The following is a 56,465-nucleotide window of genomic DNA, read 5'->3' as shown; positions in this document are numbered from 1 at the left end:
AACCCGCGCTGACCTCGGGCCGGACCGTCCTGGTCGTCCGCGGCCTGCGCCTGCGTGTGGGCGATGTGATCGTCGTCGAACGACCCGACGAGCTGGAGCCGGCCCGCTGGCTGGCGCCGCCGCTGAGCGGTTCGCTGCGCACGACGCAATGGCTGGTCAAACGGGTCGCAGCACTCCCGGGCGACGTCGTCCCGGAACCGATCCAGCACCTGGTACGCACCACGATCGTGCCCACCGGCGCCGTCGTCCTGCTGGGCGACAACCGGCCGGTCAGCTACGACTCCCGGCAGGCCGGCTTCTTCCCGCGAGATCGGGTGCTGGGCCGGGTCGTCGGTACGCGGCGTGTATCTCCCGTGGACGCCGATATGTATGGCGCGGTCGTTGGCTGTTCCCCGGACCCGGGTAACCCTCCCGGGCGCACAGATGAGGAGTCCCCACATGCGACTGATCACCAAGCTCGGTGACCGCCTGCTGGCCACGATCCTGCCGACGGCGACCGCCGACGCTGCCTGCGCACCGAACGAGCAGACCTGGTACACCTGCGAGACCGGCCACCGTCTGGTCCGGCACTACTGCTACACCAAGACGCTGTCGGGCGGCACCTGCAAGCGCGTCTGCACGACGAGCCCGGCCGGCATGTGCTGATCGTGAGGTGACGTCCCGGGCCGGTGACCCCCGTTCCGGCCCGGGTCCTCAGCGTTGACGATTTCGATCAGCGGGGGCTCGAAGGTCGATGGTGTAGTCGACCTGTCGTTGCGCGGAGCCGACGTACTCGGTCAGTTCGAGGCGGCTAGGGTCGTCGAGTTGACGCACGTTGACGGTGATGGTGCTCTCATCGTCGAATCGGAGCGTGAAGACCGGATCCATGGTGCACAGGAAGGCGAAGCCCTCCAGCTCGCCGGCGTCGTCCTTGACGAGACGGCCTTCCGCCGTCCAACCATCGTCGATGCTGACGACGGTCACCAATGCTTCAGCGGATCCGAGCATCACGACTGGGTTCGCCCACCATTCCAGCCAGCAGTGTTGTTCCACGCGGTCCACCGGTCCAGTATGGGTTCACCGGGCGTGTCCTGCCGATCATGGATCCACGGTCCTGATCATGGCATGCTTCGACCGTGTACTGGACTGAGGATCGCCGGCGCTTTCAGCGTCTGGTCGAGGCGCTGTCGGGACGGGCGGATGCACAGGCTGAGGCCGAGATGGGTGCACCACTGAATCCACGGCTCACGGACTCGCTGGACGAGGTGATGGCGGGTGAGGAGCAGCTCGGACTGGACACGCTGTGCGAGAACGTCCTCGACTACCGAGTGTGGCTGACAGTTGACGAGTACGCGACGATCACCGATCTCGCCAGACGTTGGGGTCTCGACGTGCGGGTGATCGACAGGTTGAGCGAGCTTGTGATCCTGGACGACTCATCTGCTGAGTAATACTAAGCAATGTTCGGCAGGGACGGAGTGGGAGGCCTCACCGGCTACGCCGGTACGCGCAACCGCTGCGCTTCGCGTAGCACCTCGGCCCGCAGGGTGTCGTCGTCCAGGCGGCGGCAGACCTCCAGCGCGGCGCGCAGTTCGCCGGATGCCTCGCCGATGCGCCCGGCTCTTGACAGCACCTCCATGCGGTCGATCCGGATCTCCCGGGCCAGCTCGGCGGAGTTGAGCCGCTCCGCGGCCAGCAGCGCCCGGTCGAGATGGGCCAGTCCCTCGGTGACCTCCCCGGCGGCGGACAGCGCCTTGCCCAGCTGCATCCGCGTGTAGATCTGACCGATCTCGTCGGCCAGGGCCTGGCGGATGCCGTACGCCTCACGCAGCAGCTCGATCGACTCCCCCAGCACTCCGCGTACGCGTTGATGCATGCCGAGGCTGTGCAGGAGCAGGCTGGTCCAAGGTGGATCGTCGTGCTCGCGGGCGAGTTTGAGCCCGGCCCGCAGCGACTGCTCGGCGGCGTCGAGGTCGCCCCATTCGGTCTGGAAGATGCCGAAGGTGTTGAGGGTGGTGATGCGTTCGACCGGATCGTCGACCTGCGGCAGCAGCTCGATCGCGGGCCGGACCTCGGCCTGGGCCTCCGGATAGCGGCGCAGCCGTTGCAGGTTGATCGCCAGCAGTCGCCGGGCGATCAGCTCCGCTCGCGGATCGGCTCCCGCAGCCGCCCGTTCGACGACCCCGCCGGCCACCGCGACCGTGTCGCGAAATGTCCCGGCGAGCCCGTCGTGGCTGGTCAGATGGCGCAGGATCTCGACGCCGACGGACAGCGGCACCGACGGCAACCCGGGCAGGGCGAACAGCAGCTCCCGCATCGACGCGGTGTTCTCGGCGAGCCAGCGCACTCCTTCGGCCCGGGTCTGCGGGTCGGCGGCGGTGGCCCGCGTCAGCGGGCTCGGCGGGAGCATCCGGCCGGCCAGTGGGCGTACGCAGAGCCAGGCTCGCCGGGCAGATTCCGCGTAGGACCAGGCAGCCCGGTGGATCGCCGGTTCGATGTCCTCAGGGGCAAGTTCGTCGGCGACTTCCCGGGCGAACAGGCGCAGCAGGTCGTGCAGCCGCAGGCGGCCGTTGTCGCTGGTCACGAGGTGCAGTTCGACCAGCCGCCCGACGCTGGCGTCCCCGTGCGCGGCGTCGATCAGGGCGTACGCGACTTCGGCCGAGCAGTCCGACACCGGCAGCAGCCCGAGCAGGCAGAACAGCTTCGCCGCGTCCCGGTCCACCGGGTCGGCGCTGCCGGCGAGGGCGACGAAGCTGGATCGGAAGGTCGCGCGTACGCCGGTGTCGCGGTAACCGAGTTCGCTCAGCCGCAGCCGGTCGTCGCTCAGCCGCAGGGCGAAGTCCCCCACCGTCAGATCGGTGCGGCTCGCCAGCCGGGCGGCCGCCATCCGCAGCGCCAGCGGCAATCCGCCGCACAGCACAGCGATCTGCCGCAGCGAGCCCTCGTCGGCGTCGCCGTGCGCTTTGAGCAGCCGCACCGCCGTGTCGACATCCAATGTCGACAGAGTTTGGCGGGCGGTCAGGTCGAGGTCGGCCAACCGCCGCCGGGAGGTGACGACGACGGTGCAGCCGGGCCCGTTCGGCAGCAGTGGGCGTACCTGGTCGGCGTCGAGCACATTGTCCAGCACGATCAACAACCGCCGGCCGTGCGTGAGGCTGCGCCAGCGGGCCGCCAGGCCTTCGAGGTCATCGTGGCCCGGTTCGGGTTCACCCAGCGAACGCAGCAGCCGGACCAGGACCTCCGCCTGGTTGGCCGGCCGCAGACCGCTGCGGCCGCCATGAAGGTCGACGTAGATCTCCCCGCCGAGGTCGTCGCCGGCGTCCCGGTCGGCCGGCGATCCGGCGTCGAGGCGCTCGCTGATCCGATGGGCGAGTTCGACGGCAAGGGTCGACTTGCCGATGCCGCCGGGGCCGTCGATGCCGAGCACCACCGGATACCGGCGGGTGCCGGGATCGGCCACCGCGTCGAGCAGCTGCGCGACCGCGGCGTCCCGGCCGACGAACACCGGCGGCCGGGCGGGCAACTCGTGCGGGACGACCGAACGGGACCGGGTGGTCGCGGACGGGCCGGCGACGGCCGGTTCCCGCGCCAGGATCGAGCGTTGCAGGTCGACCAGTTCGGCGCCCGGGTCGACGCCGAGCCGCGCCGCCAGCTCCGCCCGCGCCCGGTGGTACGCCTCCAGCGCGCCCGCGGTGTCGCCGCCCGCCGCGAGCGCCCGCATCAGCAGCGCCCACAGGCCTTCCCTGGTCGGATGGTCGGCCAGCGCCTGCCGGAGCTCTTCGGGCAGCCGCGGATCGGGGCCCTGCCGCAGGCGCAGGTCGGCGTACTCCTCGACGGCGACCGCGCGCCGTTCGGTGACGGTCACCAGCTGGTGCTGTAACGGGATGTCGGCGGGCAGGTCCTCCCCGCATGCGCCACGCCACATGCCCAGCGCCTTCTCGTAGTGGCGTTCGGCTGCCGACAGGTCGTCGGCCGAGCGGGCGAGCCGGGCCGCGGCCACCTCGGCGGTGAACTGCCCCAGGTCGCAGTCGGCGGCGGCCACGTCGAGCAGGTATCCGCCGTCGCGGGCGTGCAGGACCGGGCCGAGCGCCTTACGCAGCCCGTACGCGTATGTGCGGGCGTTGGCGGTGGCCGAGGTGGGCGGGTCGTCCCACAGCAGGTTCAGCAGCCGTCGCATCGGCAGCACCCGGCGGGGTTCCAGGAGCAACGCGACCAGCAGCGTACGCTGCTTCGGGCTGCCCAGATCGAGGTCGCGCCCGTCGCGGCTGACGATCGTCGGGCCGAGAATCTGAAAACGCAGCTGCGACAACGGCGGCTCCCCCTCCCCGGCGGCGCGTCCCCATCGACTACGCCAAGAGTGATTCAAGCAAATCCGGCGGGCGGTGGCACGGGTGACTCGTGCCGCCGCCCGCTTCGCTGCGTTATGGGGTCACCTCACCGCGTGATTCTTCGTCAGGAGCGCCTTGTACCAAAATCGCGCAGCCCGCATCTCTGCCCATTGAGGACGGTCTCGGAAATTCTTTCACTTCTTGCGCATCACGATCTTCACAACCGCCGGGTTTATTGATATCTATATGCGACCGAGTTCACCGAGTTCACCCCCGACCCGGAGGCCCCCTTGACTCGATCGCGTCTGCTCACGCTGACGGCCAGCCTCACAACCACCCTCTTCGTGCTGGTCGGCCTCGTGGCCACCCCCGCGAACGCCGCGTCCACCGTCCGCTACGTCGCCCTCGGCGACTCCTACTCCTCCGGCGTCGGCGCCGGCAACTACACCTCCGAGAGCGGCTCGTGCCAACGCAGCACGAGCGCGTACTCGGCGCTGTGGGCCGCCGCCAACGCCCCCGCGTCCTATGTCTCCGTCGCCTGCTCCGGCGCGACCACGCTGACCGTCGCCAGCAGCCAGCTGTCCGCGCTGAGCAGCACCACGACGCTGGTCAGTCTCACGGCCGGCGGCAACGACATGGGCTTCGCCGACATCATGAAGACCTGCGCGCTGTACGGGACGACCCAATGCGTCGCCGCCGTCCAGACCGCGGAGAACAAGGCGAACTCGACGCTCGCCGGGCTGCTCAGCACGCTGTACACCAAGATCCGGGCCAAGGCGCCCAACGCCAAGGTCGTCGTCTTGTCGTACCCGGTGTTCTACCAGCTGAACACGGTCTGCGTCGGCCTGAGCGCCACCTCCCACGCGAAGATCAACGAGGGCATCAACCTCATCGACAACATCACCAAGACGGCGGCGCAGGCGAAGGGCTTCGTCTTCGCCGACGTCCGGTCGATCTTCGTCGGGCACCAGCTGTGCAGCGGCGACAAGTGGCTGCACGCGCTGAACTTCGCCTCGCTCGGCATCTCCTACCACCCGATGGCCACCGGCCAGTCCGGCGGCTACTACCCGGTGTTCCGGACCGCCGCGAGCTGATCACGAGCCGGACCCGGGGACTTTCTCCCCGCGTCCGGCTCCCTGTTCACCTGGTCGTACGCGAGTTGCGCACACTCCACTTCGGCGATGTGGGATTCGGCCCAGCCCGTGATGGCCGCGATGACGGGCAGCAGGCTGCGGCCGAGGTCGGTGAGCGCGTAGTCGACGCGGATCGGCACCGTCGGCGTCACCGTGCGTTCGACGATTCCGTCCCGCTCGAGCGCCCGCAACGTCTGCGTGAGCATCTTCTGGCTCGCCCCGGCCAGGACGCGGGCGAGGTCGCTCTGCCGCCGGGGTCCGTCGGCCAGGGCGGTCAGCACCAGGCTGACCCACTTGTCGCTGATCCGGTCGAGCAGCTTGCGGGCCGGGCAGGCGGCCAGATAGGCGTCGTACGCGATCCGCTCCGCCGCACGGCGTTCGGCCGCCGATCGGGTCGTCACGCGGGCACCTCCTGGTTGCGCGGGCACTTCGAAGTGCCTACTTCCCGCTGGAGAGTAGCACTCCATACGGTGACCACATGAAGTCAGTGATCATCAGAGGATTCGGCGGACCGGGCGTACTCGAACTTGCCGACCTGCCGATTCCTGAGCCCGGCCCCGGCCAGGTCCGGATCGAGGTCGCGGCGGCCGCCGTCAACCCGGTCGACCTCCAGACCCGCAGCGGCGACCTGACCGCGAACGGCCTGCTGCCCGCGCGGGACGTCATCGGCTTGGGCTGGGACCTGTCCGGCGTCGTGGACGCCGTCGGCGCCGACGTGACCCGATTCGCGGTAGGCGACCGGGTCGCCGGTCTGTCCGACCGGCTGGCGCTGCCGAGCAAGGCCCAGGCCGAGTACGCGGTGCTGGACGAGGAGGCAGTCGGCCGGCTACCGGACGATGTGGACTTGGTCGCGGCCGCGACCCTGCCGCTCAACTCGCTGACCGCTGCCCAAGCGCTGGACCTCGCCGGGCTACGGCCGGGCCAGACCGTGCTGGTCACCGGAGCGGCCGGCGCGGTCGGCGGGTACGCCGTGCAGCTGGCGTCCGCCGCCGGCGTACGCGTGGTGGGCGTCGCCGGCGGTGCCGACGAGGACCTGGTCCGTTCCCTGGGCGCCGATCATTTCGTCGCCCGGGGGCAGGACCTTCCCGCTGCGGTCCGCGCGGTGGTTCGCGGCGGCGTCGACGCGGTGATCGACGCAGCCGGCCTCGGCGTTGTCGCGCTCGACGCCGTTCGCGGTGGCGGCGCGTTCGTCTCGGTCCTCGGCGGCGCACCCGTTCCGCTGCGGGGCGTCCGGGTCGCCAACGTCTGGATCCGTGCCGACGGGCCCCGGCTCACCAGCCTCGCCCAAGCCGGGTTGCGCCTGCGGGTCGCGGCGACGCTGCCGCTGGACCGGGTGGCCGAGGCGCACGAACGCCTGGCGGAAGGTGGTCTGCGCGGTCGGCTGGTGCTGTTGCCGCGCTGACGCGTCAGGCCGATCGCACCACGTCCTCGTACGCCAGCCGGGGCAGGCGCTCCCGGGTGGGCTGCCCGGTGGGACGGCCGATGTTGACGATCAGCAGCGTTCGCCATCGGCCGTCAGCGAAGAACTCCTCGTCGACGGCTGCGGCGTCGAAGCCGGTCATCGGCCCGGCGGCCAGTCCTGCGGCGCGTACGCCGATGAGGAAGTAGCCGGCTTGCAGGGTGGCGTTGAACCGCGCCTGGTTCTCGCGATACTCGGGATCGCCGAACCAGGTGGCGGCCTGCGGCTTGTGCGGGAACAGCTCGGGCAGCCGCTCCGGGAAACCCGTGTCGGCGGCGAGCACCGCCGTCAACGGCGCCACCGCCGTCTTGTCCCGATTGCCGCCGCTCAAATGTGGCAGCAGCCGCGCGCGTGCGCTCGGCGTACGCAGCAACAGCAGCCGCAGCGGCTGGGAGTTCAGCGCTGTCGGACCGAGCCGAACGAGGTCGTGGATCGCGCGGATCTGCGCTTCGGTGACCGGCTCCCCCGTGAACGCGTTCGCCGTCCGGGCAGTCCGAAACAGCAGGTCTTGGCCCGCCCGGTTCAACGCCAGCGAAACCGGTGCGTCAGTCGAGGCGTCGGTCGCTGTGGTCACGCGCTCTCCTCCTGGTCGAGCCGCCGATAGCCGCCGTCGTGATAGAGCAGCGGCTCACCGTCGCCGTGCTGGGCCAGCACCGGCCGCCCGAGCACGATCGCGTGGTCACCGGCCGGGACACGGGCGGCCACCTCGCAGACCAGTGTCGCCAGGACGCCGCGCAGCAGCGGCATCCCGTACGCGCCCGGCGTCCAGATCGTGTCGTCGGCGAACCGGTCGATGCCTTTCGTGGCGAACGTACGGGCGAGGTGCTGCTGCCCGGCTGCGAGGATGTGGATGGCGACGTGCCGGGCGCGTTCCACCGCAGGCCAGCTCGTCGAGTCGCGGTCCAGGCAGAACGACACCAGCTGCGGACGCAGCGATACCGAGGTGAACGAGGTGGCGGTGAACCCGGCCGGGGGCAGCCCTGCTCCCCCGGGCGCGGTCACGACGGTGACCGTGGTGGCGTGCCTTCGCAACAGGCCGAGCAGCCGATGCGGGTCGATGCCGAGCTCGGGCGGTTCGGGGGTCTGCGGCACTGTTCGGACCGGCGAGATCGTGGTCGTCATGGGTTCCTCCGTCACCAGGCGCTTGAACACTGTGGACGATCGCTGCGCCATCGGCCCGCGACACAGGCGGGCCGGGCAGAAGTAGGGAGAGAGCGCTCGCGACGGTGCGAAAGAAGGCGGTGGCGCCCGGCTCTGCGGGTCAGCAACAACAGCAGGTCGCGCGGCTCATGGTCCACAGTCTTGCCCCCGACCAGCGCGAATGTCCAACCACGGATCGTGATGACGACCCATCACGATTCTTGATGGATGTTCGAAAACGGTGAAAGATCGTTCACACTCCGTCCGCACTCGCGCCCTACGCTCAGAAGGCATGAACCGCGTCCTGGACATCGCCCCGCTGCGCAGCTTCGTCGCTGTCGCGGACTGCGGCGGCTTCCAGCGCGCCGCCACCGCCCTCTACCTGAGCCAAGCCGCCGTCAGCCAACATGTACGCCGCCTGGAGGCCGCGATCGGCCGGCCCCTGGTCGAACGGCAGGGCCGGGGCTCACGGTTCACCACCGACGGCGAGACGCTGCTACGCCAAGCCCGGCGGCTACTCGCCGTGCACGACGAGACCCTGCGCACCTTCGGCGTCGAACCCGAACAGGCGCTGGTCATCGGCTCCACCGAACACGCCGCCGCGCAACTGCTGCCCGAACTGAGTTCGGCGCTGGCCGGAACGTTCCCCGACTGGCGGGTCCGATTCCGCATCGACCGTGGCGCCCAGCTACGGGCAACGCTCGCCGACGGGCGCATCGACCTGGCGCTGCTGCTCGGCCCGGCCGAGGACCCCGCCGCGCAGACCGTCGGCGAACTGGAACTGACCTGGTACTCCGCACCCGAATGGCAGCTGCCCGACGGCGGTCGCCCCATTCCCGTCGTCGCCTTCGACGCCCCCTGCGCTCTGCGTACCAGAGCATTGGACACCTTGGCCGCCCACGGACTGCCGGCCGAAGTCGGCTGCGAGGCCGCCCACCTGGCCGGGGTGCAGGCCGCGGTGCAGGCAGGCCTGGGCGTCGGCCTGATGGCGACCCTCGGGCAGGCCCCGCCGGGGCTGGTCCCCCGCGACGACCTGCCGCCGCCGCAGCCGCTCGCGTTGTCCGTGTGGGCGCGGCGCGGGCTGCGCACCGAACTGACCCTCGGCGCGGCCGGCGCGTTGCGCAGTCTGTTGCCGACCCCGACCCCCGCCCTGCGAGCAGCCTGATGCTGAACCGGGCACTGCCTGGTACGCATCGATGGATCGCCTTCTGGCAGGGTCTAGATCATGACGCAGCTCTTTCAGCCCGGCCAGCACATCGTGTTCATCGGCGACAGCATCACCGACTGCGGCCGCCGCGACCTTCACGAGCCCTACGGCGACGGCTACATGAACCTGGTCCGGGCCTTCGTCACCGCCCGCCGCCCGGAGCTGCACCTGCGCTGGACCAACCGGGGCATCAGCGGCAACACCGTACGCGACCTCGCCGGCCGCTGGGACGACGACGCGATCGCCCTCCAGCCGGACTGGCTGTCGGTCATGATCGGCATCAACGACATCTGGCGCTTCTTCACCGGCCGCGCCGACGAAGCCGTCCCGATCGACGAATACGAGCAGACCCTGCGCGGACTGCTGCGCCGGGTGGTCGACTCCACCGGCTGCCGGCTGATCCTGGCCGACCCGTACATCATCGAAGCCGACGCGGCCGAACCGCAGCGCGTGGAGACCGAGCGCTACGGCAAGGTCGTCGAAGCCCTCGCCGACGAGTTCTCCGCCCTCCACGTACGCACCCAGCAAGCCTTCGACCGCGCGCTCGCGTCGACCGAGTCGGCGGACTGGGCCCGCGACCGGATCCACCCGAACCTGCCCGGCCACGCGGTCATCGCCGAGGCGTACCTCGCCGCGCTGGACATCACTTCCTCATAATCTGCTAAATACAAGATTATAAGTTTCCTGGAGGCTGGTGCGTATGCGTACCAGCCACCGGACCCGCATCGCCCGACCTCAACGAGAACCACAGCGTCGTCCACTACGGCAGCGACCCGGCCGACTACCTGACCAACGCGCTGGCCCGCAAAGGCAAGACGTTCATCCAGCGCAGCGTCGCCGCCGGCCAGCCGTTCCTGCTGGAGATCGCCACCTTCGCCCCGCACGGCCCGTTCACCCCGGCCGACCAGGACCTCGACGACCTCCCCGGACTGACCGCGCCCCGCACACCCGCGTACAACAAACTCCCCACCGGCGCGCCGTCCTGGCTCGCGGCCAACACCCCGCTCACCGACGCCGAGAAGACCACCCTCGACACCAACTTCCGTAAGCGCGCCCAAGCGGTGCAAGCCGTCGACCGTCACCCACGAAGGGTGCTGGACCGCCGGCCACGTCCCGCTTGAGCCACCCGGCTCGAGCCGCCTGATCGGCGAGGTCTGTTCCGCAGGCCTCGCCGATCTTGTGACCAGGCCGAATGCCGATCTTGTGACCAGGACCGCGTCACGTAGAGCATCCTAGGCAACTGGGCTCCCACGCGTGTGCAGGTTTGTTGCAGGTTTCGCGGTTTTCGTTGACACGTTTTCACATACGCCGATATCGTCCAGCTGCCGGAAAGCGCTTTCCCTCCTGCGGTATGACCACCCGCCCGGGTGCCCCTCCGCAGTCCACCCGCTACGAAGGCGAGACAGAGATGAATCGACCAGTCGCATGGCGTTGGTTCGCGGCCGCCGCCGCCTCAGTGGCCGCCGCCGCGGTCGGGGTGGCCTTGCCGGTGCTTCAGGCGTCGGCCGCGACCGGCGCCGCCACGGGCTACGCCACCCAGAACGGTGGCACCACCGGCGGAGCAGGCGGCCAGACCGTACGCGCGACCACCGGCACCGCGATCCACACGGCCCTGTGCAACCGGGCCAGCAGCAGCACCCCGATCATCATCGAGGTCGAGGGCACCATCAACCACGGCAACACCGCGAAGGTCTCCGGCGACAGCTGCAACACCGCGGCCGGGGTGATCGAGCTGAAGCAGATCAGCAACGTCACCATCATCGGTGTCGGCGGCGGCGCGATCTTCGACCAGCTCGGCATCCACATCCGCGAGTCCCGCAACATCATCATCCGCAACGTGACCGTCCGCAACGTCAAGAAGTCGGGCTCCCCGACCTCCAACGGCGGCGACGCGATCGGGATGGAGACCGACGTCCGCAACGTCTGGGTGGACCACGCCACCCTGGAGGCGTCCGGCGGTGAGGCCGAAGGCTTCGACGGACTGTTCGACATGAAGGACAACACGCAGTACGTGACGTTGTCCTACAGCATCCTGCGCAACTCCGGACGAGGCGGGCTCATCGGATCGAGCGAGACCGACACCACCAACGGCTTCGTCACCTTCCATCACAACCTCTACACCAACATCGACTCGCGTACGCCGTTGCTGCGCGGCGGCATCGCGCACATCTACAACAACTCGTACGTGAGCCTGAACGAGTCCGGCATCAACTCGCGGGCCGGCGCGAAGGCCAAGGTGGAGAACAACTACTTCAAGGACTCCCACGACGTCCTGGGCACGTTCTACACCAGCGCCGCCGGCACGTGGCAGGCCAGCGGCAACATCCTGGACAACGTGACCTGGTCCAGCCCGGACAGTGAGACCAACCCGGCCGGGCCGAGCATGCCGTCCACCACCACGGTCAGCATCCCGTACTCGTACCAGCTCGACGCGGCCAGCTGCGTACCGTCGATCGTCAGCCAGACGGCCGGCGCGAACAAGGGACTGCTCGAGTCCAACGGCAGCTGCTCGGCGCAGTCGCCGACCGCGTCGCCGACCAGCTCTAAGACGGCCTCCCCCACGGCGTCGCCCACCACCTCGCCGACGCCCACCTCGTCGCCGACCAGCTCGCCCAGCGGCACGAACCTCAGCATCGGCGCCGGTTCCGACGGCTCCAGCAAGGCCGACGGCACCAGCTACGGCAACGTCCGCGACGGCAACGTCGCCACCTACTGGTCGCCCAGCGGCACGACCGGCGACATCGCCATCAAGTGGAGCACCGCCAAGACCATCTCCCGGATCATCATCCGCGAGTCCTCCGGCGCCGTCGGCGCCATCGGGTCCTGGCAGGTCATCAACAACGACACCGGCGCGGTCCTCAAGTCCGGCAGCGGAGCGGGCACCATCACCTTCTCCGCGACCTCGATGACGAAGGTCGTCTTCCGGATCACCAGCGCCAGCGCTACACCACGGGTCGGCGAATTCGAGACGTACGCCTCCTGACCGGCACACCTCGCGGGGGCCGTCACTCGACGGCCCCCGCTCGGTGCTGTCGCGCCGCACAATGATCGGCATGTCCTCCGGCGTACGCACGGTGCTCCTCGCCACCCTCGGCGGCCTGGTCCTCGGCGTGATCACATTGGCATTGCGCGACGTGTTGCCCGGCGACTGGAGCCGGCTGGTCAATTCCGGCGCGGTCTGGGTCGTCGGCGCGTACGCGGCCGGTGCGCTGATCCGCCGACCCGGCTGGCGGCTGTGGCTGTCCGGCGTCGCCGTCCTGGTCGGCGCCGTGATCGGCTACTACGCGCTGCTGGCAGTCGAACGGCACGAACTCGTCAGCCCCGCCCACCTGACCGGCCCGATCGGCTGGTCGATCGTCGGGCTCGCCAGCGGCCCGGTCTTCGCGATCGCAGGTTCCTGGTGGCGGGACGCCCGTCTGTACCGCAGTGTCGTGTCGCTGTGCCTGCTCGGCGGCGTCTTCCTCGCTGAGGGTGCGTACCTGCTGATCAGCGATCGGCCGGTGGGCGAGGCGGTCATCGTCGCCGCCGTCGGGTTGCTGGTGCCGGTCGTCCTGGGACGGTCCCGCCGGGAGCGTCTGCTCGGCTTGGCCGCGCTGGCACCGGTCGCGGTGCTCGGGCTCGGCGGATATCTCGTGCTGAACTCGGTCCTGGACGTCGCCTTCACACGTTCGAGCTGACCGGCCGCACTGGGTTGCCGCCTGCACCCACACGGACTTACGTAGCCGCACGACCTGGATTGTCGCCTGCACCCACACCGTCTGGTTGAGCCGCATGGCCTGAATTGCGGACGTCCGCTTCACCGGACAGAGCCGCCGAGCTGCGGAAGTAGGGTGGGCGGATGCGTGTGGAACTGGCGAGCGAGCCGATCAGCCGGAATCTGGACAACCTTGACTGGGCGGGCGCGACGCCGACCACGGCGGTCGTACTCGACGGTCTGACGGAAGGTCCGGCCACCGGCTGCACCCACGGGACCGCCTGGTACGTCAACCAGTTGGGGGCGCGCCTGCTCGCGTACGCGAACTCCGACCGTGCGCTGGCGGCATGCCTCGCGGAAGCGATCACGGCGGTCAGCGCGCTGCATGAGGACACCTGCGATCTGTCGCATCCAGGGACGCCGTGCACGACGGTGACCATGGTCCGCCGCCGCGGACGTCTGACCGACTATCTCGTGCTCGCCGACTCACCCCTGGTCCTCGACATCGGCGGTACGCCGGAAGTCGTCATCGACGAGGCGGAGAAAGCGGTGTCGGCGCGGATCGGCCGTCCCCCGAACGCGACACCGGAGCAGTTGAAGGAATTCATCGCCGAGCAGCAGAAGCACCGCAACGTCGACGGCGGCTACTGGGTGGCGCAGGTGCATCCGGAGGCGGGCTACCACGCACTGCGCGGCACCGTCGACGACGTTCGGGGCGCCGTGCTGGCGTCGGACGGGGCCGCGCTGCTGGTGACCGACTTCGGGCTCTGGAGCTGGGATCAGTTCCTGCGGACCGCGTACGCCGACGGCCCGCAGGCAGTCATCGACGAAACCCGGCGAGCCGAGGCGTCCGACCCCGATCGGGTCCGGTGGCCCCGGGCGAAGGTGAGCGACGACGCGACCGCCATCGTCTGCCGCTGGTCTTAGGGCGTGGGCCGCCGCCTTACCAGTACCGCAGGTTGGTCGTGTCGTCGATGAGTCTGTCGATGAACTGCCCGTACGAGATGTCGTACTCCACGGTCACGTACCAGCGGACCGCTCCGAACCACATCCCGGGCACGGCCAGAAGCAACATGCCGATGATCACGAAGGTGGGCGAGACGAAACCGAGCACCATCAGCGGTATGCCCAGGACGCTCATTCGCGAGCCCCACATGACCGACCGATACCACAAGGTGCGGCGCAGCACGCGGATGTCATCCACGTCGTGACTGTAGGCGGACGGTGCCACCTGACCGCAGCGTTCCTGTGTCTGTCTCAGCCGCTGTCAGCTGGCTCCAACCGGCAGCTTCGCGGTACGTATGCTTTGTCCGCATGGAGGATCTTGGAAATCAGGTCGCGTACTGGGACAGCGTTGGCGCCACGAAGACATTCACACATCCGGTGAACTTCGAATGGCTGGCGGGCGTGCGCCGGAACGACCGGATCCTCGACTACGGCTGCGGGTACGGCCGCGTCATGGCCGAGCTGAGCGACCAGGGCTTTTCTGACGTTTCCGGGGTGGACCTGTCTCCGGCACTGATCACGCGTGGTCGGCAGCTGAGGCCCGACCTCCGGTTCGAGGTACTGGATTCCCCGCCTACGCTGGCGCACGCGCCGGCGAGCTTTGATGTCGTGCTGCTGTTCGCGGTGCTGACGTGCATCGCAGACGACGACGCCCAGCGGGCGCTCATCGCGGAGCTGACCCGGGTTCTGGTGCCTGGCGGGCTGCTCTATGTCAGCGACATGGTCCTTCAGGACGACGAACGGAACCGGGGCCGCTACAACGCGTACTTCCAGCAGTTCGGCACACCATACGGAGTGTTCGCCGCGGACGACGGTGTGGTGTGCCGACATCACGACATCACCGAGCTGCGTTCGCTCCTGCAAGATCTCGACCTGATCGAGGAACGCCGGATCGACGTGACCACGATGAACGGTCATCAGTCGAAGGCCGTGCAACTGCTGGCTCGCAAACCATGACTCTGGCCTGTTTCGCAAGCGCGGTCAGAGGAGGTCATTGATCGAGGCCACGTTGGGCGTTGGCGGCCGCTGTGGAAGCCGGCCGCCAACGCTTGACGCTTACGCCTCCAGGCGGCGACGACGGCCGATGAGGGCGAACGCGATGCCGCCACCGATCAGCACGAGCGCGCCGATCAACAGAGCCGGCAGCGCGACGCCCGTGGTCGGCAGGGTCGGCTTGCTCGGAGTCGCGCTCGGCGGAACCGGCGTCGGGCTGCTCTCACGCGGGCTCGGCGACGGGCTCTCGCTCGGCTTCGGGCTGGGGCTCGGGCACGCCGGCAGGTTGCCGATGGAGCCCTTGACACCTTCCTCGTAGTGGTCGGGCCACTGCGCCGTGAAGGAGATCGTGATCTTGGTGGCGTCAGCCGGCACCTCGTAGGAGAAGGTGTAGCTGCCGTCCTTCTTGATGGTCGTCGGCAGACCCGGAGAGGTCTCGCCGAGCGGTTTCGGGCTGAGCGAGAGGTTCTTGACCGTCTCCTCAGTCTTCCAGTTGTTCTTGATGGTCCAGGTCACCGTCCGCTTGCCGGCCTGGTCGCACGGCGCGGTGCCGCTGACGACCGACGTGTGCGCGTACGCCTGACCCGGGATGAAGAGGGTCGAGCAGGCGACGGCGGCGAGGACGACGAGGGTGTTCTTCAAGCGCATTGATTCGCTCCAAAGCCGAGGGACGTCGGACATTGTGTACGTTCCCGGCCGATCGCGCCAGTCCAGCGAAAAAGTCCACACAGGAATTTGCGACTTAGTTGCCGCAGATCATCCGTTGAACGGTCGCATCGACCAGCGGATTCGAGCCTCGTCAGCGGTCGATGTCGGCACTGTGCTGCCGAGCGTGTTTGTGCCGGTAGAGTTCCCGGTCGGCTTCGCGGAGCGCCGCGGCGAGGTCGCCGTCGTCGAGGCGGGACCAGCCGACGCTGGCCGTGACCGGGGTGGACTGGGCGAGAGTCTGCCAGTCGTGCGCCGCGACGGCCTGGGTGATGCGGTGTCCGATCCGCACGGCTTCCTCGAGGGTGGTCAGCGGAAGGATGAAGACGAACTCGTCGCCGCCGAATCGGGACAGCAGGTCGTCGGGGCGCGTGTTGCGGGCGAGGATGGCCGCGACCTGTTGGAGGACCAGGTCCCCGGTGGGGTGACCGTGGGTGTCGTTGACCGCCTTGAATCGGTCGAGGTCGAGGAGGCCGATCACGGCGGGCGTGCCGGTCGAGGCCAGCGCGGCGACGAACGTCTCCAGGTGGCGGCGGTTCGGCAGACCGGTCAGCGGGTCCGATCGGGCGTCGTCCGCGTGCTGCTGGGCGACCTTGCGTAGGCGCTCCTGGTCCAGGCTCATGCCGACCGAGCCGAGGTAGCGCTGCTTGAGCTCTCGGTCGGTAGTGGCGGTAGCCGCTCTGGCCGCGCGCTCCTCGGCCAGCGCGGCACGGAAGTCGCCGCGGGCGGCGTACGCGAGCGAGCGCAGGCGGCTGATCTCGGCCACGCCGAACACGTCCAGCGGGCTCGCCGGGTCGGCCAGCAGGTTCAACGCCTTGTCGGGTTCACCCGCGGCGATCGCAGCGCAGATCGCGGCGAGGTGTCGCAGGTGGCTCAGTGTCGGATCGCCGTTGTGCTCGGCGACGACGACCTCGGTGGCCGGTACGCCCAGCGTGGGCAGCCGGGCGGCTGCGTACGCCCAGAACGCGGTGTCCAGTGCGCTGAGGTCGGCGGCGTGGGCCTGGCCGAAGCGGAGCACGGCTTCGAGCCCGGCGATCGCCTGGTCGCTGCGGCCCTGGTGGTCCTCGGCCAGCGCGGCCCGGACGGTGGTCTCCAGGCAGGCGCAGATCGCTTCGGGCAGCCCGGCTCGGCGGCACAGTCTGCGGCCCTGATGCATGGCGCTCAAGGCTTTGCCGTGAAAGCCGAGGGTCGAGTAGGCGACGGACAGGTCGTGCCACGTGTCGGCGGCGGCGACGGTCAACTCGGTCATCTGGCGCAGGAGCCGTTCCGCGCGCACCAGGTGCGTGACGGCCGTGCTGATGGATCCGTTGGTATAGGCCACGAATCCCGACAGGATGTAGAACTCGCCGGTCAGCCGAGGGTGCGGCTCGGCCCGGCCGAGGGCTCCCTGGATCGCGTCGAGGACCGCCGCGCTGACGCGCCGATCGTCGACCTGGCCGAGATTGATCATCGCCGCGAGCTTCTCGATCAGAGCTTGGCCGACCCGCAGCGGATCCTCGCTCTCGGCGATGATCCGATCGGCCAGGGCGCACACTTCGTCGGAGCGGCCGGCCGAGGTCAGGCACCGGAACGTGACCCACTCGGCGGCGACCGGGTCAGGATTCGGGCGCGCCATGCGAGCCACTCTACAAAAAGTGATCGCCTTGATGATTACCCGATGCGTTGTCGGTAAGCCGCGCAGTGACATCGAGGCATGCGTTCTCGTCGCCGCCGCCGTTCGCCGAGGCGTCCACCGCGGCAGTGAACTAACCATGATCCGGCTGTGAACCTGCTCCGCGATTCTCGGTTCGGGCCGGTAGATCCGGGCTTCGCAACATTCCGCCGACAGGCAAGGAGGTACATCCTCATGACGATCACGATCATCAAGGCCGAGCGCATCGAGCCGACCTTCATCCACCAGCGCGAGGACGAGCTGGCGTGACGATCGTGGGTGATCCGGCCGCGGCTGGGTCACCCACAGCGCCGGTACGCGACTTCGACGGGACGATACCGAAGGGACGCACGTGATGCGACGGCCCAGACTCAAAGCGATCGTCGTGCAAAGCTCCGGTTCGCAGGTGATGATCTGCCGGCGGGCGCTCGAACGCGTCTACCTCGACGATCCGTCCGGCGCGGTCGCGACTCTGTTGCAGGTCCTGGCGGAGGGACGCCACGACGTCAACGACCTGCCGGCCGCGATGGCGGCGCGGGGCGTCGTGGTGAGCGACGCCGAGATCGCCGCCGCACTGGATCACTTGGACGGGCTGGAAATCCTGGAAGACGCCTGCGGCGACGATCGGCTCGACGACGCCACCCGGCTACGCCACGCGAGCAATCTGCGGTTCTACGACTTGTTCGCCCGCATGCACCGCACCAGCGCCGACATCCACACCGCGGTGGCGACGTCGCGGGTTCTCTTACTGGGTGCCGGCGGTCTGGGCAGCGGCGTGCTGCAAGCCCTGGTCGGGTTGGGCGTCGGAGAGATAACGCTGGTCGACGACGACGTCGTAGAAGTCAAAAACCTCGCTCGCCAGTTCGTCTACGGCCTGGCCGCACTGGGCAAACCCAAGGTGTACGCGGCTCGCGACTGGGTCGAGGGCTACTCGCCCGGCACTCGCGTCACGGCGGTGCGGCGGCGCGTGGCCGACGTGGCGTCCATCCGGGATCTCGCGACCGGCTGCGATGTCGTCGTCTGCGCAGCGGACTCACCGGCGGACCTTCATCTGCTGGTCAACGAGGCCTGCTTCGCCGTGGGCATCCCGTTCGTCGCCGGTGGGCTGGCGTACTCGACGCTGTCGTACTGGTCGGTCTCACCCGGGCATACGCCGTGCCGGCTGTGCCTGGAGCTGAACCGGGTCGACGAGGCCGCGGAATTGCCGGCGTGGCAGCGCGACGGGGTGTTCATCGATCCGCCCCGCGTCAATCGGGCCACCGGACCGGTGGTGCAGATCATCTCCGGGCTGATGGCGATGGAGGCGATGCGGTACGTCACCCACACCGATGCGCCGATCGCCGCGGCCACCTACAACGTCATCGAGCTGGCCGACGGCATGACCACGTCACGATCGTCGTGGGCGCGGCATCCGCGATGCCAACTGTGCGCCGGCTCGGTCGAGCCCCTGAAACTGGGCACCGACGCCACGACGTCGCCGGACGCCGTCAACACGGGCATGGACACCACGACGTCGCCGGACGCCGTCAACACGGGCATGGACACCACGACGTCGCCAGACGACTCGCACGGGGGCACCGACGCCACGACGTCACGGGATGACTCGCACGCGGGCACGAACGCCACCATGGCATCTGACGAATCGCTCGCGACGGCGCGCGGAGGCGCGCGGTGACCACGACGGAAGAGCCGATCGGCCGCGTCGCGTCGGCGGAACGATTCGCGGGGATCACTGTGGTACGCGACGGCGACGGTTACGTGCTGGGCAATGCGGCCACCGGCGAGTACGTGATCGTCCCGGAGATCGGCGGCCAGGTGATGCTGTGGCTCAAGGACGGTGTCGCCGTCGCCGAATGCGCTGACCGGGCCGAACAATACGCCGGAGAGCCGGTGAACGTCGCGGGCTTCGTCGACGGGCTGGTGGCCGCCGGTGTGCTCCAGCCGGCCGATGCGGCGGCGGACTCCCCCGTCCCGGACAGCGAAGGGCCGGCCCGATGGCAGGCACGGCTCGGCCGGATCCTGTTCGGCCGGGCGGGACTCGTGGTGCAGGCTGGGCTCGCCGTCACCGCCGTCGTCGCGATGGTGCTGGTGCCATCGGTGCGGTTGGCGTACACCGACCTCATCGTAGGCCCGGTGCCACTGGTCAGCCTGGTCACGGTGACGTTGCTGGGGTTGGCGTCCGGCCTGGTGCACGAATGCGCGCATGTGCTCGCCGCCGCGGCCAAAGGGGTTCGGGGCCGGGTGACCATCAGCCGGCGGCTGCTCAGTCTGGCGTACCAGACGGATCTGACGGCGTTGTGGGGGCTGCCTCGCCGGGACCGCATCGTGCCACTGTCGGCGGGGATGCTCTCGGATGCCGCGACGGTGGGTGTCCTCGCAGTGGTGCAACTGCTGTGGGTACGCGATCTGTCGTCGCCGGCCGGACATCTGTTGCGGGCGCTGCTGTTCTTGAAGGCCACCGGCATCGTCGTCCAGCTTCAGGTCTACATGCGTACCGACGTATATGCCTTGTTCGTGGTGGCGACCCGATGCCGCAACCTGTGGGACACCAAGGGTGCGCTGGCGCGGCGGGCCATCGGCCGGGCTACGGCGGCGGATCTGACGCTACTGGCCTCCGTCGGTCGGCGCGACATCGTCTGCGGCCGGATCTACCTGCTCCTGTACATCCCGGGGGTCACGTGGACGGTGTGGTACTTCTCGGCGTACGGGGTGCCGTCGACGTACCGGATCGCGACCATGGCCGTCCATGCGGTACGCGACGCCGGGGTGCTCAGCGCTTCCGGGGCCGCAGGGGTGGCAGCCTTGTGCCTGATGGCCGTGACGACGACGATCCTGCTGCGTGGCCTGGTGCGAGCCGCGACTCAGCTGGTCCGTCAGATCGTGGTCCGCTCATAGGGCTCGCCTGATCATGCGGCGAAGATCCGCGAACGGATCGTCCAGCGAGCCGGAGGACTGCCCAGCCGAAAAGTCAGCCCAGCCGAAAGCCGGCCAGCCGGAAAAGGCGTTGCCCATGATTCGCCCGGCTGCGATGCTCCCAGCGTGCTTCTAGATCAACAACTCTTCGACGCTGCCGTCGCACAACTCGAACGCCGTTGGCCCGCCGACGAACCCGGCGGCGCGGCCGCGATGTATCTCGACGACGGCCAGATCGTGACGAGCGTCGGGCTCGACAATCTCAACGGCGGCGTGACGCTGTGCGGCGAGACCGGCGCGATCTGCCAGGCGTACACGCTGGACCGGCGCGTGACCGCTTCGGTCTACGTCTACCGCGAGGCCGGTGGCCAGCCGAAGGTGCTCGCCCCCTGCGGCATCTGTCAGGAGCGGCTGGCCATCTGGGGACCGGACGTTCAGGTCGCCGTCCCCGATTCGGACGCGCCGGCCGGGTGGTCGATTCGCACCCTGGCCGAGGTGCACCCGTACTACTGGGCGAAGGCGTTCGCCGACGGCCAGTGGCCGCCGACGAGCCTGCACACCGCACCCTGACCCGACCCGGCCGTCGCGCGACGCCGTACTCAAGCAGGCCTACAGGCCGGTCCGTCTCGCGCGGCGCCGTACTCACACGGGCGCCCGCAGCAAGCGCGACACCGGGAGCACATGGATCACCCGGCGGCCGCCCAGGCGAACCGACCAACTCGCCCCGCGCGGTGCGAACTGCGTTCCCCGCATGTCCGGTGGCACGTACCCATCGATAGCTATGCAGCATTTGCCCGTTACGCCCATGGCTTTGGCGATTAGTACTACTAGCCTTGTTCGCCCTGATAGCGTCAGGCTGCCATCTCCTCGGACACAGACGGGGGTTTCGCCATGTCCCGAGACGATCTTTCACGTACTGTGTTGCCGATTCCGGATATCCAGCAACCTGGCACGGCCCGCTACGACGCCAAGGATCCCGAGGTCAGCAATCCGCCGATCCGCCAGGTCAAGCCTCCGCAGGGGGCGCCGAACGTGCTCGTCGTGCTGCTGGACGACGTCGGGTTCGGCGCGGCCTCGGCGTTCGGGGGTCCGTGCGCCACGCCGACTGCGGAGCGGCTGGCCGCGGGCGGATTGAAGTACACACGGTTCCACACGACCGCCCTGTGCTCCCCGACGCGAGCGGCGCTGCTCTCCGGGCGCAACCATCACACGGTCGGCATGGGCGGCATCACCGAGATCGCCACCTCCGCACCCGGCTACAACTCGTTGCGTCCCAACACCTGCGCACCGCTGCCAGAAACGTTGCGGCTCAACGGCTACAGCACCGCCCAATTCGGAAAGTGCCACGAGGTGCCGGTGTGGGAGACCAGTCCGATGGGCCCGTTCGACCGCTGGCCCACGCCCGGCGGCGGGTTCGAGCACTTCTACGGCTTCATCGGCGGCGAGACGAACCAGTACTATCCGGCGATCTACAACGGCACCCTTCCCGTCGAACCCGACCGCACACCGGAGCAGGGCTACCACTTCACCGAGGACATGACCGACAAGGCCATCGGCTGGGTACGCCAGCAGCGGGCACTGATGGCCGACCGGCCGTTCTTCCTCTACTACGCGCCGGGTGCGACCCATGCCCCACACCACGTACCCAAGGAATGGTCTGACAAGTACGCGGGAAGGTTCGACCACGGCTGGGACCGTCTACGTGAACAGACCTTCGCCCGGCAGAAGGAACTGGGAGTGGTCCCCGCGGACGCGGAGCTGACCGCCCGGCACGCCGAGATCCCAGCCTGGGACGACATCCCCGACGACCTCAAACCGGTCCTCGCCCGCCAGATGGAGGTCTACGCCGGGTTCTTGGAACACACCGATCACCACGTCGGCCGGCTCATCGACGCCTTGGGTGATCTTGGGATCCTCGACGACACCCTGATCTACTACATCGTCGGCGACAACGGCGCGAGCGCTGAAGGCGACATTCACGGCTGCTTCAACGAGCTGATCAACCTCAACGGCGTCAACGACCTGCAGACCACGCAGTTCATGTCCGAGCGCATCGACGACTTCGGAACGCCGCAGGCGTACAACCATTACGCGGTGGGCTGGGCGCACGCGATGTGCACGCCGTACCAGTGGACCAAGCAGATCGCCTCGCATTTCGGCGGCACCCGCAACGGCACCATCGTGCACTGGCCGAACGGTATCCAGGCCAGAGGAGAGGTACGCCATCAATTCGCGCACGTCATCGACGTCGCCCCCACCGTCTTGGAGGCCGCCGGCATCCCGCAGCCGATGATCGTCCATGGCGTGCAGCAGAAGCCGATCGAAGGCATCAGCATGGCGTACACCTTCCACGGCCCGGACGAGCCCGACCGCCATGTCACCCAGTACTTCGAGATGTTCTGCAACCGTGGCATCTACCACGAGGGGTGGACCGCGGTGACCAAGCACTCCACTCCGTGGGATCCGAAGGGCGGTGTCGCCTTCGACGATGACGTCTGGGAACTCTACGACACGAACACCGACTGGTCCCAGGCCCGCAACCTCGCTGCCGAGCAACCCGGCAAGCTCCGCGAACTGCAGCGGCTGTTCCTGCTGGAGGCGCGCCAGTTCAACGTCTTTCCCCTCGACGACCGCAAGGTGGAGCGATTCGACGCCGACCTGGCCGGCCGGCCGGTCCTCATCCGCGGCGATTCACAGATCGTCTACGGCGGCATGGGGCGCCTGTCCGAGAACTCGGTGCTGAACTTGAAGAACAAGTCCCACAGTGTCACCGCCCAGATCACCATCCCGGACGGCCCAGCACGTGGCGTGATCGTCGCCCAGGGCGGGCAGTTCGGCGGCTGGTCGCTCTATGTGCTCGATGGGAGACTGCGCTACTGCTACAACCTGTTCGGCGTCAAACGCTTCCATGTCGGCGGCGCCACGGCCCTCGCCCCGGGCGTCCACGAGGTACGGCTGGAGTTCACCTACGACGGCGGCGGACTAGGCAAAGGCGGCCGGGCCGCCCTGCTCGTCGACGGCCGGCGCGACGGCGACGGCCGCATCGACGCCACCGTCCCGATGATCTTCGCCACCGACGAGACCCTCGACGTCGGCAGTGACACCTCCTCGCCGGTCAGCGACGAATACACCACCGCGGAGAGCACCTTCACCGGCGCCGTCGCCTGGGTACGCCTCAACGTAGGCAGCGACGACCACACCCACATGATCACCGAAGCCGACCGGATGAAAGTCGCCATGACTCGCCAGTGAGTCAAGCCGACCAATTGGCGGCACCCTTCAGCATCGCGGGCCCCGTGTGGTTCAGTCCGTCTACGATCCCCGCATGCGTACGATCGCCGAGGACTTTGAGCTGTGCGCATCGCTTCTCGACCTCGGCGCGGCCAGCGGTCAGCCACGGGAGTGGCTGACCGACGAGCATCCAGGCGTACGCGGATGTGCGGCATTGGCACCCGCGCTCGCCGACGACCGGCAGGCGCACAAGGTGCTGGCGGAGCTGTGCCTCGCACCACGGGCGTTCGACCGAGCACTCGGTTACGGCCTCGACACGGCATCACCTGCTCTACGACACTTCGCCGGGCCACCGCGGTGGGCCTTGATCGAGGCGGCCTGCGCGCGCACGCCCAACTTTCGGGACGTCGTGGTGAGCGCGTGGATGGCGCTGCCGCACGCTTTCCGGACTGCGCCATGCCCGGAACTTGGTCCGTTTCTGCGCGCCGGCTTCCCGAACGGCTGGCCAGCGGCTTCGACCGTGCCCACCTCCGCACAGCTGATGCTCGCCAATGACGTTGCCGAGCGCGCCGAGCTGTGGGATGCGGAGGAGGATGCTCGCGTTCGGACGCTTAGCGCGTTGGGGCTGCCCACTGAGCGTTCCGACTGGTACGCGCTGGCGAACGGTCCGCGCCCAGACTTCCGCGCCGCGGACCTCTTCGTCGTGAACGGCGGGATGGCGATCCGTCGACGACCGACCATATACCGGGGCGAGGGCGTCGACCGGACTCATCCGGAACTGCTGCGACGACTCCTGGACAACCTGCTGGAGGCCTACGACCACGCGGCCGCCGACGGCGAGGTCGGCGACTACCGCCTCACCATCGAGTCGGACACGCGGGTTGCGTTCGCGGTCGAGGGCGGGCAACTGCTGGCCGAAACGGGACGGGGCGGCTATCCGTCTGAGTTCGCCCAGTTGTTCACCGGGACCGGCCACTGCCGGACCAACGCGAAGGAGCATCTCAGCCGGCTGGCAGCCTGCTGCGGCACAGTCTCCGCCCAGTGCTGGTACGACGGGCAGGGCTACGCGCAGGACTTCGCGGACATGGCCCCCACCGGACCCGTCCAGTCGACCGGACCCGCGGACGGCACGGGCTACCGAGCCCTGCTGGAGCTGGACTCCGAGTGGTTGCCGTCCGGCACCGTCCTACCGCGTGGACTCGACAGCCCAGCGCTGACTGACCTGCGCACGGCCGCTTGAGCGTGCCGTCGCTCGCCCGGCTCGATCGCCGCATCGGCCGTAGAACCACGCAGCGCCGCAGAACCATCCAGCACCCCAGAACCATGCAACCCCACGGTGATGCGGATGAACGATCGCACCAATGGGTTCACGCTGCTCCGCGTCCACGCGACCACCAGGTCACTAGGCGGCATGCCCTCCAGCGGTACGCACACCAGGCCGTCCGGTAGCGCGTCGGCCAGTGGCATCAACCCGATCGCACCGTTCCACAGGACGGATTGCAGGCATTCCCGCAACGTGCGGATGATCGGATCCGATCCGGCTTGGGTGCTGTCCGCGCCAGTCCCCCAGTAGTTCCGCCACACGGCGTCGGTTTCCTCCGGCAGCCGGAATCGGCGGCGCGCCGCGAGGTCGTCCAGGCGTACGGAGGCCTGGTGCGCCAACGGGTCGTCAGCGCGCATGACGACTCCGACGGGATCGGTACGCAGTGTGCGGGTGGCGATGCCGGTGCGGTCGAACGGCGTACGGGTCAGCGCCACGTCGACCTGTGCTGCCTTCAGCCCACAGGACGGGTCGGCGAGGTCTGCTTCGCGCATCTGGATGCGTACGGCTGGATGTGCCTGCCGGAACGCGGTGACCAACCGGGGACCGACCTGCTCGGCGCTGTCGGCGAGTACGCCGATGCGGAGCGTCGGGCTGCCGGCCGCGGCCGTCACACGCTCCGGGATCCGGTCGGCGTGGGCGAGCAACACGCGGGCCTCCGCGTACAGCGTCTCGCCGGCGGGTGTCAGGCTGACGCCGGTCGGCGATCGGTGCAGCAGAAGCTGCCCGAGCTGTGTTTCCAGCTGCTTGACCGATCGGCTGAGCGGCGGCTGCGCCATGTGCAACCGTCGTGCCGCCCGGCCGAAGTGCAGTTCTTCGGCGACCGCGACGAAGTATCGCAGGCTACGCAGATCCATACGCAGCAACGATACCGGCACGGTATCGGGTCGGACCGAAGCGGTCTTGGACATGCGCGGCTCGCGACGGGTGGACTGATCAGGTCGCACCACCCGTCACCGCTTTCGGAGGCTCCACCATGCCGCTCGCTCTCGGCCAGCCCATCCCCGCCCTGTCCTTGCTCGAACTCGACGGCGGACGGACCGACCTCGAGCAGGTCCGCGCCGGCCGGTCGGCCGTGCTGTTCTTCATGCGGGCGCACAACTGCCTGGTCTGCCTGCACCATGTCCGCGCCTTGGCCGAGCTGAGCGGCATGCTCGGCGACCGCGGAGTGGTCCCGGTCATCATCGTGCCGGGCACCACCGCGGACGCGGCGCGGGTTCACCGGCGCGCCGGCGGCCTGCGCGTTGTCTCCTCGGGCGGCGACGCCGCCCATCGTGCCGTCGATCTCGAGAAGCATCTGCTGATGCAGCACAGCGGCACGTTCCTGATCGATTCCGAGGGCATCTTGCGGTACGCACGAAGCGGCGCGCTGCCGACGGCGAGCTTCCACCGGGGTGAACTCGTCGCAGCCGTTTCACAGTTGCCGCAGAATCTCAGCGCGCAGGGCTGACCCAGACGGACCCGCCCAGTGCGGCGCTATTCGCGCCACTGGAGTTGGGTGGTGCCCACGTGCCGCGCAGTCAGGCGTCCGCAGTGCCGACTGGTAGGCAGACGTCTGCACGCACCGGCGGGTCCGCGCCCTCGCGAGTGACCGTCACGCTGGCGCACCGGACGGCGAACTCCATGATTCCGCGCACCTGCTCCTCGCTGAGCGTGGACAGGCGCTCGCGGTCCAGCGCTCCCCCATCGTCGAGGGCGGCGAGCAGTCCGGCCATGAAGGAGTCGCCCGCGCCGATCGTGTCACGAACGTTGGTTGGGGGTGCTGCGACGTCGACCGTCGTCGTGGCGTTGATCGCTCGCGCGCCTTGCCCGCCACGGGTGAGGACCGCCATTCGCGCGCCGATGCCCAACCAGTGTTCGAGCACCTGCTCAGGCGCGCGTGCGGGATAGAGCCAGGCGACATCCTCCTCGCTGGCTTTGACGATGTCGGTACGCGCGATGAGGTTCTCGGCTCGTTGGCGTACCACTTCCTGGCTGGGCATGATGCCCGGCCGGATGTTCAGGTCGTAGCTGCGGATCGCCACGGCGGGGCCGGTGTCCAGGATCGCGTCGACAGCTGATGCGCCCGGCGGCAACACGGCGCCGATGGAGCCGACGTGAATGGCCTGGACGCCCTCGGGTGCCGCGGTGATGGGCGCCGGATCCCAGGTGATGTCGAAGCGGTAGGTGGCGTTGCCGAACCTGTCGAGCTGGACCTCGGCGACGGAGGTCGGCCGGGACGTCCAGGACTCGGGCGTGATGTGTACGCCGCTTGCCACAAGGTGTCGTTCGACGAGTCGTCCGGCGTCGTCGCCGCCGAGGGAGGTGTGCAGGACGGTGGTCAGGCCGAGCCGGGCCAGTCCGACGGCGACGTTCATGGGGCTGCCGCCTGGGCGGCGTTGGCCGTTGACGATGTCGAGCAGGGCCTCGCCGATGACCAGGATGCTCATGCGGCCGGGAGGGTCTGTATCGCGGAGCGTGCGCCGTGGTTCACCAGGTCTTCGCGGAACTGGAGGTACCGGGCGACCAGCCGGGGGTCGCTGCCCAGGTCGCCGAAGACCGGGGTGTACTCCAGCAACGCGCCGGGCTGGGTGCGTTCGCGGGCGACGTACGGGCGCAGTTCCTCGGCCCGCCGGTCGTTGATCGCGTACGCGTTCTCCAAGAGGGCGCCTTCGAGGTATCGGCTCCATGCCGCGAGCACGAGGACGCCGCAGTCGATGGGTCCGTCGACGGCGAGTTGGTGGCGCAGCACGGGGATCAGGAACTTGGGCAACCGATCGGATCCATCGACGGCCAGGCGCGCGAGCGTGTCTCGGACCGCCTCACTGGCGAACCTTTCGATCAGCTGGTCGCAGTACGCGGGCAGGTCGACGCCGGGCACCGGAAGCAGCGTCGGCATGCCCTCGGTCGCCATGTACCGGCGCAGGAACGCGACGTAGAGCGGGTCCTGGCACACGTCGTGGACCCAGGTCTGCCCGTCGAGCAGACCGAGGTAGCACATCGCCTGATGCGAGGCGTTGAGCAGCCGCAGTTTCATCAGTTCGTAGGGCTCGACGTCCGGAACGACCTGGACGCCTGCCGAGGCCAGGTCCGGGCGGCCCGTCGGGAAGTCGTCTTCGACGACCCATTGGATGAAGCTCTCGGATTGCAGCGCCCACCGATCTTCGACGCCGTACGCGTCGCGCAACGCCTGGCTCGTCTGTGCCGTCGGGGCCGGGGTGATCCGATCGACCATGGAGCACGGGAAGCTCACCGTGGCGTCGATCCACTCGGCGAGCTGTGGGTCTCGCGCCCGGGCGAACGCGACGACCGCCTTCTTCGCGACGTGCCCGTTGCCTTGAATGTTGTCGCAGGTCACCACCGTGAACGGCGGGATGCCTTGGTCGCGGCGGAGTCGCAACGCCTCGGTGAGGTATCCGAAAGCACTGTGCGGCTGGGTGGCTCCGGCTAGGTCGCGGAGGGTGAGGTCGTCGTGGGGATCGAACACGCCGGTCGCGTCGTCGATGCCGTAGCCGCCTTCGGTGATGGTCAGCGTGACGATCCGGGTCGAGGCGGCGGTGAGGACCGCCAGTACGGCGGCCGGATCGTCGGGCGCGTACAGGTAGCGGATCAGCGTGCCGATCACCCGGGATTGCTGGGTCCCGTCGGGCGCGTTGGTCGTCAGCGTGTAGAGACCGTCCTGGGCGGCGGCCGAGTCGCGGGCGGCGGCGTCTTGCGGCAACAGGCCCACGCCGCAGACCCCCCAGCTGGTCTCGCCGGTGGCGGCGATCGCGTCGAGGTAGACCTCCTGATGGGCGCGGTGGAACCCGCCGACGCCGAAGTGGACGATGCCGACCTGCAGCGCCGAGCGGTCGTAGGCCGGGGTCGCCACGCGCGGGTCGAGTCGGTGGAGGGTGGCAGCCGTCAGCTCGGTCACGGTCGGACGCACCTTTCGCGTATCGCCCGCGGCGCGGACGGATTCGGGGCAACTGTCATGAGCGTTGTGCCGGGACGTCTCGCGTACGCCGCCCGTGTTCTGGTTCGCCGACCGCCCGGTCCCGTAGTTCCGCGAAGGCCGAGGCTGATTGAATCAGGGCGCCGGCCGCGGCCGGTACGCGGTCGGTCATGTCCGCCCAGCCGTGGGGCAAGGTCGTGAACGGCAGGTACACCGTCGGCACACCGGCTTCGACGAGGCGTGCCGCGTACATCTGGCCTTCGTCCCGCAACGGGTCGAAGTGGGCCGTCGCGACGACCGCTGCCGGGAGGCCGGACAGGTCGTCGTGAAGGATCGGCGCCACGGACGCGTCGCGATAGTGGTCCGGTGTCGCGTACGAGCGCCAGTAGTAGCTCATGGCGGCGCTGGTCAGCGGATAGCCTTCGGCGAACAGGTGGTAGGACGCCGTGTCCTGGCCCGGATCGAGGGCCGGATAGAGCAGCAGCTGGCCGTCGAGGAGGTCCGGGAACCGGTTGGCCATGGCGGCGGCGAGGTTTCCTCCGGCGCTGTCCCCGGCGACGCCCAGCCACCGGGGACCACGATCGGCCGCCCAGCGGACGGCCACAGCGCAGTCGGCCACAGCCGCCGGGAACGGGTACTCCGGGGCGAGCCGGTAATCGACGGAAACCACCATTGCGTCAACCATGGCACAGATGGCGCGGGCGGTCGCGTCGGCGGTGTCGAGCCCGCCGACGACCCAGCCGCCGCCGTGCATGTAGACGACGACGTCCTGCGGCTCTGCTCCTGCCGGTGTGTAGAGCCGCACCGGCACCGGGTTCTCCGGCCCACCGATCGTGCGGTCTTCGGTGCGCACGCCGGTCGGCGGTGCAGCCGGTTCGCGCAGCCAGGCGGTCGTCGCGGCGAACGCCTCACGAAGCTTTTCGGGTTCGGAGTCGGAGGTGACGTTCATGGTCTGCGTCAGGTGCTCGACGACCTGTGCGGCGACGGGGTCGAGGACTGGTTGACGCACGGGTGCATCCATGGGGCTGGCTCCAGGCACGGTCACGGGGCGAGGGCTCGCTGCAGGGCGCGTACCTGGATGTCCAGGCATTCCAGCCCCAGTCGGGTGGCGTCGAAGGAATCGAAGGAATGGAATCCGCGACCGAAATGGTGGAGGTCGACCGGTACGCCGGCCTCGGCCAGCCGGGCGCCGAACGCCAGGCCCTCGTCGCGCAGCGGGTCGAACTGGGCGGTGATCATCAGCGTCGGCGGGAGTCCACCGAGGTCCGTGGCCGCCGCCGGGGACGCCAGCGGCGACACCGGCTCCACGCGTTGACCGGGCTCGCCCAGATAGAGCCGCCACAACCGGTGAACGGTGTCGGAGATGAGGACCGGCGTGTCGGTGAACTCGTTGACCGACACGGTGGCAACCCTGGCGTCGAGCACCGGGAACAGCAGCATCAGCAGGGCTGGGGAGATGCTTCGGTGCTCCGCCGTCCACAACGCTGTGGCGGCGGCGAGGCACCCTCCGGCGCTCAGCCCGCCGAGGGCGATCCTCGACGGGTCGCAGCCCAGCGTCGCGGCGTGGGCGACGACCCAGTCGAGCGTGTCCTGGCAGTCCTCGATGGCTGCGGGGAACGGATGTTCCGGGGCGAGCCGGTAGTCGACGGCGATGACGGCGACCTGGGCCTCCCGCGCGTAGTGGATGCAGCGGTTGTCCTCGCTGTGCAACCCGCCGGTGACGAAGCTGCCCCCGTGGACGAACAACAGCACCGGCAGCGTCGAGCGGTGCCACCGCGCCGGCCGATACAGCCGCATCCGCAGCGTGGTGCCGTCGCGGCGTACGCCGGAGAGCTCCTGGATGTCCACGTCGTCGGCACTGCGGGTGGCCTGCGTCGCGAGGAGCTGTTCCAGTTCGCGGGCGGCTGCGAGGTCGTTCAACGTGATCCGGGGTGACAGAACCTGCATCGCCGCGAGTTCGGGATCCACGTAGCGGGCCTGGACCGTCCAGTTTGTCGTCATCGCGTCATCCTCGCCGGTACAGACGCTTGCGGCGCAGATGATCGACCGCGACGGCGCCGATGAGGATCGCTCCGACGATGATGTTGTTGTAGTCCGGCGGCACCTGGGCGACGATCAACGCGTTGTCCACCGTCGACAGCAGGAGCGCGCCGAACGCCACCCCGGTGATGCTGCCGAGGCCGCCGAACAGGCTCACGCCGCCGATGAGGACCGCCGTGACGACGTTGAGGGTCGTCGTCGCGCCACCGGCCTGCACCTGACCGGCCCCGACGCGGGCGGCGTAGATGATCCCGGCCAGTGCCCCGGTCGCTCCGGCGATCGCGTACAGGGCGAGGTCGAGCCGGGCGACCCGCAGTCCGTTCTGGACCGCGGCCTGCCGGTTGCCGCCGAGGGCGCGCACGTTCACCCCGAACCGGGTGCGTTCCAGCAGGAACCAGCACACGACCCCGACGGCGATCGCGTAGAGGATGACGTTCGGGATGCCCAGAACGCTTCCTTGGCCCAACGTCGTGAACGCCTCCGGCAGCGGCAGCACGTCGTCGCCCTGCGAAACCTGGGTGTCCAGTCCCAGCAAGATGAAGAACGTGCCGAGCGTCGCGATGATCGGCGGGACGTGCAGGTAGGTGATGACGAGGTGATTGATCGCCCCGACCAGGGCGCCGATCACGATGCCGAACACCACCGCCAACGGCCATGGAACGTCACGGACCAACAGCAGGGTGGTGCTCAGCGCACCCAGGGTGAAGACGCCGCCGACGGAGAAGTCGAGTCCGCCGCCGATGGTGAGCAGAGCCGCGCCGCACGCCATGACGAAGTAGATGACCGAACTGCGCAGCAGTTCGAGCACGTTGTCGCTGCTGAGGAACGCGTGGTTGCGGGTGAAGGCGGCGACGCTGATGACCACGATGACCAGGGCGAGGGTGAACTCCTGCCGGAGGAGCGCCCGGGACACCAGGCTGCGGTGAGCTGGGCCGGCGGCGGCACCCGGTTCATGGTTGGCGACCGAGGGTTGCTGGGTGACGGTCATGCCGCGTCCTTCTGGGCTCCAGTGGGCCGCGGATCGCCGGGAAACGCCCCGGTGATGAGCCCTACGATTTCGTCGCGGGTCGTCTCCGACGTCTTGCGGGTGCCGACACTCACGCCGAGCCGCAGCACGGTGATGCGGTCGGCGTGGGTGAAGACGAATTCGAGGTCGTGGCTGATGCAGACGACCGCCTTGCCGGCGGCGCGCAGCTCGCCCATGATCGTTCCGACCCGCGCCGACTCCTGTACGCCGAGGGCCGCGGTCGGCTCGTCGAGCAGGATGAGCGGCTTGTCCATCCGGACGGCCCGGGCGATGGCGATGATCTGCCTTTGCCCGCCGGAGAGCAGACCCACCGGGGTGTGGACGTCGCCGACGCGGACTTTCAGGTCGCTGAGCACCTTCGCCGCGTCGCGGGCCATCCGCTGGCGGTCAAGCACGATGCCCCACCGGCGCGGCAGGCTGCCGAGCGACAGGTTCTGCGCGATGTCCAGGCATTCGACGAGCGCGAGGTCCTGGTAGACGACCGCCACGCCGAGGTCTTGGGCCGTCGTGGCGGTGTGACGCAGGTCGACTGGCTTGCCGTTGACGGCAATCTCGCCGCCGTCGGCTTGGTGGATACCGGTGACGATCTTGAGCATGGTGGATTTGCCGGCGCCGTTGTCCCCGACGATCGCGTGGATCTCACCGGGCCAGGCCGAGAAGTCCACGTGTTCCAAAGCCTGGACCGAGCCGAAGCTCTTGGAGATCCCGCGCAGGTGCAGAGCCGGGCTGGTCGGATCGATCATCCCCAGCCCTGCCCGAGCAGCGTGGTGAGGTCGTCCTTGGTGCCGATGGTCTCCTTGGCGTCGATGTGCGAGGCGACCGTCTTGCCCTCGGCCTTGTCCGCGACGGCGTTGAGGATGGTCTTGCCCTCGTCGCACAGCCCCTGCAGCCAGGCCCCGTACGCGATGCCGTCCGCGACCGCCTCCTTGCCGCCGTTGTCAGCGCCGGACGCCACGAACACCACCTTGCCGACCAGCTTGCGGGCCTTGATCGCGGCTACGACACCGGGAGTCACCGAACCCATGTGGCTGGCCATGACGTTGATCTCGGGGTGGGCGGTCAGCAGGGCGTTGGCCTGGTCCAGAGCCTTTGCCGCGTCGTCGTTGGTGTAGACGGTCCCGACGACCTTGACGTTCGAGGTGGCTTTGGCGGCCGTCATGACGCCGTCGGCCCACTGCTTGGCCTGGCCGGTGTCGCTCTGCGCGAGCAGGCCGAGATTCTGCTGCCCGGGCCGCGTGGCGATCGCGTCGACGAACATCTTGCCGAGTTCGGTGTAGTTGGGCCCGACGACCACGTCACCGCCATCGCCGTAGAGGGTGCCCGTGACGATTCCCGCCTTCTGTGCCTGCTGCAGCACGGGGGTGAAGGCATCGCTGGCCGGGAACGTGATGATGGCGCCCTTCTTGTTCGCGGTCGCCTGCTGGATCTGCTGGATCATCTTCGTGGCGTCGAGGGTTCCCCCGGTCGGGCCGGTCTCGGTGAAGTCGATCCCGCGGGCCTTGGCCTCGCTCGCGATGCAGTCGCCGATGGTCCGCCAGGCCGGATACTGCGGCAACGGGTTGACGAACACCGCTGACTTCAGGGGCCCGCTCGCCACTGTGGCGTTGGTCGCGGTCGTCGGCGATCCGCTGCCCTCGTTCGGGTTGGCGGAACACGCCGCCAGGGCGGCTACGGCCAGCGTGGCGGTGATGACGAGAGGTAACCGGTGCGCGAGGTGCCGGCTTCGTCGAGACATGGGAAAGTCCTCTCAGCCGCGTGAACGGCTAGGGTGTGTGTGGAGAAGATGATCTGAGTCTCGCCATGATCAGCCCGTAACAACATCGGAACCTGGCTGAAATCGCAGGCCTCCCGTCCGCCAGATGGCGGAATCGGCTCAACGGCAGTGCAGGCGCCAGAAGATCAGGGCCGTCCGGGCCCGGTACCGCCCGACGGCCGTGCCGAGCTGGATGCCAAGCTTCTCGCCGAGCGCGTTCGCCCGGTAGTTGATGCTGCTGTGGTGCATGTGCGCCGCGGTGGCCGCCTCCCGCAGCGAGGTGGACGCGCAGATGACGTCGAGCAGATCGAGGTCTTCCAAGCCGCGGCGACCGGCCGCGATCGACGCGACCGCCCGCACGTCGGCGAGGCCGGGGATGCCGTCCCGGTCCAGGCCGTCCAACGCCAGCAGGCAGCCCAGGTCGGCAGTGTCGATCAACGCCGGCCACGTCGGGGACATGGCGGCGAAGCGCAGACCCCGGTGCGCCGCGCGCCAGGAGGCGTCGGCGCGCTCCACCGGCACGATGGGGCCGATGCAGCCGGTGACGCCGTCGGGCAGGGCAGCCGACGCCGGCAGCGACGACCCGATGACCGCGGCGGTGCTCCCGCTGAGCGCGGCCAGCACCACGAAGCCGCCGAAGGCCGCCCGCAGCTCCGACATCCGGTCAGACAGGTCGGCCCCGGCCACGACGACGACCTTGACCTGCTGACCGGGACGAAACCCGAGCAGGCGGGCCGACCGGCTGGCGTCGGGCTCGGAGATGCCGCCGCCGAGCAGATACTGCACGATCGCCGGGTCGGCCGGGCCGGACACCGGGCTGCGTTCCGGGTGCCGCCGCCGAGCGTGAGCGGCGGCGACGGCCAGCGCCATCCGCTCCATGATGAGGTCGTCCCAGTCCCGCTCGGTGTCGCCTTCGGGGCGGGCGAGCCAGACCCGCCCGATCTCGGTGTTGCCGTGCACGACCGGCCGCGAGATCGTCCGAGCGCCGATCTCCTGCGCCGGTCGACCGGCCGGCGTCATGGCGCATACGACGTCGTGGAGGTCGTCTTCCGCACCGGCGGTGGCCTCGGCCATCACAGCGGTCGCGCGGGTCACCGCCTCGATGTCGGCGTCGTGCCGGGTGAGCTGGTCGTAGAACTCGATGATGCGCAGGGCACGTTCGGCTGCGGAGTCGATCGTCGAGATCCAGCGCAGCAGCCCTTGCATGCGGGAACTCTAGCTCCATGATCGGCAAGACGGGTACGCCATACCGCCGGATGGCGGAACACCTCCCCTTCTGCCCGTTTTGACGCCGGACGTGCCGGTGGTAGGCAGGCAGGCACGACCTACATTGGGACAGGCCAGCAGAGGAGGTGTACGCGATGAGCAGGCTGACCGTGCTCGACGAGGTCGCCTGGGACGGCCGCGAGATCGCCGGCGACCGTACGGCGACACTGCTGCGGGCACTCGCCGACGCCGGACCGGCCGGGCTCAGCGCGGACGAGCTGGCCGACCAGGTGTGGGCAGACGGCTTACCGGCGAACCCTCGTAAGGCCTTGCAGGTCGTGGTCTCCCGGGCGCGCACGGCGACGGCCGCCGAGGTGATCGAACGTACTCGGCAGGGCTACCGGCTCAATCTCGCCGCGGCCGAGGTGGACGCTTGGGCGTTGCGCCCGGAAGGGCTGCGCCTGGCCGCCGAAGGCAAGTACGCCGACGCCGTACCGCTGCTGGAACGGGCAACGCCCGACGACGACGCGGAGGTCATGACCGCGCTGTTGCGTGCCCTCGCCGGCGCCCAGGGCGTACCGGCGGCGCTGGCCCGCTTCGAGCAGTATCGGGCCCGGCTGGCCGACGCGTTCGGCGTCGACCCGCCGCCCCAACTGCGCGCGCTGCATCTGGAGCTCCTCGCTGCGGACCGTCCGATCCGCAGCGGGATCCGGTACGACGTGGACCGCTTGATCGGGCGCGAGGCCGACATCGCCGCGCTGCGAACCCTCGTACGCGGCCACCGGGTCGTCTCGATCGTCGGCCCCGGTGGACTCGGCAAGACCCGGCTGGCACAGCTGGTCGCCCGCTCGGCCGAACAGCCCGTGGTCCACGTCGTGGAGCTCGCGGGCCTCACCTCCCCCGCCGGGGTGGCCGTCGAGGTCGGCGACGTGCTCGGAATTCGTGACGCGGCGGCTGGGCGTACCGGTCCGGCGCGGCCGACCGACCTGCTCGCCCGGCTGGTCGACGCGGTCGGCACGATTCCGACGCTACTCGTCCTGGACAACTGCGAGCACCTCGTCGAAGCGGCGGCCGACCTCGTCGCCACGCTGGTGAGCCGCACACCCAACCTGACGGTGCTCACCACCAGCCGGGTCCCCCTCGGCCTGCCGGCGGAGCGGACCTACCCACTGCCGATACTCCCACCCGCCGAGGCGGCGACGTTGTTCTGCGAGCGGGCGACCGCCGCCCGGCCCGACGTCACCCTGGACCCAGCCGAGGTGCGTGCGGTCGTCGACCGGCTGGACGGCTTGCCGCTGGCGCTGGAGCTCGCGGCGGCGAAGGTCCGCTCGATGACCGTCGCCGAGATCGCCCGAGGGCTCGACGATCGCTTCGCGCTTCTGCGCGGCGGCAGCCGCGCGATCCCCGAACGGCACCAGACCCTGCACGCGGTCATCGACTGGTCATGGAACCTGCTGACCGAGGACCAGCGGTTCGCGCTGCGCCGCCTGGCAGTCTTCCGCGACGGCTTCAGCCTCGACGGAGCCACCGCCGTGCTCGGCCACGACGCCCGCGAGGTCGTCGCCGAGCTCGTCGATCACTCACTCGTCGCGGTCCGGGAACAGGGACGGATACGCTTCAGGCTGCTGGAGACGGTACGCGAATTCAGCCGGATGCGGCTGTCCGACGCCGGTGACGACGAGGCGGCCGGGCAGGCATTGCGGGCCTGGGCGGCCGACGTGGCGCAGCAGGCCATGCGGCGCCTCTGCACACCGGATCAGGTCGCGACGATGACGCGGGTGCGGCAGGAGGAAGGTAACCTCGTCGACGTCCTTCGAACCGGGCTGGCCGACGGCGACGTGAGCACCGTGACGACCCTGTACGCCCTGCTGGTCGCATTCTGGCTGATCGAGGGCTCCCACGACAAGGTGGTCGGCACCGCGGCCGAGGCCGTCACGCTGACCCTGTCGGAGCCGACCCCGCCGCACCTCGCCGACGCCACCCGGATCAGCCTCGGAATCGCCGGAACCAACCAGATGATCTTCCAGGGGAAGGTCGACGAGCACCTGCTGGACCGCCTGCGGCAGCTCGGCCCGGGAACCGATCCACTCACCGCGTCGATGGTCGCCGTGCTGCTGGCCTGGTGCGCCGAACCGGACCGGCAGGTCGAACGACTCCAGCAGATGGCGGAGGATCCGGATCCGGCCGTCGCCCGGCTGGCGCTGATGTGGGCCTCGCACGCGTACGAGAATCTCGGGGATCTGGTCGCTTCCCAGGCCGCCGCCTACCGCGCGCTGGAGTTGTGCGACGACGAGCAGGGGCCGTGGATGCGTGGGCTGCTCTCGGCCACGATCAGCGGATTGGCGTTCCAGTGCGGCGATCTGCCGACCGCGGCCCGGTACGCCGAAGCGGCGCTGCCGGTGCTGCGAGCACTCGGCGCGCACGAGGATCATGCGCAGACCCGGGCCCTGCTGGCGATGCTCGCGATCCACGAGGGCCGCTTCGACGACGCCGAGCAGATCTTCGACGAAGTCGCCGGCGAGGACTCCGCCAACGCCCTGCCCAGCCCACTGGAACTGATGTGGGGTCGGGCCGAGTTGCTGCTCGCCCGCGGTGACATCGACGCCGGCCTCACCGCCTACACGCACGCGCTCGCCACGATCCGGGCGCACGGGCTGGGGCAGGCGCGGGCGGCCTTCGCGCCGTGGCACGTGTTCGCCCACGCGGCGGTGGTCGCGGCGCACGTGCGGCACGGCCGCCCGATCCACGACGGACGCGATGAGCTGTTGCACACCGCGCAGACGTCCCTGGCCCACGACGGTTTCGTCGACGTGCCGGTCCTCGGCTGCGCGCTGTTCGCGCTGGGAGTCTGGGAGCTGACGTTCGGGGATCGGGCGACCGGCGCCACGCTGCTCGCGTACGCGCAGCGGTTCGCGTACAACCGCATGCTCCCGAGTTTCGACTGGCGCTGGGCGACGTCGCTCGCGCAGCCGGCCGAGATCCCGCCCGGGGACCCGGCGCAGCTGCGCGAGCCGTTGCGTGCCGTGCTGGCCGGCGTGAGTCAGCCGATCTTGCGGTTGTAGGAGACGACCGCGAGCGGGGCGAAGATCGCCACGACCACGGCGCAGCCCAGGACCGCCCAGCCGACGTTGGACGTGACGGAGCCGGCGTTCATGAGGTCGCGCGTGGCGTTGATGACGAGCGTGACCGGATTGACCTTGACGAAGGCCTGGAGCCAGCCGGGCAGCGTCTGGGTGGGGACGAAGGCGTTGGACAGGAACGTCAGCGGAAACATGATCATCATTCCGACGCCCTGAACGGCCTGCGCCGTACGCAGCAGCGTGCCGAGCCAGGCGAAGATCCACGACAGCGACCACCCGGCGAAGACGACCAGGACCCAGCCCGCGGCGACGCCCAGCACTCCCCCACCCGGCCGGTAGCCCATGAGCAGCCCGGTGAAGATGGTCAGCGTGGCCGCGATGCCGTAACGCAGCATGTCGGCGGCCATCGGCCCGGCCAATGGCGCGATGCGGGACATCGGCAGCGAGCGGAACCGGTCGAAGACGCCTTTGTCCATGTCCTCCCGCATCTGGGTGCCGGTGGCCATGCACGCGGTCAGCGACGTCTGGGCGAGGATGCCGGTGATGATCGTCGGCAGGTAGCTCTTGACGTCCCCGGCGATCGCGCCGCCGAAGATGTAGGTGAACATCGCCGTGAACAACAGCGGCTGGACGATGACGTCGAAGAACTGCTCCGGGTTGCGTTGCATCTTCTTCAACGCGCGCCACGCCATCGCCGCCGTGTGCGTGACCGTGTCGGTCAGCGACGTGTGACTGCTCAACTGGCGCTCGGACGCGGGAATGATCATCGTCGTCATCGGGACTCCTCGGAATCGGACGCGGCATCGGTGTAGTGGCCGGTGATGGCGAGGAAGACCTCGTCGAGCGTCGGCTGGCGGACCGACGCCGTCGCGATGCCGATCTCGGCCGTACGCAACGCGATGAGCACGTCCGCGGCCCGGTTCGGGTCCGGTAGCGCGATGGACATGCCGCCCGCCTCCGGGGTGAGCGCGGGCGCCTCCCCCAGGATCCGGGCCGCCAACCCGGCCGCCTCACCGGTCCGGCTCACGTCCGTCAGCTGCACGTAGAGCGTGGAGTTGCCGACGGCCGCCTTCAGCTCGTTCGGCGTACCCTCGGCCACCTTGCGGCCACGGTCGACCACCGCGATCCGGTCGGCGAGCTGATCGGCCTCATCCAGATACTGGGTGGTGAGCAGCACCGTCGCACCGTCACGGATCAACTCGCGGATGGTGTCCCACATCTGGCCCCTGGTACGCGGATCGAGCCCGGTCGTCGGCTCGTCCAAGAAGATCAACGGCGGCCGGGAGATCAGCGACGCGGCCAGGTCCAGCCGCCGCCGCATGCCGCCGGAGAAGGTCTTGATCTGGCGGTGCGCGGCATCCGCCAGGCCGAACTTGTCCAGCAGCTCACCGGCCCGGCTCTTCGCCGGCTTCGATTTCAGGCCGACCAGGCGGCCGAAGAGCCAGAGGTTCTCCGCGGCGGTGAGGTTCTCGTCGACGGAGGCGTACTGGCCGGTCACGCCGACGAGCTGGCGGATCTGGTGGGGCCGGTCCGCGACGTCGACACCGAAGATGGTGGCCTTGCCGCCGTCGATCGTCAGCAGCGTCGCCAACATCCTCAGCATCGTCGTCTTGCCGGCGCCGTTCGGGCCGAGCACGCCGAAGACCTCGCCCATGTTCACCCGCAGGTCGATCCCGTCGACGGCGACGACGTCCCCGAAGCGCTTCACCAGCCCCGTCGCCTCGACGGCCAGGTCGCCCTGCTGCCGTTGAACGCCGGTCGTGGCGCCCTGGCGGATCGTGGTGTCAGTCAGGTTCATGCGACCACTCTGACTGATACGACTTGCAGCGTGGTTACACGCCGCCTTCACGGCTGGTTCATGTGCCCCCGACCGCTACCGCGACCGGCACCGCCAGCACCGCCGGCACCGGACGGTACGGGCGAGGCGCCGGCCTGGCGGGTCGTCCGGGGCGCTGGCCAGGTTACCCTTTACGCCGTGCCCCAGGACCACCGTCTGCCGCATCCGAGTCAGCTGAGCTGGGCGGACACCGGCCTCCGGGATCAGGCCTTCGATCCAGACACAGTTCTGGCTGTGGTGAACGATCTGGTCGCCGCGTCCGAAATCCCGTCGCCACGGGCCGACTGGCGTCTCAGGGATCTGTGGCTGGAGAACGTGTCCGCCGGGCTCGTCGAGCGGTACGGGCGGTGGGCGGTGGGTTGGCGCTGGTCACTCGGGGAAGGCGACCTCGACGGTGGACCGGTCGGCTCCTGGTGCTGCTTCGGGCATTCGGTCACTACGCCGGAAGCGACCGCGACCGCGATCTCTGCCGCCCTGGTGGAGTGGCGCGGCTGGCTCGACGACGTGGCGGAGCGGTTCGACCGGTTCCTGCCTCTTCCCGCCGATGACTTCGACGGATGGGAGCGCGCGGTCGCGCACCTGGTGACTGTGGTCGGTGACAGCACACATTACGAGTCCGGTTGGTACCGCTGCTGTATGACCGTGCTGGGCTGGTTTCTCGATGCGGCCGGGATCGAGTCCACCCGCCGGGCGGAGCTGCTCGAGCACGCCGTCGCCGGCCGCTTCAACAGTTGGGTGGAGCCGCCGCAAGCGGTTGTGGCGTCGGTCGCTGAGGACCTGGCGCGGCAGGTGACTGTTGACCGCGCCTGACCACTTGTCGGTATGGCAGCGGTTGCGCGAAACCGTCGGGTGGCGGAATGTCGTTCCACATCCGACGATACCGGTGTCCGCGATCCGTGACGGCTTCGTCGATTCCGCCCGCAGGCCCTCGAGGCACAGCCCGCAACGGCTGAGCCGGTTGCTGGCCGCGTACGACGACGTGCGGGGTGAAGCCGCCTCCGACACCGACCTCACCGTGAGCCTCCTGGCTCGCTGGAACCGGATCCTCCGCGGCGTCCCGATCGCCCAGTTCCGCCAGACTCCGGCGTACGCGAAGAACGGCCGGGAACGGTACGGGCTGCACGCCGACACCGAGCTGCGGTTCGCCGCATGTCTGGTGGAGACCGCCGATCGCGTAACACCGGTGACAGCCCGCGCGGCCCGCGCCTACCTCGATGTCGCCTTCTTCCACCCCTACGACGACGGCAATGCTCGTCTGGCTGGGCTGGTACTCCAGTTCGTGTTGCTGCGCGAGAACGTCGAACTCGACGACCTCGCGCCGATCCTCACGACGCCGCGCCGCGCCGACGACGCCGACGGAGCAGCCGACCTTGCCCGGCTCGTTCATGGCATCGCCGCGGCCACCCATCGCCGCTGGGTGCGAGCGAACAGGCACGCGACAATCGAGGCTGTGGCCGATTTCTAGCCGTGCTCCCTTGGCTCCGGTGTCGTAGCCCTGGCCGGGGACCGCCGTTCGCCCGACCCGGTATCGCATGGGCGCGAGGGCGGTCGTTCGCGGTTCAACACGTCACCTCCAGCCGTATCCGTCACGAACGCGATCACACGGCAGGGGCCTGCTCGCCGCGGGCGATCCACGCCTTCATAAGCTCGACCGCCAACCAGTGGCCGAGGATCTCCGCCTCGACGACCACCGGCATGCCGTTGCACCGGCGCAGCGGATCAGCACCCCGCGCGAGCAGGAACGCCGTCACGTCGGCATGCAGTCGGTCACCTGTCTGGACGTGACTGTCGAACTCGACGTCGATCGCGTGTCGCAGCAAGGTCAACCCTTTGCCGTCGTCATCCTCAACATCGTGCCCCTCGTCGAGTAGAGAACGCAGCGCGACAAGATCTTCTTGCTCGACCGCTTGATGAGCCGCCGACCACGTCCACACAGACCTACCCCGATCCCGAACACAAGGAAGGACGGAACAGGAAGATATCGCACGTGGGCAGAGCAGCGGTGAGCTTCGAAGCCTGCGCACTTCGCGTGCGTGGGTTCCGGGCCGCGGCACCACCACCAATTGATGCCCTACGTGGCCCGCAGGTGACCCCGGAGGGTATGCGTTTGGTCGCGCAGACGCCCTCGCGCATGGAGTACGCGTTCAGCGAGCTAGAGATGTCGTGCTGAGCGGCCCGGTGATGGTGGCGGAGACATGGGCTGATCGCTGTCGAGACACCACCGAGGCCGCCTCCCGGAGCGGGAGTGGACCACTTTCGCGTGGTGACCTGTGCTGCCAGACGGCGTCAGTCCGCCGACCTCAGGTCGAATCACCGCGTTGCGTCTCCGGTCCCGGAAACTCGCCTGTCGTCCACTCGCGACCGGGCTGCCAGCCGTTCAGTAAGCAGCCCCGCCATGGCACGCACGCCGAGGCTGATCGCCCGCTCGTCGGCGGCGAAGTCGGGGGTGCGCGGCGCGCCGTTCATCCCCGTCTCGGCGTGCAACTGTCGACTCACAGCACCACCATTTCGGCCTGCGGGCTTCGGCAGGCCGACGTCGTCGGCTCGGAGGTCGGCTGGCGGGAAGCAACGACCGGCGCGGCCCGAGGCGGCATCCCGGCTTGTCACGGCCCGGACGCCGCCCGTGCGCCCGCCGTGAGCTCAGCGGCGGGCAGGCGGTTGGATGCGCGCGCGCTCGGTCTCGGGGCGACGGTCGATGTCGCCGAGCTGGGCCTTGATCGTCGCGCGGAGGTCGTCGTAACTCGGGAACCGGAAATCGTTGAAGAGCGTGTAGCCGGTCCACATCAGGTTGGCGCAGACCTGGGCCGGGACCCGGCCGGTCGCAGCGCCCAGGCCGACCAGCGCCACCGAGCCGATGCTCCCCGGCTCCGCCGCGTTCTGCATGTGAATCGCCTGAAACGCGGCGGCGCAGGCGAACGCCACGTTCAACTTCGCGCTGACGTCCTCAGCGGAGCGCACCATGGTCGGCGTCGAGATCAGGAACTGGGGTTCGGCCGCACCGGACCGGACGCACACGGCGCTTCCCACCGGCATCGAGGCGCCGAACTGCGCCCGGATCGCCCGCTGCACCCGCAACTGGACCCCGGCGCCGAGGTGCTGCTTGATGACCGCATCAACACCGCCGTCCATCCGCCCGTGCGAGTTCGTCGGGCTGACCCAGGCGTCCACGGCCTGATTCATGATCGATCCGGATGCGATCTCGACTTCCGGGTTGTCGGCGAACGCCGAGCGCCATGCCTGCACGACTTTGGCGTTGATGTCGGTGAGGACCACTCGCACCTGCGGCTTTTCCTGCTCATTGGACATGGCTCGACTCCGATGTAGAGGGACTGTGCTCTAGCGGGCCAGAAGGTAGCACCGGGCACCGACAGCTTTCGGCAGCCGTACCTCGACCACGGAAATCGACTTCATTTGATTGACGACCGTCTTCTTGTCGGTCGATCGCCGTACGCTTCGCCGCGCCGGAACGCCCACCGGTGGGATCAGCGCTCGGGAGACTCATCGGGTTTCTTTGGCCGCCGCCACCCACCATCTCTCCGTGCCTGCGCGGCACGACGACAGATCGGGGAACGCACGATGAGCGACAGTGAACCGTCGACGCCGCCCAACCCCATCGATCCGCTCGGCCTGACCGAGCTCTTCGCTGGTGGTGGCGAGCCCTGGCTGCCGCTGCTGAAGCCGGTCATCGAGGCGAATCCGGCCGCGCCCGCGTTCATCGGCCCGGGTCGCGGCCCGCACGTCGGCCCGGTCCGGGAACTGACCTTCCAAGCCCTCAAGCCGCACCCGGCGCACAAGTGGAAGGTCGTGGTCTTCGGCCAGGAGCCCTATCCACGGCAGGAAAGCGCTACCGGCATCGCCATGTTCGACAACGCCTTCCACGACTGGGCCGACAGTCTGTTCGGCCGGACCGTCTCGATCCGCTGCATCATCAAGGCGGCGGCCATGGGCAAGTACGGCATTCCCAAGACGACCTCGATCGGCGACCTGCGGGCCCTCCTGAAGAAGGAGGACATCGTGCAGCCGCCGGAGTGGTTCCAGGCGATGCTCACCCAAGGGGTGCTGCTGTTCCACGCGGCCCTCACCACGAGCCTCGACGGGGCGATGAGCACCGAGCAGCACACCGCTTTCTGGCGGCCGACGGTCGAGCGCGTGATCGAGGAGATCTTCAAGGCGAAGCAGCACGCCGACGAGTCCGACCGGGGTGTGGTCTTCGCGTGGTGGGGCACCCACGCCCGCAATCTCAAAACCGTTGTGCTCCGGCTTCAAAAGCGCTACCCGGATGTGCAGGTGCGGCACATCGACCACGCCAATCCGGCGGCGCGGGGCGAACTGTTCTGCGACGGTGACCACTTCACGCAGATCAATGCGGCGTTGGGAGAGGTCGGAGCCGAGCAGATCGACTGGTTGCCCAGCAAGGATTGGGACCAGAACTCGACGGCCGGCAAGGGCACCGACCCCGACACCGCCAGCCGGATGGGCGCCTTCATCACCTCGACGATGGAGTTGCACAAGCTCTACCTGGAGCGGCTCGCCAGCGTCAAGGACGAGGGCCTGGTACTCCCGGCGATCACCGGCGTGTTCGACACGCCGCTGATGGACATCCAGGAGGCGATCGGCCCGGTCACCAAGGTGCTGTCCGGTCTCGACTGGTACGTGAGCCAGGCACACGAGTTCGGCCAGTCGCGAGCGGAGAAGGACACCGTCGGGCTGTCCGCCGACGAGGTGGCCGCGCTCTACCTCTACACCTGCGAGTCGGCGTTCTACCGGGAGATCAACGCCACCCTGCGCGACCCCGACCGCAGCCGCATCACCCCCTACCTGGCCTACCTCCGGCTGCTGTTCTCCGCAGTGTCCCGGCTGCCCGCCCGCACCGAACCGTTGTGGCGCGGCGTGTCGCTGGACCTACGCGCGCAATACCCGCTCGGCCAGACGGTCACCTGGTGGGGCGTGTCCTCGTGCACGTCCAAACTCGGTGTGGCGAAAGCGTTTCTCGGACATCGCGGCAAGCGCACCCTCTTCGAGGTACGTCCCGTCCGGGCGGTTGGCATCCGCAACTTCTCGGCCTTCTCCGGCGAGGAGGAGTTCATCCTCGCGCCTGGCACTCAGCTCGAAGTCACCGACGTGAAGGCCGAGCGTGGCGGCCTGTGCACGGTCCAGCTAACCGAGCTGAGCGAAGAGCCGCTCGTGGCCTGATCCGAATGACGGTCCGGTAAGGAGGCGGCAGCGCCCGGCGAGCGCAGCTGACCGGGGCGAGCTGTTCGAGGGTCACCGCGGACGACGTCCACGTCGTCCGCGGTGATGTCGATGTCATCGCACGTCAGCAGGCGCGCGTGCGCCGTCGCGAGCCGGCCATCAGCTGGACCACTACCTCGTCAGGCCGCCGCGCGCCAACTGCTCGGGACGCCATGTACGCCGGTGGAATGGCGGTTGTGGCCGTTGGCGTCCATCAGCCAGATCGTCGGGTCGGTGGTGAAGCCCGGGAGTTCCGGATCGTGTACGCCGGGGCCTTGTCCGTACGCCAGCCACCTCCCGTCGGGCGACCACACCGGGCTGATCTCCTGGACGTCGGGGGTGTTGGTGAGCCTGCGCACCGTGCCGGACACCGCGTTCACGAGCCACAGATCGCCGAGCGCTTCGATGGCGATCACTCTGCCGTTCGGGCTCCAGTCCAGGCGGTACGCCCCGGGCATCTCGTTGAGGCTGCGCATGTGGACACCGTCGGCACTGTAGACGCGGATGCCGGGGTAGACCGCCGTGGCGAAGTGACGGCCGTCAGGCGCCCACGCGGCGATGAGGTCGTTGTTGCCGTGAGTTTCTGTCAGATTCACCCACCCAGACGGATAACCCTCCCGGTGCACCGCCACGATGTCGCCACCGGATTCGGCGACGACCCATTGCCCGTCCGGCGACCAGCGCGGAAACGCAGGCCCGTACGGCGCGTCCACCAGCCATCGATCGTCGGTGCCGTCGGAGGCCATGGTGCGAAGGCTGAAACCCTGCACGTACGCGATCCTGTTGCCGTCGGGCGAGTAATCCGGCGAGGCGCCGAATCCCAACTGCATGGCGAAGTCCTGGCTGTCGAGCCCGTTCGGGCGAACGCTCTTGAGCGCCCCGTAGACACCTGTCGAGCCGTCGAACTGAAGATAGAGGATGCGACCGCCCGGCTCTGGACTGGCGGCGCTCGCTGGCGGTGCCGGCGACACGAGTAGCAGGACGACTGCCATCGCGGCGGCGGACCAGTGTCGATATCCCCGCATGGAGGGCTCCCTCGTAGTCGGTGAATCAACCACAGTAATCGATATATCGAGCACCCTGACTCATCCGCATGGCCGTCATCAGGCCGACGCTTCAGACCGGGCGGCGTCCCCAGGCTGAGATCAGCGGCGCGAGCGTGAGGTCGAGTTCGCCGGCATCGACGGCGGCGAGGTGCGCGTCGATCTCGGCGTCGTCGGCCAGCCCGGCGGCGAGCAGCTCCGCCCGGACCATCCGAACCGTCGCGGCCTCCAGCCGGTCGCAGGCGGTGCCGCCGACCGGGAAGCAGCCCGATGCTGCGACATCGACGAGGCCCGCCGACCGCAACGCCTGCGGCAATGTACGGCCGAAGCGCATGTCGGCGCCACGGCGGGTCATCAACGCCCGGAAGGCACGCCGCAGCCGGTTGGCGCGCTGTTGTGCCGGGCCGAGCTCGTCGAGGCAGGCCAGCGGCTGCAGCTCGGTGTCGGCGTCCTCGATCAGCAGCCAACCGCCAGGTCGCAGCGCCGCCACCATCGACGCCAGCGCCCGGGCCCGGTCAGGCACGTGGACGAGCACGAGCCGCGCGTGTACCACGTCGAACGTGCCCGGCTGCGGCGTCGGGTCGGCGACGATGTCGTGCCGGCGCACCTCGTACTCGCCGTGCGGGTCCAACCAGGCCGGGTTGATGTCGGTGGCCAGCACGTAACCGGCTGGCCCGACGGCGGCGGCGAGCGCCTCGGGAACACTGGGACCCCCTGCGCCGACTTCCCAGCATCGCCAGCCGTCCCTCAGCCCGAGCCGGTCGAAATGCCCACGGGTGACACCGTCGAACAACTCGGCCAGCCAGGTGAACCGCTCGCCCGCCTCCACCCGGGTGTTGTCGAGCAGGTAGCGGTGATCGGGGGAAGGCCCGGGGGCGTCCGGCTCAAGGCCGGGGTCCGGCTGCGGTGAACTCATGCCCACATCCTCACGCCCCACTCGCACGTCGTGTCCGCGCGACACGGGATGACTACGAGCGATTTACGACAGGCAAGGCACCTGGGCGACGTCGAAATAAATCGCAGACAACTCTTGTGGACGTGGGGTGGCACCATGACGCCATAGTTCCGCGAGGTCATGGGGCATGAATGCAGATCATTGAGGTGACTGAATTCGGTGTGCGTTCGGCTGTGATCCGGATGCGGCACCCTACGTCAAAGCTGCAGTTTGTGGTGTATCCGATGATTCACGTGGCCGAGCCGGGCTTCTATGCCGCGGTTACCAATCGCCTGAAACGGGCCACGGTCGTAGTCGTCGAGGGCGTTGGCGGCGGTGCGAAGAAACGCTCACTGCTGGCGTCCGCGCTCATGCTCAGCTATCGGGTGCTGCGGTTCAACCGACGGATGACGTTGGTAGAACAGAATATCGACTATGCCTCACTGGATGCGGATGTGGTCAACCCTGACGTCAGCCTGGAGGAGTTCGCGAACGGCTGGCGCAGAGTGCCATTGACGCACCGGTTGATGGCATGGTGCGTGCTGCCGCTCGTCATCGTGGTCCGCCTGTTCGGAGGGACCAGGATGGTGTGGTCGCAGTCGATGGAGCAAAACGATCTGCCCACACCGGAAGAGGAGGACTTCGCGGAGGCGATGCCTGAACTCGATGCGGCCTTTGGCGGTGTGCGTGACGAGCGACTGTTGGACGCCTTGTCCCGGCTGCATGAGCAACGTGGGACCGAGCCGATCGACGTGGCGGTGGTCTATGGAGCTGGTCACGTTCCAGCCGTCGTGGCTGGTCTGATGAAGCGGCACGGATACCGAGTCCGTTCGGCTGACTGGCTGACGGTCGCGGCCCTGTAGGTTTCGATGCGAGAGACGCATCGGGCGTACGAGCCAAGACGGGGCTGCGAGACTGCTCGGGTGCAGGCATCGAAACGACCTCGTCGCCGTCGCGTTCTCCTCATCTCGCTTGCCTGCGTTCTGGCTCTCGCCGCCGCAGCGTACGTCAACAACAGCTCATGGCTGGCAGGAAACGACGGTCGCGCTCCGCTGCTACTGGCGCATCGCGGTCTGGCGCAGACCTTCGACGTCGCGAGCGTCGGCAACGACACCTGCACCGCCGAGGTGATCTACCCGCCTGAGCATCCATATCTGGAGAACACGATCGAGTCGATGCGCGCGGCCTTCGACGCGGGTGCCGACATCGTGGAGTTCGACATCCAGGTGACCCGGGACAACCGGATCGCCGTCTTCCACGACCATGAGCTGGGCTGCCGCACGAACAGCACGGGCAGGGTGCGCGATCACACCCTCGCGGACCTGCAGATACTCGACGTCGGTTACCGCTACACCGCCGACGGCGGGGCCAGCTTTCCATTTCGCGGCAAGGGCATCGGCAAGATGCCGGCCATTGAGGACGTGCTGACCGCGCTCCCTGGCCGCGAGTTCCTCATCGACGTCAAGAGCGGCGAACCGACCGAGGGCGAAGTCCTCGCGGGCTACCTCGCCACCCTGCCCGCCGACCGCCTCACGAAGATCAGCGTGTACGGCGGCGACGAGCCGATCGCGGCGTTGACGGCCCGGCTGCCGCAGGTACGCGTCATGTCGAAAGCGATCATGAAGGACTGCCTGCTGAAGTACCTCGCCGTCGGCGCGACCGGATACGTTCCGGACGCCTGCGCCCATCGGCAGCTGCACATCCCGGAGGCGTACGCGCCTTATCTGTGGGGCTGGCCGACCAAGTTCGTCGACCGGATGGCGGCCAAGGACACCCGTGTGGTGCTCGTGGCCGGCGACGGCGGGTTCTCCGAGGGCTTCGACTCGGCAGACGACTGGCAACGGCTGCCGGCCGGCTTCAGCGGCGTGATCTGGACCAACCGCATCGACCGGGTGGCCACGTTGCGTCCAGCGCCCTAACAGCTGGGCCCAGGCAGCCCCCATCGCGATTCGCATCCCGCCCGCGTAGCCAGCGGGCATGCCGGCTCTCCGCTGAAGCGCGTCGGCTGGCGGGCTCGCAGAAGCCACGCGAATCTGGGCGATCATGTCAGGCGGCCGAGGCGCGCCCCCGTGTCTTGCGTATGCGCCGCCTCAGGAGCACCCAGCCGATGACCGAAGCGATCATCAAGGGACCTGCGACCGCGAGCACGGTGAGGATGCCGTATCGCGGCGGGTCGGCGGGCCGAGTCAGGCCGCCGGCGATGGCGGAGTCGGAGATGTCGATGGACATGAGGTTGTCGGGCGCGGTCAGGAGCACCTCGGGGTCCTTGTCGGTCAGCCGCCACAGCTCGACTGAGGCCACGGCTTGATAGTGCGTCTCTGGACGGCCACCGGTCACAGTGTTGCGCGCTCGTTTGTAGGCGGCGACGACGGGCTGCGGGCCGATCCAGCCGAGCAATCGAACGGCGGCCAGTTCCGATCCTTCCACCGACCACGCTCGGCCGTTGGCGGTCGCCGCCGGCTGGCCGGACAGGATCGTGGCCAGGTCGATGCCACGCAACTGCCAGTGCCCGTCCGCGAGCGTCACCGTCATGAGCCGGCCGTCCGGCGCCCACGCACCCTTTCCCGCCAGCCAGGTCGAAGGTCCCACATCGATCCGGCCGACCTCGGTGAGGTCTGGTCGAACGATGATGATCTTCCCTTCGTTCAGGTACGCCCACTGCCGGCCGTCGGGGGCGAAGGCGACATCGAAGCCGCGCGCAAAGGATGCCGGATCGACCGTGGACACCGCCCGGAACGAGCCGTCGGGAACGTCGACGAGGCCGATCTGCGTGCTGCCACGGTTGACCAGCACAGCGAGCGTACGCCCGTCCGGCGACCATGCCATCGGCGTCACATAATCACCAGCCGAGAACCCTTTGAGCTTGACCTTCCCACCAGTGCTCAGGTCCAGCAGGGATGGTGTGCCGGTGATGCCGGAGGGCAGCGCGAGACTGCGCCCGTCCGGCGAGAGGAGCACGTCCTCGCCGGCATGTGTCTCGTAGCCGGTCACACGCAGCATCCGGTACACGTCGGAGGTCGCTCCGACGACCGCGAGGTCGCCTTCGTTCTCCAGCAGCCGTTCCGGGTGGTCCGGGGCGAATCCCTGCCCACCGAACAAGACCGATGCGGGCCCAGCCGGGCTCCCCGTGACGCTCGGCCAGAACGCGGGCGGGAAGGCGAGCCGGTCCGGGATCGACGGTTGAGTACCCGTCGTTCCGGCCGGCGGGGCGTCGGCCGAGAAAACGCCCGGCACGCCACTGATGGCCAGCAGGATGAAGACTGCGACAGCCGTCAACGCCACGCTCCATCGCCTGCGCCGACGCCGACGAGCGGTGCGCAGCGCAGGCTCGTAGACGGAGTACGCGGGGACGGCGTCGGCCTCGGCTCGCAAGGCGTCGCGCAGCTGGTTGATCACGATGACACCTCCGAGGTGAACCCGGCCGGAAGGAGAACACGCAGGCGCGCGAGCGCGTCGTGGGCCTGCCGTTTGACGGTGCCGACAGCGCAGCCGAGGACTCGCGCGGTCTCCGCCTCGGTGAGGTCGTCGTAGAACCGCAGCACAACGACCGCCCGTTGGCGGGGTGGCAACTGCGCGAGCGCCTGCACGAGGGTCACCCGGTTCACGACGTCCGCCGCGACGTCTTCGACCCCGCGACGGTCCACCGGTTCGCCGGACAAGTGCTCGGCAGGTCGGCGCCGCCGCCACCACGAGATCTGCTCTCGATGCATCGCCTGACGCACGTACGCCACCGGGTTGCCGTCGCGTACGCGCCGCCAGTGGCGGTAGGTACTGGCCAGCGCGGACTGCAACAGATCCTCAGCCAATTGGTGGTCGCCGGTCAGCAGATACGCCGTGCGAGACAGCGCCGGCGAGGACATCGCCACGAACTCGCGGAAACCATCGTTGGACCTCACACCTATGCAAACGCGACCCCGCCGCCGGATGGTTGGGTCACGTTCAGCCCACCGAAGGGGCCGTCACGTGCCTGGCGGTGCCAGGGCGGTGAACCAGCTGTCCGCGGGCGAGCGGCGGTCGCCGAGCGCCTTGTCGAGATCCTGCTGTGAGCAGTGCTTGGCCAGGCCCGGAATGAGGCATTGGTGATCGCGTTCCGGGCCGTAGAAGCGGGTATTGACGACCTCCACGGGATCGAGTGGCGGCGTGAGGCAGATCAGTTGTTCGATTCGGGGTTCGAGCGCTGCCGCGAGCTGACACAGGTAGGCACCGTGCCCGGTACCGACGAGCCGGACGGGCAGGCCAGGCCTGCCGAGGCTCGGCTCGGAGCGCACGAACTCCACCGCCCGCAGCACGTCGTGGACGCGGGCGGCGCCGAGGCTGTCGCCGACGCCTATCAGGTCGCTCACCAGCTTGAACGTCGTGCCGTAGGTGGCCTCGAAGCCGAATTCGTTGATCTGGTGCGCTCGCAACGAACCGGTCGCCCGCACGTCCAGAACGACGACGTGCCGGCCGGCGGCGGCCGCCCGTTCGCAGGCGGCTTGGTACGCGGGGAGGTCGTCGGTGCCGCGATCGAGCACGAGGATGTCGATGCCGTCGGCCGGGCCGGGTGGGTCGAAGACGACGGCGGCGTTGATGATGTCGTGCTCCGGCCACCAGAACGCCTTGCGGACGCCCGGCTTGCGGTCCGGCCACCAGCGCGGGTAGAACTCGGGACCGGGTTCGCGGCCGAATCGCTGGCGTTCCCGCAGCCAGGACAGTCCTTCGCCGGGGTCGGCCTGGGCCAGCCGTTCGCGGTTGAGGTCGAAGACCTGAGGGCTTTCGGGAGCGTCCCAGACGATCTGGCCGGTACGTGTGCATCGCAGATCTGCGGTGCTGAGCAGCGACGGCTCGTTCTCGGGGAACTCCGCCCGCCCGCCGAGGTGACGTGCGAAGAAGCGGACCGCCGCGGTGGCCAGGTGGGGATGCAGGCCGTGGTCGTGGTCGCCGCGTACGTGCCGAAGTGTGTCCGGCGGCGCGCCGAGCAGGTCGAAGATCCGCTGGGTGCGTGCCACCGTCCGCACCGCTCCTTCGACGGGGAAGAAGTCGTAGTTCGCCGACATCACCAGCGTCGGCTTCGGTGCCATCGCGATCAGGAAGTCCTCGTGATCGAGGCCGTGGAGGACGCCGCTGGGGATGATCTGCTCGGGATCCTGAGCTTGTCCGGACCGCTGGTAATGCTCGCGCGAGCTGATGAAGCAACTGGGGGCCGCGGCCGCCAGCCGCGGTTCGGTCAGCATGAGCCAGGTGGTGAGTGTGCCACCGCCGCTGTTGCCGGCGACGCCGATGCGGTCGGGGTCGACCTCTGGGCGGGCGGCGAGGTAGTCGAACATGCGCCGGGCGTCGGAGACGAAATAGCGGGCGATGGAGTCGCCGGCCCACCAGCATTGCACCCCAGCGTGCGAATGTTCGAACACGTTGGCCGGGATGATCTCGCGGCCGTCAGAGTCGAGATAGCTCTTGCGCTCGCCCTGCCCGATGGTGTCGAACGTCAGCGTGACCAGGCCCGCGCGGGCGAGCCGAGCGCACATCGCCTGGTAACGCGATGCCGCCTTGCCGGTGTCGGCGTGTCCGCAGAGGAACAGCACGGCCCCTGCCGGTGCGCTGAGCGGCTCCGGCAGGTAGAGGTTGGCAGGGATGAGGACTCCGGAGCCGACGTCGACGAGCAGCTTGTCCACGCGGTAACCGTCCCCGCGCACCGAGCCCGCGGGCTGGGCGGTGGGGACCCGCCGGTCGCCCGGCAGGTCCCCTCCCAGCGCGTCCAGGGCCAGTCGGCGCAGCTCCCACTGCCGCCGCCGTACGTCGTCCGGCGTGAGCAGCTGGTCGTTGGCCGCGCGTCCGGCCGCGAGCAGCTGTCTGGTCCGGCGATAGACGTTGTGCTGAACCTGGAGCGACGGATCCCACATCCCGTCGAGGAACGCGCTGAACCCTGGCGCCGTTTCGGCGTCAGCCATAGGTGCCTACCGAGTTGGCGCCCGTCACGCCGGTGGCGGGATTACCCCACCGGACGGCGGGCCCGGTGACTGTGGACGCCTTGGTGTCGTTGGTGGTCCCGTCGCCCTTGGCGCCGAAGTCGGTTTTGCCGTTGAAGGTGGGGTACGCGTCGGCGAGGGCGGCTCTAGGCAGGTAGGTCACGGCGGCCGGCGCGGCGCCGCCGATCAGCGCGGAACGCCGGGCGACAGGTCTGGTGGACACGGAGGTTCCTCCTTCACGACTCGGACGTGTGTGTGGGCACATCACGGACGAGGCGGGATCACTTGAGCGCGCCGGCGACCATGCCGGCCTGGATCTGGCGTTGGAAGCTCAGGTAGACGACGAGGACGGGCAGGATCGAGATGGTCAGCCCGGCGAACAGCGCGCTCCAGTTCCCGGCGTAGCCCTGGCTGACCGCCAGGTTCGCCAGTCCCTGCGTGAGCACGTACTTGTCCGGGCTGGACTGCAGGATCAGCGGCAGCAGGTACTGGTTCCATTGGCCGAGGACGACGAAGATGCCCACGCTGACCAACCCGGGCCGGGCGACGGGGAGCATGATCCGCAGGAAGGTTCCCCAGTGGCCGCAGCCGTCGATGAAGGCGGCTTCGGCCAGCGCCGCGGGCAAAGTGCGGAAGTACGCGGTCAGGAAGAACACCGCGAACGGCAGGCTGTAGACGGAGTAGATGATCGCGAGCCCGATCAGCGAGTCGGCCAGGCCCAGGCCACGGGCGATGAAGAAGAGCGGGACGATCGCCAGGAACGTCGGAAACGTCATGCCCGCGACGAACAGGTAGTAGACGGCGCGGTTGCCGCGGAACGAGTAGCGGGCGACGACGTAGGCGACGAGGGCTCCCATGCTCAGCGTCAGGGCCGAGCCGAGAGTCACCACGACGGCCGTGTTGAAGAAGTAGCGGCCGATTTCGGCCGTGGTCCACGCCTCCACGAAGTTCTCCCACCGTGGTGTGGCGGGCAGACTCCACGGGCTGGCGAGCACCTCGTCGCTGGTCTTGAACGAGGACAGCACCGCCCACGCCAGCGGCAGCACGACCATCGCGGCCCAGGTCAGCAGGATCCCGTGGGTGAAGACGTTCAGAGCCGTGCCGCGGAGCGTCCGATCGCTCGCGGGGCCCGAGGGGGCGCGCCGCGTACCGGCAGGAGTGGCCCGTGGTGCGGCGGGGTTCTGCTCGTCGACGGCGGGCGCCGAGGGTGCGTTCAGGCTCATGGCGGTCCCTAATACTCGATGCGTTCACGACGGGTGAGCCGCAGCGACACCCAGGCGAACAGCAGGGTCAGCAGCAACAACGCGACGCCGATGGCGGTGGCGTAGCCGAACTCGCTGTCCTGGAAGGCGGTGAGGTAGAGGTAGTTGCCGAGGACCTGGGTGGCGTTGTCCGGGCCACCCGAGCCGCCGGCCGCCGACATGACGTTGACGATGGCGAACATGTCCAGGGCGTGGATGCCGAGGTAGACGCCTGCGACCTGCACGGTGTCCCAGATCAGCGGCAACGTCAGCCGCCAGAACGTCTGCCAGCGGGTGGCGCCGTCGAGGCGGGCCGCCTCGAACAACTCCACCGGGATCACGCTCATCGAGCTGGTGAACAAGACGACGTAGAAGCCGACCGACAACCACACGATGACAGCCAGGATGGCGGCGTACGCCGACGATTTGTCGCCGAGCCAGTTCACCGCGTCGATCTTGGCCACGCCGAGCAGGCCGTTGAGCAGCCCGCTCGGCGTGGGGTCATAGACGTTGGCGAACAGCACGCCGACGACGGCGATCGACAGCACGTGCGGGAAGAAGTAGGCCACGCGGTAGAACGCGCCGCCGCGGACGTTCAACGTGCCGCCGCGGGCGCGGTAGCGACCGACCCGGATCATCGTGGCGAAGAACAGGCCGAGCGCCAGCGTGACCACCGGGATCACGACGACCGCGATCACGTTGTGCCACAACGAGATCCAGAAGATGTCATCGTGCACCAGCCGCGTGTAGTTGGCGAGGCCGACGAAGTTCCGCCGCGGTGACAGGCCGTTCCAGTCCGTCAGCGAGATGTAGAACGACTGGGCATACGGCGAGACGACCAGCACGCAATAGAGGATCACCGGCACCGCGAGGGCGGAGACGATGAAGCCGCGACTTCCCGCACGCATGATCAGGCGTCCTCGTACTTCGGCACGGACGGGTCGTTGCGCAGCGTGTCGGCCATCTTCTGGCAGCGCTCGGCCCACTGGTCCGGGTTGATCTCCTTGGTCATCAGCGCGCTGGTCGCCGCGGACGCCTCCTGCTGGAGCTTGGAGTACCAGGTGCCGTAACGCCAGTAGAACGTGTTGGTGCCCGACGCCGCGAGCGCGTCGCGGATCGACTGCAACCCGCTGCCGGCCTGCTCCGGCGTGTACCCGGCGAGGCTGGTCAGGGTTTGCGTCTGCTTGGTGAAGTTCTTCGAGGCGGTGGGCGAGAGCAGGATGCGCAGCAGCTCCAGCCCGCCGTACGGATTCTTCGCCGCCGACGGCACGATGTACCCTTCGCTGCCCATGCCGCGGATGGCCGCCTGCGGCATGGCGTCGCTCTTGTCCAGCGACGGCGGGGACGCGATGACCATGTCGAAGCCCTTCGGGGTGACCGTGCCCAACTCACTTTCCAGCCACGAGCCGCAGGGGATGAACGCTGCTCGGCCCTTGGCCCAGTAGGTCTGCGCTTGAACGTGTGTCAGGCCCGACGTGCCGGGCATGAGGTAGCCCTTTTCTGCCAGCTGATACATGGCGTTCGCGGCCGCCAGGACCGCAGGCTGCTTCCAGCTGTCCGGTGCGAGGCTGTCCAACGACTTGCGGACAGCCGATCCGCCGGCCTTGATCGCCATCATGATCAGCGGGGTGAGGATGTAGCTGGGAGTCTTGCCCTGGTAGGTCCAGGGCGACATGCCGGTCGCCTTGATCTCCGCACAGAGATCGAGCATCTCGGCCCAGGTCGTCGGATAAGTCCAGCCTTTGGCGGCGAACAACGACTTGCTGTAGTACAGGCCGTGAACCGTGTAGGTGTAGTAGAGGATGTGCGGCTTGCCTTTGAAGGAGCCCTGCTCGACGAGCCCTGGCAGCAGCGTGTCGCGTACTGTCTTGCCGCCGCCGTCGATCGCCGGGGCGTCCAGGAGTGCGGTGAGATCCATCAGCTGGCCGTTGTCCACGAGCGGCGTGAAGGCGAGGGCCCCGGAGCCGGAGTTGTCGATCAGATCGGGCACGTCGCCGGAGACGAACCGCGGCTGCAGTTGTTTGCCGAGGTCCTGGCCACCGGTGTGCTTGATCTCCGCCTTGGGGAAGCGCTGCTTGTAGACCGCCTGGGCGTCGAGCACGTACTGGTCGCCGTAGCCGCCCTTGAAGATCACGGTCTCCACTGGTTTGTCAGCGGGTACGCCCAGCGGGTTCTCCGCGGTCACCGCGGCCTGCTTGCCGGCCGCGCTGGTGCTGTTGCCGTCGCCGGAGGAGGTGGCGCAGCCGGCGAGGGCGTTCGTGGTGAGGGCTGCGCCGAGGGCGGCGCCCAGCGTCAGCACGGATCGGCGGTTCAGTCTGTGAGCGTCGTCGGTCATCTGTCTGCTGCCTTTCGTCTCAAGCGGGGCGGTCATGCGGTGAGGGTGACGGTCACGCCATCGCGGCCGGACACGGAGGTGCCGGGCAGTGGACGCAGGATGAGGTTCAGGTCCGCCGGT

General features: G+C 68.9%; 56 protein-coding genes (2 of these 56 cut by a window edge). 24 read left to right on the top strand and 32 right to left on the bottom strand.

Translation table 11 applies throughout. The annotated features are described in order from the left end of the window. Together AB0M47_RS02960 and AB0M47_RS02955 are read left to right on the top strand one after the other, a co-directional pair. Nucleotides 1–464, top strand: partial view of a S26 family signal peptidase gene (locus AB0M47_RS02960; RefSeq protein ID WP_363407377.1) — the 3' portion only. Its footprint begins 43 nt before the window's first position; the window shows 464 of its 507 coding nt (coding positions 44–507); its start codon lies beyond the left edge, outside the window; it ends in the stop codon at nt 462–464. Continuing rightward, complete coding sequence (locus AB0M47_RS02955; protein ID WP_363407374.1) at nt 439–645, top strand: hypothetical protein; 207 nt, start codon at nt 439–441, stop codon at nt 643–645. The genes AB0M47_RS02960 and AB0M47_RS02955 overlap by 26 nt, the downstream gene beginning before the upstream one ends. Nucleotides 646–693: 48 nt before the next feature. Here the strand turns inward: AB0M47_RS02955 and AB0M47_RS02950 are convergent, their stop codons facing one another. Next, complete coding sequence (locus tag AB0M47_RS02950; protein WP_363407371.1) at nt 694–1,041, bottom strand: hypothetical protein; 348 nt, start codon at nt 1,039–1,041, stop codon at nt 694–696. A gap of 74 nt (nt 1,042–1,115) precedes the next feature. Here AB0M47_RS02950 and AB0M47_RS02945 point away from each other — a divergent pair, with 74 nt between their 5' ends. Further along, nucleotides 1,116–1,430 (top strand): hypothetical protein, encoded by a 315-nt coding sequence (locus tag AB0M47_RS02945; protein WP_363407368.1) that lies wholly within the window; start codon nt 1,116–1,118, stop codon nt 1,428–1,430. A 44-nt stretch (nt 1,431–1,474) separates the two neighbouring features. Here the strand turns inward: AB0M47_RS02945 and AB0M47_RS02940 are convergent, their stop codons facing one another. After that, entirely contained in the window at nt 1,475–4,288 is a 2,814-nt protein-coding gene (locus AB0M47_RS02940) for a BTAD domain-containing putative transcriptional regulator (protein WP_363407365.1), read from the bottom strand. Nucleotides 4,289–4,597: 309 nt separating this feature from the next. On the opposite strand from AB0M47_RS02940, the gene AB0M47_RS02935 reads away from it, so the two are divergent. Beyond that, nucleotides 4,598–5,401 carry an SGNH/GDSL hydrolase family protein gene (locus tag AB0M47_RS02935; RefSeq protein ID WP_363407362.1) on the top strand — a complete coding sequence of 268 codons (804 nt, stop codon included), beginning with the start codon at nt 4,598–4,600 and terminating at the stop codon, nt 5,399–5,401. Here the strand turns inward: AB0M47_RS02935 and AB0M47_RS02930 are convergent. Then, nucleotides 5,371–5,841 carry a helix-turn-helix domain-containing protein gene (locus AB0M47_RS02930; RefSeq protein ID WP_363407359.1) on the bottom strand — a complete coding sequence of 157 codons (471 nt, stop codon included), beginning with the start codon at nt 5,839–5,841 and terminating at the stop codon, nt 5,371–5,373. The two genes, AB0M47_RS02935 and AB0M47_RS02930, sit on opposite strands and share 31 nt — an antisense overlap. 77 nt (nt 5,842–5,918) lie before the next feature. On the opposite strand from AB0M47_RS02930, the gene AB0M47_RS02925 reads away from it, so the two are divergent. Next, nucleotides 5,919–6,842: an NADP-dependent oxidoreductase gene (locus AB0M47_RS02925; protein WP_363407356.1), complete on the top strand. Its 924-nt coding sequence runs from the start codon at nt 5,919–5,921 to the stop codon at nt 6,840–6,842. Nucleotides 6,843–6,846: 4 nt separating this feature from the next. On the opposite strand, the gene AB0M47_RS02920 is transcribed toward AB0M47_RS02925, so the two are convergent. Both AB0M47_RS02920 and AB0M47_RS02915 read right to left on the bottom strand, forming a co-directional pair. Further along, nucleotides 6,847–7,473, bottom strand: coding sequence for a malonic semialdehyde reductase (locus AB0M47_RS02920; protein ID WP_363407353.1), 627 nt, complete (start codon nt 7,471–7,473; stop codon nt 6,847–6,849). Continuing rightward, on the bottom strand, nt 7,470–8,021 hold the full coding sequence (locus AB0M47_RS02915) for a flavin reductase family protein (protein WP_363407350.1): 552 nt from the start codon (nt 8,019–8,021) through the stop codon (nt 7,470–7,472). Before AB0M47_RS02915 ends, AB0M47_RS02920 begins: the two co-directional genes overlap by 4 nt. Before the next feature lie 310 nt (nt 8,022–8,331). On the opposite strand from AB0M47_RS02915, the gene AB0M47_RS02910 reads away from it, so the two are divergent. From AB0M47_RS02910 to AB0M47_RS02890, 5 genes are all read left to right on the top strand, one after another. Next, a complete protein-coding gene (locus AB0M47_RS02910) occupies nt 8,332–9,204 on the top strand; it encodes a LysR substrate-binding domain-containing protein (RefSeq protein WP_363407347.1) in 873 nt (290 codons plus the stop codon). A gap of 60 nt (nt 9,205–9,264) precedes the next feature. Further along, on the top strand, nt 9,265–9,903 hold the full coding sequence (locus AB0M47_RS02905) for an SGNH/GDSL hydrolase family protein (RefSeq protein ID WP_363407344.1): 639 nt from the start codon (nt 9,265–9,267) through the stop codon (nt 9,901–9,903). Between the two features lie 751 nt (nt 9,904–10,654). Further along, nucleotides 10,655–12,229, top strand: coding sequence for a pectate lyase (locus tag AB0M47_RS02900; RefSeq protein ID WP_363407341.1), 1,575 nt, complete (start codon nt 10,655–10,657; stop codon nt 12,227–12,229). Between the two features lie 70 nt (nt 12,230–12,299). Further along, on the top strand, nt 12,300–12,923 hold the full coding sequence (locus tag AB0M47_RS02895) for a DUF6518 family protein (protein ID WP_363407338.1): 624 nt from the start codon (nt 12,300–12,302) through the stop codon (nt 12,921–12,923). Between the two features lie 161 nt (nt 12,924–13,084). Then, nucleotides 13,085–13,867, top strand: coding sequence for a hypothetical protein (locus AB0M47_RS02890; protein ID WP_363407335.1), 783 nt, complete (start codon nt 13,085–13,087; stop codon nt 13,865–13,867). A 16-nt stretch (nt 13,868–13,883) separates the two neighbouring features. On the opposite strand, the gene AB0M47_RS02885 is transcribed toward AB0M47_RS02890, so the two are convergent. Next, nucleotides 13,884–14,144 (bottom strand): hypothetical protein, encoded by a 261-nt coding sequence (locus AB0M47_RS02885; protein WP_363407332.1) that lies wholly within the window; start codon nt 14,142–14,144, stop codon nt 13,884–13,886. Nucleotides 14,145–14,254: 110 nt separating this feature from the next. Between AB0M47_RS02885 and AB0M47_RS02880 the strand changes: the two genes are divergently transcribed. Then, complete coding sequence (locus AB0M47_RS02880; RefSeq protein WP_363407329.1) at nt 14,255–14,902, top strand: class I SAM-dependent methyltransferase; 648 nt, start codon at nt 14,255–14,257, stop codon at nt 14,900–14,902. Between the two features lie 99 nt (nt 14,903–15,001). Here AB0M47_RS02880 and AB0M47_RS02875 read toward each other — a convergent pair whose 3' ends face one another. Further along, nucleotides 15,002–15,586, bottom strand: coding sequence for a hypothetical protein (locus AB0M47_RS02875; RefSeq protein ID WP_363407326.1), 585 nt, complete (start codon nt 15,584–15,586; stop codon nt 15,002–15,004). A gap of 151 nt (nt 15,587–15,737) precedes the next feature. Beyond that, nucleotides 15,738–17,258: a GGDEF domain-containing protein gene (locus AB0M47_RS02870; RefSeq protein WP_363407323.1), complete on the bottom strand. Its 1,521-nt coding sequence runs from the start codon at nt 17,256–17,258 to the stop codon at nt 15,738–15,740. Between the two features lie 147 nt (nt 17,259–17,405). On the opposite strand from AB0M47_RS02870, the gene AB0M47_RS02865 reads away from it, so the two are divergent. From AB0M47_RS02865 to AB0M47_RS02840, 6 genes are all read left to right on the top strand, one after another. Beyond that, complete coding sequence (locus AB0M47_RS02865) at nt 17,406–17,564, top strand: hypothetical protein (RefSeq protein WP_363407320.1); 159 nt, start codon at nt 17,406–17,408, stop codon at nt 17,562–17,564. A gap of 85 nt (nt 17,565–17,649) precedes the next feature. Continuing rightward, entirely contained in the window at nt 17,650–18,969 is a 1,320-nt protein-coding gene (locus tag AB0M47_RS02860) for a ThiF family adenylyltransferase (RefSeq protein WP_363407317.1), read from the top strand. Further along, nucleotides 18,966–20,189: a hypothetical protein gene (locus tag AB0M47_RS02855; RefSeq protein ID WP_363407314.1), complete on the top strand. Its 1,224-nt coding sequence runs from the start codon at nt 18,966–18,968 to the stop codon at nt 20,187–20,189. Before AB0M47_RS02860 ends, AB0M47_RS02855 begins: the two co-directional genes overlap by 4 nt. A 144-nt stretch (nt 20,190–20,333) precedes the next feature. Further along, on the top strand, nt 20,334–20,777 hold the full coding sequence (locus AB0M47_RS02850) for a cytidine deaminase (protein WP_363407311.1): 444 nt from the start codon (nt 20,334–20,336) through the stop codon (nt 20,775–20,777). A gap of 348 nt (nt 20,778–21,125) precedes the next feature. Next, a complete protein-coding gene (locus tag AB0M47_RS02845) occupies nt 21,126–23,459 on the top strand; it encodes an arylsulfatase (RefSeq protein WP_363407308.1) in 2,334 nt (777 codons plus the stop codon). Between the two features lie 73 nt (nt 23,460–23,532). After that, nucleotides 23,533–24,678 carry a hypothetical protein gene (locus AB0M47_RS02840; RefSeq protein ID WP_363407305.1) on the top strand — a complete coding sequence of 382 codons (1,146 nt, stop codon included), beginning with the start codon at nt 23,533–23,535 and terminating at the stop codon, nt 24,676–24,678. On the opposite strand, the gene AB0M47_RS02835 is transcribed toward AB0M47_RS02840, so the two are convergent. Continuing rightward, nucleotides 24,573–25,616 carry a LysR substrate-binding domain-containing protein gene (locus AB0M47_RS02835; protein ID WP_363407302.1) on the bottom strand — a complete coding sequence of 348 codons (1,044 nt, stop codon included), beginning with the start codon at nt 25,614–25,616 and terminating at the stop codon, nt 24,573–24,575. The two genes, AB0M47_RS02840 and AB0M47_RS02835, sit on opposite strands and share 106 nt — an antisense overlap. 119 nt (nt 25,617–25,735) lie before the next feature. Between AB0M47_RS02835 and AB0M47_RS02830 the strand changes: the two genes are divergently transcribed. Next, nucleotides 25,736–26,209, top strand: coding sequence for a redoxin domain-containing protein (locus AB0M47_RS02830; protein WP_363407299.1), 474 nt, complete (start codon nt 25,736–25,738; stop codon nt 26,207–26,209). A 70-nt stretch (nt 26,210–26,279) separates the two neighbouring features. Here AB0M47_RS02830 and AB0M47_RS02825 read toward each other — a convergent pair whose 3' ends face one another. The 8 genes from AB0M47_RS02825 to AB0M47_RS02790 form a co-directional block, all read right to left on the bottom strand. After that, nucleotides 26,280–27,188, bottom strand: coding sequence for a carbohydrate kinase (locus AB0M47_RS02825; RefSeq protein ID WP_363407296.1), 909 nt, complete (start codon nt 27,186–27,188; stop codon nt 26,280–26,282). Beyond that, complete coding sequence (locus tag AB0M47_RS02820) at nt 27,185–28,654, bottom strand: mannitol dehydrogenase family protein (protein WP_363407293.1); 1,470 nt, start codon at nt 28,652–28,654, stop codon at nt 27,185–27,187. The genes AB0M47_RS02825 and AB0M47_RS02820 overlap by 4 nt, the downstream gene beginning before the upstream one ends. A gap of 55 nt (nt 28,655–28,709) precedes the next feature. After that, nucleotides 28,710–29,681, bottom strand: coding sequence for an alpha/beta hydrolase (locus AB0M47_RS02815; protein ID WP_363407289.1), 972 nt, complete (start codon nt 29,679–29,681; stop codon nt 28,710–28,712). A 32-nt stretch (nt 29,682–29,713) separates the two neighbouring features. Next, nucleotides 29,714–30,673, bottom strand: coding sequence for an alpha/beta hydrolase (locus tag AB0M47_RS02810; protein ID WP_363407287.1), 960 nt, complete (start codon nt 30,671–30,673; stop codon nt 29,714–29,716). 4 nt (nt 30,674–30,677) lie between these two features. Continuing rightward, the gene (locus AB0M47_RS02805; RefSeq protein ID WP_363407285.1) at nt 30,678–31,700 is read right to left on the bottom strand and encodes an ABC transporter permease; all 1,023 of its coding nucleotides are present in this window, start codon (nt 31,698–31,700) and stop codon (nt 30,678–30,680) included. Continuing rightward, on the bottom strand, nt 31,697–32,482 hold the full coding sequence (locus AB0M47_RS02800) for an ATP-binding cassette domain-containing protein (protein WP_363407282.1): 786 nt from the start codon (nt 32,480–32,482) through the stop codon (nt 31,697–31,699). The genes AB0M47_RS02805 and AB0M47_RS02800 overlap by 4 nt, the downstream gene beginning before the upstream one ends. Then, nucleotides 32,479–33,474: a sugar ABC transporter substrate-binding protein gene (locus AB0M47_RS02795; protein WP_363407279.1), complete on the bottom strand. Its 996-nt coding sequence runs from the start codon at nt 33,472–33,474 to the stop codon at nt 32,479–32,481. The genes AB0M47_RS02800 and AB0M47_RS02795 overlap by 4 nt, the downstream gene beginning before the upstream one ends. A 138-nt stretch (nt 33,475–33,612) precedes the next feature. Continuing rightward, on the bottom strand, nt 33,613–34,698 hold the full coding sequence (locus AB0M47_RS02790; protein WP_363407276.1) for a hypothetical protein: 1,086 nt from the start codon (nt 34,696–34,698) through the stop codon (nt 33,613–33,615). A 155-nt stretch (nt 34,699–34,853) separates the two neighbouring features. Between AB0M47_RS02790 and AB0M47_RS02785 the strand changes: the two genes are divergently transcribed. Next, nucleotides 34,854–37,760, top strand: coding sequence for an AAA family ATPase (locus tag AB0M47_RS02785; protein ID WP_363407273.1), 2,907 nt, complete (start codon nt 34,854–34,856; stop codon nt 37,758–37,760). Here AB0M47_RS02785 and AB0M47_RS02780 read toward each other — a convergent pair. Beyond that, nucleotides 37,739–38,554 (bottom strand): ABC transporter permease, encoded by an 816-nt coding sequence (locus AB0M47_RS02780; RefSeq protein ID WP_253763449.1) that lies wholly within the window; start codon nt 38,552–38,554, stop codon nt 37,739–37,741. The genes AB0M47_RS02785 and AB0M47_RS02780 overlap by 22 nt on opposite strands. After that, complete coding sequence (locus AB0M47_RS02775; protein ID WP_363407269.1) at nt 38,551–39,576, bottom strand: ATP-binding cassette domain-containing protein; 1,026 nt, start codon at nt 39,574–39,576, stop codon at nt 38,551–38,553. Before AB0M47_RS02775 ends, AB0M47_RS02780 begins: the two co-directional genes overlap by 4 nt. A 273-nt stretch (nt 39,577–39,849) precedes the next feature. Between AB0M47_RS02775 and AB0M47_RS02770 the strand changes: the two genes are divergently transcribed. Beyond that, nucleotides 39,850–40,425, top strand: coding sequence for a hypothetical protein (locus AB0M47_RS02770; RefSeq protein WP_363407266.1), 576 nt, complete (start codon nt 39,850–39,852; stop codon nt 40,423–40,425). 73 nt (nt 40,426–40,498) lie between these two features. Then, a complete protein-coding gene (locus AB0M47_RS02765) occupies nt 40,499–41,080 on the top strand; it encodes a hypothetical protein (RefSeq protein WP_363407263.1) in 582 nt (193 codons plus the stop codon). Between the two features lie 133 nt (nt 41,081–41,213). Here AB0M47_RS02765 and AB0M47_RS02760 read toward each other — a convergent pair whose 3' ends face one another. From AB0M47_RS02760 to AB0M47_RS02750, 3 genes are all read right to left on the bottom strand, one after another. Next, nucleotides 41,214–41,549 (bottom strand): ankyrin repeat domain-containing protein, encoded by a 336-nt coding sequence (locus AB0M47_RS02760; RefSeq protein ID WP_363407260.1) that lies wholly within the window; start codon nt 41,547–41,549, stop codon nt 41,214–41,216. Nucleotides 41,550–41,925: 376 nt separating this feature from the next. After that, the gene (locus AB0M47_RS02755; protein ID WP_363407257.1) at nt 41,926–42,111 is read right to left on the bottom strand and encodes a hypothetical protein; all 186 of its coding nucleotides are present in this window, start codon (nt 42,109–42,111) and stop codon (nt 41,926–41,928) included. A gap of 144 nt (nt 42,112–42,255) precedes the next feature. After that, complete coding sequence (locus AB0M47_RS02750) at nt 42,256–42,921, bottom strand: macro domain-containing protein (protein WP_363407254.1); 666 nt, start codon at nt 42,919–42,921, stop codon at nt 42,256–42,258. A 270-nt stretch (nt 42,922–43,191) separates the two neighbouring features. Between AB0M47_RS02750 and AB0M47_RS02745 the strand changes: the two genes are divergently transcribed. Next, nucleotides 43,192–44,808 carry an ADP-ribosyltransferase domain-containing protein gene (locus AB0M47_RS02745; protein ID WP_363407251.1) on the top strand — a complete coding sequence of 539 codons (1,617 nt, stop codon included), beginning with the start codon at nt 43,192–43,194 and terminating at the stop codon, nt 44,806–44,808. Between the two features lie 179 nt (nt 44,809–44,987). On the opposite strand, the gene AB0M47_RS02740 is transcribed toward AB0M47_RS02745, so the two are convergent. Continuing rightward, nucleotides 44,988–45,872: a hypothetical protein gene (locus AB0M47_RS02740; RefSeq protein WP_363407248.1), complete on the bottom strand. Its 885-nt coding sequence runs from the start codon at nt 45,870–45,872 to the stop codon at nt 44,988–44,990. A 91-nt stretch (nt 45,873–45,963) separates the two neighbouring features. Next, the gene (locus AB0M47_RS02735; protein WP_363407245.1) at nt 45,964–46,806 is read right to left on the bottom strand and encodes a methyltransferase domain-containing protein; all 843 of its coding nucleotides are present in this window, start codon (nt 46,804–46,806) and stop codon (nt 45,964–45,966) included. A 170-nt stretch (nt 46,807–46,976) separates the two neighbouring features. Between AB0M47_RS02735 and AB0M47_RS02730 the strand changes: the two genes are divergently transcribed. Together AB0M47_RS02730 and AB0M47_RS02725 are read left to right on the top strand one after the other, a co-directional pair. Continuing rightward, complete coding sequence (locus tag AB0M47_RS02730) at nt 46,977–47,687, top strand: hypothetical protein (protein WP_363407242.1); 711 nt, start codon at nt 46,977–46,979, stop codon at nt 47,685–47,687. Between the two features lie 60 nt (nt 47,688–47,747). Then, a complete protein-coding gene (locus AB0M47_RS02725; protein ID WP_363407239.1) occupies nt 47,748–48,743 on the top strand; it encodes a glycerophosphodiester phosphodiesterase family protein in 996 nt (331 codons plus the stop codon). A 127-nt stretch (nt 48,744–48,870) separates the two neighbouring features. Here the strand turns inward: AB0M47_RS02725 and AB0M47_RS02720 are convergent, their stop codons facing one another. From AB0M47_RS02720 to AB0M47_RS02685, 8 genes are all read right to left on the bottom strand, one after another. After that, on the bottom strand, nt 48,871–50,220 hold the full coding sequence (locus AB0M47_RS02720) for a hypothetical protein (protein WP_363407236.1): 1,350 nt from the start codon (nt 50,218–50,220) through the stop codon (nt 48,871–48,873). Next, complete coding sequence (locus AB0M47_RS02715; protein WP_363407233.1) at nt 50,217–50,720, bottom strand: SigE family RNA polymerase sigma factor; 504 nt, start codon at nt 50,718–50,720, stop codon at nt 50,217–50,219. The genes AB0M47_RS02720 and AB0M47_RS02715 overlap by 4 nt, the downstream gene beginning before the upstream one ends. A gap of 63 nt (nt 50,721–50,783) precedes the next feature. Beyond that, nucleotides 50,784–52,751 carry a prolyl oligopeptidase family serine peptidase gene (locus tag AB0M47_RS02710; RefSeq protein WP_363407230.1) on the bottom strand — a complete coding sequence of 656 codons (1,968 nt, stop codon included), beginning with the start codon at nt 52,749–52,751 and terminating at the stop codon, nt 50,784–50,786. Then, complete coding sequence (locus AB0M47_RS02705) at nt 52,744–52,992, bottom strand: hypothetical protein (RefSeq protein WP_363407227.1); 249 nt, start codon at nt 52,990–52,992, stop codon at nt 52,744–52,746. The genes AB0M47_RS02710 and AB0M47_RS02705 overlap by 8 nt, the downstream gene beginning before the upstream one ends. Before the next feature lie 58 nt (nt 52,993–53,050). Then, nucleotides 53,051–53,992, bottom strand: coding sequence for a carbohydrate ABC transporter permease (locus AB0M47_RS02700; protein WP_363407225.1), 942 nt, complete (start codon nt 53,990–53,992; stop codon nt 53,051–53,053). 8 nt (nt 53,993–54,000) lie between these two features. After that, the gene (locus AB0M47_RS02695) at nt 54,001–54,918 is read right to left on the bottom strand and encodes a sugar ABC transporter permease (RefSeq protein WP_363407222.1); all 918 of its coding nucleotides are present in this window, start codon (nt 54,916–54,918) and stop codon (nt 54,001–54,003) included. 2 nt (nt 54,919–54,920) lie between these two features. Then, the gene (gene ngcE, locus AB0M47_RS02690) at nt 54,921–56,345 is read right to left on the bottom strand and encodes an N-acetylglucosamine/diacetylchitobiose ABC transporter substrate-binding protein (protein WP_363407219.1); all 1,425 of its coding nucleotides are present in this window, start codon (nt 56,343–56,345) and stop codon (nt 54,921–54,923) included. Between the two features lie 32 nt (nt 56,346–56,377). Then, a protein-coding gene (locus AB0M47_RS02685; protein ID WP_363407216.1) for a right-handed parallel beta-helix repeat-containing protein crosses the window boundary here: on the bottom strand, nt 56,378–56,465 show its end. It continues 1,460 nt past the right edge of the window; only the last 88 of its 1,548 coding nucleotides appear in the window; its start codon lies off the right edge, out of view; it ends in the stop codon at nt 56,378–56,380.

It is taken from the genome of Hamadaea sp. NPDC051192 (assembly GCF_040682475.1).
Taxonomy (GTDB): Bacteria; Actinomycetota; Actinomycetes; order Mycobacteriales; family Micromonosporaceae; genus Hamadaea; species Hamadaea flava.
The sequence above is the reverse complement of the archived record's forward strand: the minus strand, read 5'-3'. Positions and strand labels throughout refer to the sequence as shown.

Bases quoted from the DNA above. Each gene is read 5' to 3' on its own strand.
- AB0M47_RS02955 (WP_363407374.1), top strand. From the start codon at position 439: ATGCGACTGATCACCAAGCTCGGTGACCGCCTGCTGGCCACGATCCTG.
- AB0M47_RS02925 (WP_363407356.1), top strand. From the start codon at position 5,919: ATGAAGTCAGTGATCATCAGAGGATTCGGCGGACCGGGCGTACTCGAA.
- AB0M47_RS02915 (WP_363407350.1), bottom strand. From the start codon at position 8,021: ATGACGACCACGATCTCGCCGGTCCGAACAGTGCCGCAGACCCCCGAA.
- AB0M47_RS02910 (WP_363407347.1), top strand. From the start codon at position 8,332: ATGAACCGCGTCCTGGACATCGCCCCGCTGCGCAGCTTCGTCGCTGTC.
- AB0M47_RS02905 (WP_363407344.1), top strand. From the start codon at position 9,265: ATGACGCAGCTCTTTCAGCCCGGCCAGCACATCGTGTTCATCGGCGAC.
- AB0M47_RS02900 (WP_363407341.1), top strand. From the start codon at position 10,655: ATGAATCGACCAGTCGCATGGCGTTGGTTCGCGGCCGCCGCCGCCTCA.
- AB0M47_RS02895 (WP_363407338.1), top strand. From the start codon at position 12,300: ATGTCCTCCGGCGTACGCACGGTGCTCCTCGCCACCCTCGGCGGCCTG.
- AB0M47_RS02890 (WP_363407335.1), top strand. From the start codon at position 13,085: ATGCGTGTGGAACTGGCGAGCGAGCCGATCAGCCGGAATCTGGACAAC.
- AB0M47_RS02880 (WP_363407329.1), top strand. From the start codon at position 14,255: ATGGAGGATCTTGGAAATCAGGTCGCGTACTGGGACAGCGTTGGCGCC.
- AB0M47_RS02875 (WP_363407326.1), bottom strand. From the start codon at position 15,586: ATGCGCTTGAAGAACACCCTCGTCGTCCTCGCCGCCGTCGCCTGCTCG.
- AB0M47_RS02870 (WP_363407323.1), bottom strand. From the start codon at position 17,258: ATGGCGCGCCCGAATCCTGACCCGGTCGCCGCCGAGTGGGTCACGTTC.
- AB0M47_RS02860 (WP_363407317.1), top strand. From the start codon at position 17,650: ATGCGACGGCCCAGACTCAAAGCGATCGTCGTGCAAAGCTCCGGTTCG.
- AB0M47_RS02840 (WP_363407305.1), top strand. From the start codon at position 23,533: ATGCGTACGATCGCCGAGGACTTTGAGCTGTGCGCATCGCTTCTCGAC.
- AB0M47_RS02835 (WP_363407302.1), bottom strand. From the start codon at position 25,616: ATGGATCTGCGTAGCCTGCGATACTTCGTCGCGGTCGCCGAAGAACTG.
- AB0M47_RS02830 (WP_363407299.1), top strand. From the start codon at position 25,736: ATGCCGCTCGCTCTCGGCCAGCCCATCCCCGCCCTGTCCTTGCTCGAA.
- AB0M47_RS02825 (WP_363407296.1), bottom strand. From the start codon at position 27,188: ATGAGCATCCTGGTCATCGGCGAGGCCCTGCTCGACATCGTCAACGGC.
- AB0M47_RS02810 (WP_363407287.1), bottom strand. From the start codon at position 30,673: ATGACGACAAACTGGACGGTCCAGGCCCGCTACGTGGATCCCGAACTC.
- AB0M47_RS02805 (WP_363407285.1), bottom strand. From the start codon at position 31,700: ATGACCGTCACCCAGCAACCCTCGGTCGCCAACCATGAACCGGGTGCC.
- AB0M47_RS02800 (WP_363407282.1), bottom strand. From the start codon at position 32,482: ATGATCGATCCGACCAGCCCGGCTCTGCACCTGCGCGGGATCTCCAAG.
- AB0M47_RS02795 (WP_363407279.1), bottom strand. From the start codon at position 33,474: ATGTCTCGACGAAGCCGGCACCTCGCGCACCGGTTACCTCTCGTCATC.
- AB0M47_RS02790 (WP_363407276.1), bottom strand. From the start codon at position 34,698: ATGCAAGGGCTGCTGCGCTGGATCTCGACGATCGACTCCGCAGCCGAA.
- AB0M47_RS02785 (WP_363407273.1), top strand. From the start codon at position 34,854: ATGAGCAGGCTGACCGTGCTCGACGAGGTCGCCTGGGACGGCCGCGAG.
- AB0M47_RS02780 (WP_253763449.1), bottom strand. From the start codon at position 38,554: ATGACGACGATGATCATTCCCGCGTCCGAGCGCCAGTTGAGCAGTCAC.
- AB0M47_RS02775 (WP_363407269.1), bottom strand. From the start codon at position 39,576: ATGAACCTGACTGACACCACGATCCGCCAGGGCGCCACGACCGGCGTT.
- AB0M47_RS02750 (WP_363407254.1), bottom strand. From the start codon at position 42,921: ATGTCCAATGAGCAGGAAAAGCCGCAGGTGCGAGTGGTCCTCACCGAC.
- AB0M47_RS02745 (WP_363407251.1), top strand. From the start codon at position 43,192: ATGAGCGACAGTGAACCGTCGACGCCGCCCAACCCCATCGATCCGCTC.
- AB0M47_RS02740 (WP_363407248.1), bottom strand. From the start codon at position 45,872: ATGCGGGGATATCGACACTGGTCCGCCGCCGCGATGGCAGTCGTCCTG.
- AB0M47_RS02735 (WP_363407245.1), bottom strand. From the start codon at position 46,806: ATGAGTTCACCGCAGCCGGACCCCGGCCTTGAGCCGGACGCCCCCGGG.
- AB0M47_RS02730 (WP_363407242.1), top strand. From the start codon at position 46,977: ATGCAGATCATTGAGGTGACTGAATTCGGTGTGCGTTCGGCTGTGATC.
- AB0M47_RS02710 (WP_363407230.1), bottom strand. From the start codon at position 52,751: ATGGCTGACGCCGAAACGGCGCCAGGGTTCAGCGCGTTCCTCGACGGG.
- AB0M47_RS02700 (WP_363407225.1), bottom strand. From the start codon at position 53,992: ATGAGCCTGAACGCACCCTCGGCGCCCGCCGTCGACGAGCAGAACCCC.
- AB0M47_RS02695 (WP_363407222.1), bottom strand. From the start codon at position 54,918: ATGCGTGCGGGAAGTCGCGGCTTCATCGTCTCCGCCCTCGCGGTGCCG.
- ngcE (WP_363407219.1), bottom strand. From the start codon at position 56,345: ATGACCGACGACGCTCACAGACTGAACCGCCGATCCGTGCTGACGCTG.